General features: G+C 60.0%; 63 protein-coding genes (2 of these 63 running past the window's edge). 38 read left to right on the top strand and 25 right to left on the bottom strand.

Annotated features, from left to right (window positions below; translation table 11 throughout):
* The 4 genes from yhdP to EDY99_RS18665 all read left to right on the top strand — a co-directional run.
* Nucleotides 1–499, top strand: partial view of an AsmA2 domain-containing protein YhdP gene (gene yhdP / locus EDY99_RS18680; protein ID WP_033651235.1) — the 3' portion only. Its footprint begins 3305 nt before the window's first position; the window shows 499 of its 3804 coding nt (coding positions 3306–3804); its start codon lies off the left edge, out of view; its stop codon occupies nt 497–499.
* Entirely contained in the window at nt 496–1356 is an 861-nt protein-coding gene (gene nit1 / locus EDY99_RS18675; RefSeq protein ID WP_033644455.1) for a deaminated glutathione amidase, read from the top strand. Before yhdP ends, nit1 begins: the two co-directional genes overlap by 4 nt.
* 7 nt (nt 1357–1363) lie before the next feature.
* Entirely contained in the window at nt 1364–2809 is a 1446-nt protein-coding gene (tldD, locus tag EDY99_RS18670) for a metalloprotease TldD (RefSeq protein ID WP_033651236.1), read from the top strand.
* Nucleotides 2810–2960: 151 nt separating this feature from the next.
* Nucleotides 2961–3725 (top strand): CDP-diacylglycerol diphosphatase, encoded by a 765-nt coding sequence (locus EDY99_RS18665; protein ID WP_033644908.1) that lies wholly within the window; start codon nt 2961–2963, stop codon nt 3723–3725.
* 60 nt (nt 3726–3785) lie between these two features.
* Here the strand turns inward: EDY99_RS18665 and EDY99_RS18660 are convergent, their stop codons facing one another.
* Together EDY99_RS18660 and EDY99_RS18655 are read right to left on the bottom strand one after the other, a co-directional pair.
* Nucleotides 3786–5465 (bottom strand): PglL family O-oligosaccharyltransferase, encoded by a 1680-nt coding sequence (locus tag EDY99_RS18660; protein WP_046687886.1) that lies wholly within the window; start codon nt 5463–5465, stop codon nt 3786–3788.
* Between the two features lie 694 nt (nt 5466–6159).
* Nucleotides 6160–7101 (bottom strand): nucleoside hydrolase, encoded by a 942-nt coding sequence (locus tag EDY99_RS18655; RefSeq protein ID WP_046687885.1) that lies wholly within the window; start codon nt 7099–7101, stop codon nt 6160–6162.
* Nucleotides 7102–7308: 207 nt separating this feature from the next.
* Between EDY99_RS18655 and EDY99_RS18650 the strand changes: the two genes are divergently transcribed.
* Complete coding sequence (locus EDY99_RS18650) at nt 7309–7584, top strand: zinc ribbon domain-containing protein (RefSeq protein ID WP_033644459.1); 276 nt, start codon at nt 7309–7311, stop codon at nt 7582–7584.
* On the top strand, nt 7581–7925 hold the full coding sequence (locus EDY99_RS18645) for a hypothetical protein (RefSeq protein ID WP_046687884.1): 345 nt from the start codon (nt 7581–7583) through the stop codon (nt 7923–7925). The genes EDY99_RS18650 and EDY99_RS18645 overlap by 4 nt, the downstream gene beginning before the upstream one ends.
* On the opposite strand, the gene aaeR is transcribed toward EDY99_RS18645, so the two are convergent.
* Nucleotides 7916–8827, bottom strand: a complete 912-nt coding sequence (gene aaeR / locus EDY99_RS18640) for an HTH-type transcriptional activator AaeR (RefSeq protein ID WP_004936950.1) — start codon at nt 8825–8827, stop codon at nt 7916–7918. The genes EDY99_RS18645 and aaeR overlap by 10 nt on opposite strands.
* 314 nt (nt 8828–9141) lie before the next feature.
* Here aaeR and aaeX point away from each other — a divergent pair, with 314 nt between their 5' ends.
* From aaeX to EDY99_RS18615, 5 genes are all read left to right on the top strand, one after another.
* Nucleotides 9142–9345: a p-hydroxybenzoic acid efflux pump operon protein AaeX gene (gene aaeX / locus EDY99_RS18635; protein WP_004936952.1), complete on the top strand. Its 204-nt coding sequence runs from the start codon at nt 9142–9144 to the stop codon at nt 9343–9345.
* A 7-nt stretch (nt 9346–9352) separates the two neighbouring features.
* The gene (gene aaeA / locus EDY99_RS18630; RefSeq protein ID WP_033644462.1) at nt 9353–10288 is read left to right on the top strand and encodes a p-hydroxybenzoic acid efflux pump subunit AaeA; all 936 of its coding nucleotides are present in this window, start codon (nt 9353–9355) and stop codon (nt 10286–10288) included.
* Nucleotides 10288–12255, top strand: coding sequence for a p-hydroxybenzoic acid efflux pump subunit AaeB (aaeB, locus tag EDY99_RS18625; protein WP_033644464.1), 1968 nt, complete (start codon nt 10288–10290; stop codon nt 12253–12255). Before aaeA ends, aaeB begins: the two co-directional genes overlap by 1 nt.
* Nucleotides 12256–12534: 279 nt before the next feature.
* Nucleotides 12535–13002, top strand: coding sequence for a ribonuclease (locus tag EDY99_RS18620; protein WP_046687882.1), 468 nt, complete (start codon nt 12535–12537; stop codon nt 13000–13002).
* A 5-nt stretch (nt 13003–13007) separates the two neighbouring features.
* Nucleotides 13008–13307: a barstar family protein gene (locus tag EDY99_RS18615; RefSeq protein ID WP_033644909.1), complete on the top strand. Its 300-nt coding sequence runs from the start codon at nt 13008–13010 to the stop codon at nt 13305–13307.
* Nucleotides 13308–13337: 30 nt separating this feature from the next.
* On the opposite strand, the gene yjgA is transcribed toward EDY99_RS18615, so the two are convergent.
* On the bottom strand, nt 13338–13886 hold the full coding sequence (yjgA, locus tag EDY99_RS18610) for a ribosome biogenesis factor YjgA (RefSeq protein WP_004936968.1): 549 nt from the start codon (nt 13884–13886) through the stop codon (nt 13338–13340).
* A 179-nt stretch (nt 13887–14065) separates the two neighbouring features.
* Between yjgA and pmbA the strand changes: the two genes are divergently transcribed.
* Nucleotides 14066–15406, top strand: a complete 1341-nt coding sequence (pmbA, locus tag EDY99_RS18605) for a metalloprotease PmbA (protein WP_042785444.1) — start codon at nt 14066–14068, stop codon at nt 15404–15406.
* Between the two features lie 138 nt (nt 15407–15544).
* The gene (gene cybC, locus EDY99_RS18600; RefSeq protein WP_033644470.1) at nt 15545–15931 is read left to right on the top strand and encodes a cytochrome b562; all 387 of its coding nucleotides are present in this window, start codon (nt 15545–15547) and stop codon (nt 15929–15931) included.
* A gap of 4 nt (nt 15932–15935) precedes the next feature.
* Here the strand turns inward: cybC and EDY99_RS18595 are convergent, their stop codons facing one another.
* A complete protein-coding gene (locus EDY99_RS18595; protein WP_033644472.1) occupies nt 15936–16718 on the bottom strand; it encodes a helix-turn-helix domain-containing protein in 783 nt (260 codons plus the stop codon).
* 282 nt (nt 16719–17000) lie between these two features.
* Between EDY99_RS18595 and EDY99_RS18590 the strand changes: the two genes are divergently transcribed.
* From EDY99_RS18590 to EDY99_RS18580, 3 genes are read left to right on the top strand one after another with little or no spacing between them, the layout of a single operon-like run.
* Nucleotides 17001–18455, top strand: a complete 1455-nt coding sequence (locus EDY99_RS18590; RefSeq protein WP_089195224.1) for an FAD/NAD(P)-binding protein — start codon at nt 17001–17003, stop codon at nt 18453–18455.
* Nucleotides 18452–19333, top strand: a complete 882-nt coding sequence (locus EDY99_RS18585; protein ID WP_033644476.1) for a formyltransferase family protein — start codon at nt 18452–18454, stop codon at nt 19331–19333. Before EDY99_RS18590 ends, EDY99_RS18585 begins: the two co-directional genes overlap by 4 nt.
* The gene (locus tag EDY99_RS18580; protein WP_033644477.1) at nt 19326–20114 is read left to right on the top strand and encodes a sulfite exporter TauE/SafE family protein; all 789 of its coding nucleotides are present in this window, start codon (nt 19326–19328) and stop codon (nt 20112–20114) included. The genes EDY99_RS18585 and EDY99_RS18580 overlap by 8 nt, the downstream gene beginning before the upstream one ends.
* Nucleotides 20115–20151: 37 nt before the next feature.
* Here EDY99_RS18580 and rnk read toward each other — a convergent pair whose 3' ends face one another.
* Nucleotides 20152–20562: a nucleoside diphosphate kinase regulator gene (gene rnk, locus EDY99_RS18575; RefSeq protein WP_004936993.1), complete on the bottom strand. Its 411-nt coding sequence runs from the start codon at nt 20560–20562 to the stop codon at nt 20152–20154.
* 444 nt (nt 20563–21006) lie between these two features.
* On the opposite strand from rnk, the gene EDY99_RS18570 reads away from it, so the two are divergent.
* The 10 genes from EDY99_RS18570 to EDY99_RS18525 all read left to right on the top strand — a co-directional run bounded on the left by EDY99_RS18570 (nt 21007) and on the right by EDY99_RS18525 (nt 29812).
* Nucleotides 21007–21333 carry a glycine dehydrogenase gene (locus EDY99_RS18570; RefSeq protein ID WP_089192640.1) on the top strand — a complete coding sequence of 109 codons (327 nt, stop codon included), beginning with the start codon at nt 21007–21009 and terminating at the stop codon, nt 21331–21333.
* 36 nt (nt 21334–21369) lie between these two features.
* Nucleotides 21370–21735, top strand: a complete 366-nt coding sequence (locus EDY99_RS18565) for a glycine-rich SFCGS family protein (protein ID WP_004937000.1) — start codon at nt 21370–21372, stop codon at nt 21733–21735.
* A complete protein-coding gene (locus tag EDY99_RS18560; protein ID WP_004937003.1) occupies nt 21735–22031 on the top strand; it encodes a DUF4312 family protein in 297 nt (98 codons plus the stop codon). The genes EDY99_RS18565 and EDY99_RS18560 overlap by 1 nt, the downstream gene beginning before the upstream one ends.
* A gap of 30 nt (nt 22032–22061) precedes the next feature.
* Nucleotides 22062–22838 carry a DUF4311 domain-containing protein gene (locus EDY99_RS18555; protein WP_004937006.1) on the top strand — a complete coding sequence of 259 codons (777 nt, stop codon included), beginning with the start codon at nt 22062–22064 and terminating at the stop codon, nt 22836–22838.
* Nucleotides 22839–22849: 11 nt separating this feature from the next.
* On the top strand, nt 22850–23500 hold the full coding sequence (locus EDY99_RS18550) for a DUF4310 family protein (protein WP_004937013.1): 651 nt from the start codon (nt 22850–22852) through the stop codon (nt 23498–23500).
* 63 nt (nt 23501–23563) lie between these two features.
* Complete coding sequence (locus tag EDY99_RS18545; protein WP_123061990.1) at nt 23564–24703, top strand: amidohydrolase/deacetylase family metallohydrolase; 1140 nt, start codon at nt 23564–23566, stop codon at nt 24701–24703.
* Nucleotides 24687–25805, top strand: coding sequence for a DgaE family pyridoxal phosphate-dependent ammonia lyase (locus tag EDY99_RS18540; protein WP_123061989.1), 1119 nt, complete (start codon nt 24687–24689; stop codon nt 25803–25805). The genes EDY99_RS18545 and EDY99_RS18540 overlap by 17 nt, the downstream gene beginning before the upstream one ends.
* Nucleotides 25802–26542, top strand: coding sequence for a KDGP aldolase family protein (locus tag EDY99_RS18535; protein ID WP_046687877.1), 741 nt, complete (start codon nt 25802–25804; stop codon nt 26540–26542). Before EDY99_RS18540 ends, EDY99_RS18535 begins: the two co-directional genes overlap by 4 nt.
* Before the next feature lie 87 nt (nt 26543–26629).
* Nucleotides 26630–27844: a lactonase family protein gene (locus EDY99_RS18530; RefSeq protein ID WP_123061988.1), complete on the top strand. Its 1215-nt coding sequence runs from the start codon at nt 26630–26632 to the stop codon at nt 27842–27844.
* Nucleotides 27845–27895: 51 nt separating this feature from the next.
* Nucleotides 27896–29812 carry a transcription antiterminator gene (locus EDY99_RS18525; RefSeq protein WP_033644486.1) on the top strand — a complete coding sequence of 639 codons (1917 nt, stop codon included), beginning with the start codon at nt 27896–27898 and terminating at the stop codon, nt 29810–29812.
* 6 nt (nt 29813–29818) lie between these two features.
* Here the strand turns inward: EDY99_RS18525 and EDY99_RS18520 are convergent, their stop codons facing one another.
* The 13 genes from EDY99_RS18520 to EDY99_RS18460 all read right to left on the bottom strand — a co-directional run bounded on the left by EDY99_RS18520 (nt 29819) and on the right by EDY99_RS18460 (nt 38876).
* A complete protein-coding gene (locus EDY99_RS18520) occupies nt 29819–30241 on the bottom strand; it encodes a type II toxin-antitoxin system HigA family antitoxin (RefSeq protein ID WP_033644489.1) in 423 nt (140 codons plus the stop codon).
* Entirely contained in the window at nt 30238–30549 is a 312-nt protein-coding gene (locus tag EDY99_RS18515) for a type II toxin-antitoxin system HigB family toxin (RefSeq protein ID WP_004937033.1), read from the bottom strand. Before EDY99_RS18515 ends, EDY99_RS18520 begins: the two co-directional genes overlap by 4 nt.
* A gap of 294 nt (nt 30550–30843) precedes the next feature.
* Nucleotides 30844–31116, bottom strand: coding sequence for a PTS phosphocarrier protein NPr (gene npr / locus EDY99_RS18510; RefSeq protein WP_004937034.1), 273 nt, complete (start codon nt 31114–31116; stop codon nt 30844–30846).
* The gene (gene rapZ / locus EDY99_RS18505) at nt 31113–31967 is read right to left on the bottom strand and encodes an RNase adapter RapZ (protein WP_015379177.1); all 855 of its coding nucleotides are present in this window, start codon (nt 31965–31967) and stop codon (nt 31113–31115) included. The genes npr and rapZ overlap by 4 nt, the downstream gene beginning before the upstream one ends.
* A 127-nt stretch (nt 31968–32094) precedes the next feature.
* Nucleotides 32095–32556, bottom strand: a complete 462-nt coding sequence (gene ptsN / locus EDY99_RS18500; protein ID WP_016930212.1) for a PTS IIA-like nitrogen regulatory protein PtsN — start codon at nt 32554–32556, stop codon at nt 32095–32097.
* Nucleotides 32557–32711: 155 nt separating this feature from the next.
* Nucleotides 32712–32999 carry a ribosome hibernation promoting factor gene (gene hpf, locus EDY99_RS18495; protein ID WP_004937038.1) on the bottom strand — a complete coding sequence of 96 codons (288 nt, stop codon included), beginning with the start codon at nt 32997–32999 and terminating at the stop codon, nt 32712–32714.
* A 23-nt stretch (nt 33000–33022) separates the two neighbouring features.
* Nucleotides 33023–34456, bottom strand: a complete 1434-nt coding sequence (rpoN, locus tag EDY99_RS18490) for an RNA polymerase factor sigma-54 (RefSeq protein WP_004937039.1) — start codon at nt 34454–34456, stop codon at nt 33023–33025.
* 52 nt (nt 34457–34508) lie between these two features.
* Nucleotides 34509–35234 (bottom strand): LPS export ABC transporter ATP-binding protein, encoded by a 726-nt coding sequence (lptB, locus tag EDY99_RS18485; protein WP_004937040.1) that lies wholly within the window; start codon nt 35232–35234, stop codon nt 34509–34511.
* Nucleotides 35235–35240: 6 nt separating this feature from the next.
* On the bottom strand, nt 35241–35780 hold the full coding sequence (gene lptA / locus EDY99_RS18480; RefSeq protein WP_025160121.1) for a lipopolysaccharide ABC transporter substrate-binding protein LptA: 540 nt from the start codon (nt 35778–35780) through the stop codon (nt 35241–35243).
* A complete protein-coding gene (lptC, locus tag EDY99_RS18475) occupies nt 35749–36327 on the bottom strand; it encodes an LPS export ABC transporter periplasmic protein LptC (protein WP_033644491.1) in 579 nt (192 codons plus the stop codon). Before lptC ends, lptA begins: the two co-directional genes overlap by 32 nt.
* Complete coding sequence (gene kdsC, locus EDY99_RS18470; protein WP_021505108.1) at nt 36324–36878, bottom strand: 3-deoxy-manno-octulosonate-8-phosphatase KdsC; 555 nt, start codon at nt 36876–36878, stop codon at nt 36324–36326. The genes lptC and kdsC overlap by 4 nt, the downstream gene beginning before the upstream one ends.
* Nucleotides 36879–36895: 17 nt before the next feature.
* Entirely contained in the window at nt 36896–37882 is a 987-nt protein-coding gene (kdsD, locus tag EDY99_RS18465; protein ID WP_033644492.1) for an arabinose-5-phosphate isomerase KdsD, read from the bottom strand.
* 16 nt (nt 37883–37898) lie between these two features.
* On the bottom strand, nt 37899–38876 hold the full coding sequence (locus EDY99_RS18460; RefSeq protein ID WP_033644493.1) for a calcium/sodium antiporter: 978 nt from the start codon (nt 38874–38876) through the stop codon (nt 37899–37901).
* A 302-nt stretch (nt 38877–39178) separates the two neighbouring features.
* Between EDY99_RS18460 and mlaF the strand changes: the two genes are divergently transcribed.
* The 7 genes from mlaF (at nt 39179) to murA (ending at nt 43990) form a co-directional block, all read left to right on the top strand.
* Entirely contained in the window at nt 39179–39994 is an 816-nt protein-coding gene (gene mlaF, locus EDY99_RS18455) for a phospholipid ABC transporter ATP-binding protein MlaF (protein ID WP_033644494.1), read from the top strand.
* A gap of 4 nt (nt 39995–39998) precedes the next feature.
* Nucleotides 39999–40781, top strand: a complete 783-nt coding sequence (gene mlaE, locus EDY99_RS18450; RefSeq protein WP_033644495.1) for a lipid asymmetry maintenance ABC transporter permease subunit MlaE — start codon at nt 39999–40001, stop codon at nt 40779–40781.
* 4 nt (nt 40782–40785) lie between these two features.
* Nucleotides 40786–41334 (top strand): outer membrane lipid asymmetry maintenance protein MlaD, encoded by a 549-nt coding sequence (gene mlaD, locus EDY99_RS18445; protein ID WP_033644497.1) that lies wholly within the window; start codon nt 40786–40788, stop codon nt 41332–41334.
* 14 nt (nt 41335–41348) lie between these two features.
* Nucleotides 41349–41978, top strand: coding sequence for a phospholipid-binding protein MlaC (gene mlaC, locus EDY99_RS18440; RefSeq protein WP_033644498.1), 630 nt, complete (start codon nt 41349–41351; stop codon nt 41976–41978).
* Nucleotides 41978–42280, top strand: coding sequence for a lipid asymmetry maintenance protein MlaB (gene mlaB / locus EDY99_RS18435; RefSeq protein WP_033644499.1), 303 nt, complete (start codon nt 41978–41980; stop codon nt 42278–42280). The genes mlaC and mlaB overlap by 1 nt, the downstream gene beginning before the upstream one ends.
* Before the next feature lie 140 nt (nt 42281–42420).
* Entirely contained in the window at nt 42421–42675 is a 255-nt protein-coding gene (ibaG, locus tag EDY99_RS18430; RefSeq protein WP_025304370.1) for a BolA family iron metabolism protein IbaG, read from the top strand.
* A gap of 55 nt (nt 42676–42730) precedes the next feature.
* A complete protein-coding gene (gene murA, locus EDY99_RS18425) occupies nt 42731–43990 on the top strand; it encodes a UDP-N-acetylglucosamine 1-carboxyvinyltransferase (protein WP_019453131.1) in 1260 nt (419 codons plus the stop codon).
* Between the two features lie 71 nt (nt 43991–44061).
* Here murA and degS read toward each other — a convergent pair whose 3' ends face one another.
* The 3 genes from degS to zapG form a co-directional block, all read right to left on the bottom strand.
* Nucleotides 44062–45120: an outer membrane-stress sensor serine endopeptidase DegS gene (degS, locus tag EDY99_RS18420; RefSeq protein ID WP_042785432.1), complete on the bottom strand. Its 1059-nt coding sequence runs from the start codon at nt 45118–45120 to the stop codon at nt 44062–44064.
* A gap of 88 nt (nt 45121–45208) precedes the next feature.
* A complete protein-coding gene (gene degQ, locus EDY99_RS18415; RefSeq protein ID WP_025304368.1) occupies nt 45209–46579 on the bottom strand; it encodes a serine endoprotease DegQ in 1371 nt (456 codons plus the stop codon).
* Nucleotides 46580–46752: 173 nt separating this feature from the next.
* Nucleotides 46753–47154 (bottom strand): Z-ring associated protein ZapG, encoded by a 402-nt coding sequence (gene zapG / locus EDY99_RS18410; protein WP_004937074.1) that lies wholly within the window; start codon nt 47152–47154, stop codon nt 46753–46755.
* A 231-nt stretch (nt 47155–47385) separates the two neighbouring features.
* Between zapG and zapE the strand changes: the two genes are divergently transcribed.
* The 5 genes from zapE to sspB all read left to right on the top strand — a co-directional run bounded on the left by zapE (nt 47386) and on the right by sspB (nt 51098).
* A complete protein-coding gene (zapE, locus tag EDY99_RS18405) occupies nt 47386–48513 on the top strand; it encodes a cell division protein ZapE (protein ID WP_033651255.1) in 1128 nt (375 codons plus the stop codon).
* 275 nt (nt 48514–48788) lie between these two features.
* Nucleotides 48789–49217 (top strand): 50S ribosomal protein L13, encoded by a 429-nt coding sequence (gene rplM, locus EDY99_RS18400; RefSeq protein ID WP_004937079.1) that lies wholly within the window; start codon nt 48789–48791, stop codon nt 49215–49217.
* Between the two features lie 15 nt (nt 49218–49232).
* Nucleotides 49233–49625 (top strand): 30S ribosomal protein S9, encoded by a 393-nt coding sequence (rpsI, locus tag EDY99_RS18395; protein WP_004937080.1) that lies wholly within the window; start codon nt 49233–49235, stop codon nt 49623–49625.
* A gap of 325 nt (nt 49626–49950) precedes the next feature.
* Nucleotides 49951–50592: a stringent starvation protein SspA gene (sspA, locus tag EDY99_RS18390; protein WP_004937082.1), complete on the top strand. Its 642-nt coding sequence runs from the start codon at nt 49951–49953 to the stop codon at nt 50590–50592.
* 5 nt (nt 50593–50597) lie between these two features.
* Nucleotides 50598–51098 (top strand): ClpXP protease specificity-enhancing factor, encoded by a 501-nt coding sequence (gene sspB, locus EDY99_RS18385; protein ID WP_033644502.1) that lies wholly within the window; start codon nt 50598–50600, stop codon nt 51096–51098.
* 62 nt (nt 51099–51160) lie between these two features.
* Here sspB and EDY99_RS18380 read toward each other — a convergent pair whose 3' ends face one another.
* The 3 genes from EDY99_RS18380 to gltB form a co-directional block, all read right to left on the bottom strand.
* Entirely contained in the window at nt 51161–51640 is a 480-nt protein-coding gene (locus tag EDY99_RS18380) for a hypothetical protein (RefSeq protein ID WP_033644504.1), read from the bottom strand.
* A gap of 164 nt (nt 51641–51804) precedes the next feature.
* Complete coding sequence (locus tag EDY99_RS18375) at nt 51805–53223, bottom strand: glutamate synthase small subunit (RefSeq protein WP_033644505.1); 1419 nt, start codon at nt 53221–53223, stop codon at nt 51805–51807.
* Nucleotides 53224–53237: 14 nt separating this feature from the next.
* A protein-coding gene (gltB, locus tag EDY99_RS18370; protein ID WP_089195220.1) for a glutamate synthase large subunit crosses the window boundary here: on the bottom strand, nt 53238–54241 show its final stretch. 3457 nt of this gene lie beyond the right edge of the window; the window shows 1004 of its 4461 coding nt (coding positions 3458–4461); its start codon lies off the right edge, out of view; it ends in the stop codon at nt 53238–53240.

The following is a 54241-nucleotide window of genomic DNA, read 5'->3' as shown; positions in this document are numbered from 1 at the left end:
GAGCGGCGCGTTGCAGGTCAAAATGGGCAAGGGCGAGATCGACAGCATGGGCGGCGGCCGCGCCGGTCAGCTGCTGCGGCTGGTCAGCTTCGACGCTTTGCTGCGCAAGCTGCAGTTCGACTTCAGCGATACCTTCGGCAAAGGCTTCTACTTTGATTCCATCCGCAGTACCGCCTGGCTGAAAGATGGCATAATGCATACTGATAATCTATTGATCGACGGCTTGGCGGCGGATATCGCTATGAGCGGCCAGATCGATTTGGCGCGCCGCCGCATCGATATGGAAGCGGTGGTGGCGCCGGCGATTTCAGCGACCGTCGGCGTGGCCACGGCGTTTGTCGTTAACCCGATCGTCGGCGCGGCGGTGTTCGCCGCTTCGCAGGTGCTGGGGCCGCTGTGGAGCAAGATTTCGCTGATTCGCTACCATATCGGCGGCGATCTCGACCAGCCGAAGATCAATGAGGTACAGCGTAAGTCAAAGGAGGATAAGGCGTCATGAGGAATGCTAACGTTGCGTTGTTGCAGTTGTGCAGTGGCGATCAGGTGCGCGATAACCTGGCCCAGATTGAACAGCAGATTAAGCAGCTCAATGCCGGGGTAAAACTGGTCATGACGCCGGAGAACGCGCTGCTGTTCGCCAACTCCGCAGCCTACCGCCAACAGGCGGAAAAACAGGGCGATGGCCCGCTGCAGAATGCGGTGCGCGAACTGGCGCGCCGCTATGGCGTGTGGTTGCTGGTGGGCTCGATGCCGCTCGTCAGCCGTGAGAACCCGGAGCTTATCACCACCAGCAGCCTGTTGTTCGACGAGCAGGGCGAGATCCGCGCCCGCTACGACAAGCTGCACATGTTCGATGTGGACATCAACGACGCGCACGGCCATTACCGCGAGTCGGATACCTACCAGCATGGGCAGCACCTGACGGTGGTGGATACGCCGGTCGGGCGTTTGGGCATGACCATATGCTACGATCTGCGCTTCCCCGCGCTGTTCCAGGCGCTGCGGGCGCAGGGCGCCGAACTGATTTCGGTGCCGGCGGCCTTTACGCGGGTAACCGGCGAGGCGCATTGGGAAATCCTGCTGCGCGCCCGAGCGATCGAGAACCAGTGCATGATCCTGGCGCCGGCGCAGGTGGGGCGCCACGGGCCGACCCGTCGCACCTGGGGCCACACGCTGGCCGTCGACGGCTGGGGCAAGGTACTGGCCGAGAACCCGGACGCCGTGGCGGCACTGAAGGTGCGCGTGGACGCCGCAAGCCTGAAAAATATTCGTGCGCAGATGCCGGTGCTGCAGCACAACCGATTCCAGACGTCGCTGACGGCGCCGTCTGACAAGTTATCCTCCAATCAAGAGTGAAACCATTATGAGTCTGACGTTTGTCAGTGAGCAGTTACTCGCTACCAACAAGCTGAGTCATCAAGACCTGTACTCGGTACTGGGTCAACTGGCAGAACGCCGTATCGACTACGCCGATCTCTATTTTCAGTCCAGCTATCACGAAGCCTGGGTGATCGAGGACGGCATCATCAAGGATGGCTCTTACAATATCGACCAGGGCGTCGGCGTGCGCGCCGTCAGCGGTGAGAAGACCGGGTTCGCCTATGCCGATCAGATCACTCTGAATGCGCTGCAGCAGAGCGCCCAGGCGGCGCGCAGCATCGTGCGCGAGCAGGGCGACGGGCGGGCGCATACCCTGGGCGAAATCGGTTATCGAGCGCTGTACCCGCTGCTCGATCCGCTGCAAAGCCTGCCGCGCGAAGAGAAAATCGCCCTGTTGCACCGCGTCGACAAGGTGGCGCGCGCCGCCGATGCGCGGGTGCAGGAAGTGAACGCCAGCATCACCGGCGTTTACGAGCAGGTGTTGGTGGCCGCCACCGACGGCACGCTGGCGGCGGACGTTCGCCCGCTGGTGCGCCTTTCCGTCAGCGTGCTGGTGGAGCAGGACGGCAAGCGTGAGCGCGGCTCCAGCGGCGGCGGCGGCCGTTTCGGCTATGACTACTTCCTGGAAACCGTCGACGGCGACGTGCGCGCCGACGCTTACGCTAAAGAAGCGGTGCGCATGGCGCTGGTCAACCTCGGCGCGGTAGCGGCGCCGGCCGGCAATATGCCGGTGGTGTTGGGTGCCGGCTGGCCGGGCGTGCTGCTGCACGAAGCGGTGGGCCATGGCCTGGAAGGCGACTTCAACCGGCGCGGCACCTCGGTGTTCAGCGGCCATATGGGCGAGCGGGTGGCGTCTGAGCTGTGTACCGTGGTGGACGACGGCACCCTGCAAGGGCGCCGCGGTTCGCTGGCGATCGACGACGAAGGCGTGCCGGGCCAGTACAACGTGCTGATCGAAAACGGCGTGCTGAAAGGCTACATGCAGGACAAGCTCAACGCGCGCCTGATGGGCGTCGCGCCGACCGGCAACGGCCGCCGCGAGTCCTACGCGCATCTGCCGATGCCGCGCATGACCAATACCTACATGCTGGCGGGTAAATCGACGCCGGAAGAGATCATCGCCAGTGTTGAGTACGGCCTGTACGCGCCGAACTTTGGCGGCGGCCAGGTGGATATCACCTCCGGCAAGTTCGTGTTCTCCACCACCGAAGCCTATCTGATCGAGAAGGGCCGCATCACTAAACCGGTGAAGGGGGCGACGCTGATCGGCTCCGGCATCGAGGCTATGCAGCAGATCTCGATGGTCGGCAACGATCTGGCGCTCGATAAAGGCGTGGGCGTGTGCGGCAAAGAAGGCCAGAGCGTGCCGGTGGGCGTCGGCCAACCGACGCTGAAACTGGACACGCTCACCGTCGGCGGCACGGCGTAATTTTTCCTCCAGGGGCCACGCGTTGGCCCCTCAATCATGCTCCATTTTGCGGCCTTTCTCGCATTCGTAACGCTAAGCGCGGCAGGACGCCGTAGCCTGCACGATATAATGGAATAAAATTGACGTGGCGAAAAAACAGAGCAATACGATGATGACGCGTCTGGCTATACCCGCCCGGCGTTGGCTGCTGGCGCTGGGCGTCCTGTCCCTGACGGGCTGCGCCCGCTCCGATGCGCTGTGGGGCGTGGTCGATAAGCTTTGCATGGCCAATTATCAGCAAAAGCGCGATCCGGCGCCCTGTGAGCAGATTTATATGCCGCAGGGGAAGGCCCAGGGCTTTAGCGTGCTGCAAAATCCGCGTTACCCCTATCATTTTATTCTGGTTCCGACGGCGCCGCTCTCCGGCATCGAAAGCCCGCAGCTGTTGGCCGGGGAACGGACGGACTATTTTGGCTATGCCTGGCTGATGCGTTATCGGCTGGCCGCCGAATATGGCGGGCCGGTGCCGGATGATATGTTGGGCATGGCGATCAACTCCGCATACGGCCGCAGCCAAAACCAATTGCATATTCACCTGACCTGTCTGCGTGAGGACGTGCGGCGTCAATTGCAGGCGGAACGTCCCTACATACAGGAACAATGGCGGCCCTTGCCGGATAAGCTGTTGCGCCACACCTACTACGCGCGCCGCGTGATGCAGCCAACCGCGATGGGCGTTTACCCGATTAAGGATCTGGCGGATTATTTCCATCTGTCGCCGCCGCAGATGGCGGAATATGGCGTGGCGTTAGTGCCCACTACGTTTGGCGGCCAACGGGGGTTTATTTTGCTGGCCTCGAAGCGCGGCTGGGACGTCGGCAACCGCGCTTCGGTAGAATCGCTGCTGGATAAAGAGTGCGCGATTTTGCCGCGTTAATTTTGCGACATAAAATGACGCAGGTGAGAGCGGCGAAGCATCGCTCTCACCTCGTTGTCCCTACCTGAACCGCGCATCCCGCGCAAACAGAAAAGCGGCTTCCCGCTGGCGAGCATCGGCTTGTGCCTGATCCCCCTGATAGCGCAAGATCATGATCAGCGTGGCGTAGACGTTGGCGTCGATGCGGTGCTGCAGATAGGCATTGGCCCACTGCCGATAGCCGGTCAACAGGGCATCATCGCGCGTTTGGTTATAGACCAGCAGCGCGTGAGATTGCTCGTCGAAGGTTTTGCGCTCCCGGTAGATCCAGGCGGCCGGCGGCGGCATCTGCTCGATGCTGTCGATGTTGGCCAGCATAGTGCGCTCCGACTGAGTGAGCGCCATGCGCCCTTGCCAGGCGAAGGCCGCCATCACCAGCACGCCGAGCGCCGCAAGCGCCACCGGCAGGCTCAGGGCTTTGGCGAACGGCAGCGGGCGGGGCTCGCCGGTTTGGCCGTCCAGCAGCGCCAGCAGCAGCAGAAACGCCAGCCAGTGCGGCGCAGACAGATAGAAAGGGTATTCCAGCTGAGTGTGTATCAGCATCGGCAGCAGCACCAGGAACAGGCCGACGCGCGCACCGTTCTGCTGTTCTCGATCCCGTTGCCAGGCGCTTTTCAGCAGCCGTACGCCGGCGGCAAGGACGATAGCGATACCCGCCAGCGCCGTCAGGCCGCCCTCGACCCACCACAGCAGGATTTCATTGTGCGGATGCCCGGCGACTTCCAGCACTTCTCTCCAGGGCATTGTCTGCAGGCGGAAGTGCGCGAAGCTGTATTCAAAGCCGCCGTAGCCCCAGCCCAGCAGCGGCTTGGCCAGGATCATGGCGCCGACGTCGTGCAGCATGGTCAGGCGCGCGCTGTTGGAAAGCTCCCGTCCGATCAGGCCAGCGCGGCCATCCAGACCAAAACCGGTGAACAGCACCGTCAGACCGATCGCGGCGCCCAGCAGCAGCGCGCCGCCGGCCCAGCGGCTTGCGGCCGGGCGTTGGCGGGCAAAGCGCCACAGCAGCAGCGCCGCCGCCAATGCGGCCCCCAACCAGGCGGCGCGCGACTGGATCAGCACCAGCAGGGCGGAGAAAGCGGCCAGCAGCGCGAGCAGCGGGATTTGCCGCCGTGTCGGCGCAGAGAAGGGAGCCAGCAGCAGCCAGAGCGCCAAAGCCAGCCCGGTGGCGATAAAGCTGCCCAGCACGTTCGGCTGCTGAAAGACGCCGTAGACCCGGCCGCCGTTAGGGGATACCCAGGCCAGCGCGGGGGCGAACAGCTGTAAAGCCGCCAACAACGCCTGAATGCCGACGGCAAACAACAGGCCGAACAGCAGCAGCTCGCGCTGCCGTGCGGTGACGCGCAGCTGCAGGCAGGCGACATAGAACAACCAACCGCCGAGCAAACCGGCGCAGCGCCACAGGGCGTCTTCGCGCCATTCGGGGCGGGTATACAGCAACGGCAGCGCCAGCACGGCGATGCCGAGCAGCAACAGGCGCGCGGTGGGCGTGAGCGAAAGGTGGATGCGACCCAGGCAAACGGTAAACGTCACGATCAGCGTAGTGAGCGCCATGACGCCCCAGGCCAGAATGTTTTGCGGCAGCGCCAGACCGTCGCCGCCCATGTTGGGATGATAGACCGGCAGGACCGCCGCCATCCAGATCAGCAGCAGGGGCAGCACGGCGATGGTCGCTGCGTTAGCGGGAGATTTATCGGCCATGGTTAACCTGCCAAGGCCTGATAGCGTTTATTAAATGCATGCTTTGATTATTCCCTATCCTTTATCCTGGTGTTGAAATGCGTGTAATGTTGAAATCGAAAATGTCTCACGGGAAATTTAAACCGTCTTTATGGTAAAGCGATAAATAATATTTGCCCTGAGAATGCGCGAGGCTGTTTGCCCAAAGAAAGGTTAAGCCGTATTTTTCACTCGCAAAAGGCATTTTTGTTGTTTGCAAAAACAGACGCGCTATTTTCTCAAATCTATTGTGATTCAGTCAATTTTTAATCTTAATGTTGTTTTTATTAATTAAAATCAATGGGTTGTTTGTGGTTCTTGCGTGTGTGGATATCGTGGGGTATCCCGGCAACGGCCTAGATTGGCAGGCAGTGTGAAGAATAAAAGAGGTATCTGCTTGTTTAATTGATGCCGTCAATGGCGGCGTGACGGTGGAGATTTACTTCATCGTTTTCCATTGCTGATTTTTAAATTCAATGTGATTTTCATGGTTTTAATTTTATTAAGATTCTTCCTGTCTTTATCTGTTTTTTTAAATTTTCATGAAATAATTTATTATTAGGATTGTTCTGCTGCATTGGAAATAAAAGCGGTTATGACTTGAGCCTCCCCGTTGCCGCGGCAGAATACAGACTAACGCGCCTGCCCAAGCGCGTTAATCTCGTCTCTTGTGCGCTTACTCCACGTCGCCGATCCGCTCCAGCGCATCCACCACCAGATCCCAGAATTTATCCTGATCCAGTTTGACCGCGACCTGGGTGTGGCAGTCCGGCGGCGGCGGCGCGCGGAAGTCCGCGACCGTCATGCCCAACGTCAGGGTGCCGGTCAGCTCGATATCCACCGGCACTTTGCGCACCGACATAACGCTCGGATCGATCACATAGGCCACTGCGCAAGGATCGTGCACCGGCGGGGCGCTGAAGCCCTGCGCCTGTTGGTACATACGGCCAAAGAATGCCAGCAGTTCGCCGACGAAGGTGGCCGGCCGGGTGCCGAGGGTGGCGATGCGTTCGCAGACTGCCGGCGTGGCCAGCGCCTGGTGGGTGAGATCCAGCCCGACCATGGTCAGCGGCCATTTTTCATTGAACACGATGTGCGCCGCCTCGGGATCGATTTTGATATTGAACTCCGCCACCGCGCTCCAGTTGCCCACATGATAGCCGCCGCCCATCAGCACCACTTCCTTGACCCGCTCGGCAATGCGCGGCTCTTTACGCACCGCCATGGCGATATTGGTCAGGCCGCCGGTCGGCACCAGCGTCACGCTGCCGGGCGGGTGGGCCATCACGGTATCGATGATCAGATCCACCGCGTGGCGCGAGTCCAGCTGCAGGTGAGGCTCCGGCAGCACCGGGCCATCGAGGCCGGAGTCGCCGTGAATGTCGGGTGCCACTTCGATATTGCGCACCAGCGGGCGCGGGCAGCCGGCGGCGAAGGGCACGCCGGTGATATTGGCGATGCGCGCCACCGCGAGGGCGTTGCGCGTCACTTTGTCCAGCGTTTGGTTACCCACCACGGTGGTGACCGCCAGCAGGTCGATCTGCGGATTGCCCCAGGCCAGCAGCAGGGCGATGGCGTCGTCATGCCCCGGGTCACAGTCCAGTATGATTTTTTTCATGGTTATTCCTGATGCAGGGAGAGGTGCCCGCAGCATAACGCAGCGCAGCGGCGTGGGATAATGCCGATGATGCTTTTGTTAACGGCATCAAAGCCTTGCCATTATTACGATGTAATGAAACGTAAATCCTCATCGCCGGGCTTTACCCTGGAGTTTACTCCAGGGTTTACAGTGAGCTTCAGCGTGAATGCACAGAGGAGAGGCGGGATGAGCTTACTGAAAAGGTTGTTGGGGCAAGGCGGTATTAACGGCGGTCATCGGCGCGCGGGCCACGGCGGTGGCCACCATGGCAACCGCTATAGCCAGCATGGCGAACAGGGGCCGCAGTGCCCGGAATGCCGGGCCGTGAATAAGCCGGGCGCGCGTTATTGTCACCGCTGCGGCCAGCCGTTTGCTGCGGTGAGCGCCACCTGCGGACAGTGCGCCGCGCCGTTGCCGCCGGGCAGCCGCTTTTGTCCGCAGTGCGGCGGCGGTGTGCCGTGAATCGGGGCGGCTGGACGGTCGCGCTGCTGCTCGGCACCATGGCGCTGTGGACGTTGCTGGCCTGGGGCGTATCCGGCCTGCTGACCTGGCTGCCGACGTTGGCGGAGGCGGCCGGAAACGCAACGTTGCCGGTGAACGGTGCGCTGAGCCTGGTGCCGCAGACGGTGTTGGACACTTGGCTGCCGTGGCTGAAACAGCTGGGCAGCGGGCTGGCGAGCTATTTTCCTCTGCTGCTGGCCTGGGCGGGCTACGCCGTCTGGCTGCTGTGGGGCATCGGCATGTTGGCGCTGATGCTGCTGGCCGCGCTGGCGCGCCGCTATTTAAGCGCTGCTCAGCGATAACCCTGATAGACCGCCGCTACGCGTTCGAAATAGTCGGTTAAATAGTTGATGCACACCTGTACCTTCAGCGGCAGTTTGTCCTTCTCGGTATAGAGCGCGTAGATCGGCCGCGGATCCGAATGGTAGCTTTTGAACAGGATCTCGATCTCGCCGCGTTTGATCTCTTCGATCACCCACATCAGCGGGGCGTAGGCGATGCCGGCGCCGTTTTTCAGCCAACGGATCATGGTGGAGGAGTCGTTGGTGACGAAGCGCCCCTGCGGGGAAATGCGCGTGGTGATGCCTTCCGGCGACATCAGTTCGAATTCGCTGTCGGGCCGCACGCTGTACTCCAGCCAGGAAAAGTTGACCATGTCGCTCGGCTTCTGCGGCGTGCCGTGCTGGCTCAGGTAGCTTTTGGCGGCGCACACCACCATCGGCATCTGCCCCAGGCGGCGCGAGAACAGACTCGAGTCTTGCAGCGCGCCGGTGCGGATCACCAGATCCAGACCGTCGGTGATCAGATCCGGCGCCGGTATACCGGTCACCAGGTTGACCGTCAGACCCGGGTACTCTTTCATCATCTCGGCGGTCATGTTCGCCAGCACGTTTTGCGCCATGGTGGACGAGCTGCCGATGCGCAGCGTGCCGGCGGGCGTATTGTTAAACGCGTACAGCTGCTCATGCACTTCGCTGACTTCCTGCAGCATGCGTCGGCAGCCCTGATAGTAAATCTTGCCGGCCTCGGTTAGGCCGATGCTGCGCGTGCTGCGGTTCAACAGCTTGACCTGCAGCTCATTTTCCAGTTTCGAGACGGTTTGGCTGATCGATGAAACGCTCATGTCGAGTTGGCGCGCGGCCGCGGTAAACGACCCGAACTCAACCACTTTGGCGAATACCGACATGCGTTTTAATCTTTCCATTATTCACTCTGGCTTAAAAGTGATTTAGATCACAGATTGTTGATGCCTTGATAGTAAGCAGGCTAATATAACGTGGTCGGGTGAATAGACCTCACCAACGTGCGAGAGCGAGCGGCGACGTCATCCTGCCGCTCCTCCGGCACCCTCGCAATCCCTGTCGTGGATGTCTGCCCCAAAGTTTAACCTTTTTTCGGGTTCGTGACCTGGACAAGCTGCCTGGTCAAGATTTGTGGCGCGCGCACGCTAAAATGTAAAGAGAATGTGAATGGCGAGACCTGTCTTTCCCCGGCGCAGTGAACAATAAGGAAAAAGTGATGAGTTTGCTTCCGGTTATGGTCATCTTCGGACTGTCGTTTCCGCCGGTGTTTTTCGAGCTGCTGGTGTCGCTGGCGCTGTTTTTTCTCTTGCGCCGCCTGCTGCAGCCGACGGGGATTTACGATTTTGTCTGGCATCCGGCGCTGTTTAATACCGCGCTGTATTGCTGCTTGTTTTATCTGATTTCGTGTCTTTTTGTTTGAGGTCGCTGTGAAAAATTTTTCGATAAAAATAACCCGAATCGCGATCACTTTGATTCTTGTGCTGCTGGGCATTGCCGCGGTATTCAAGGCCTGGGTGTTCTACACCGAGTCGCCGTGGACGCGTGACGCCAAGTTTACCGCCGACGTGGTGGCGATCGCGCCGGACGTCAGCGGCCTGCTGACCGACGTGCCGGTGGTGGACAACCAACTGGTCAAGAAAGGCCAGGTGCTGTTCGTGGTCGATCGGCCGCGTTATGAGCAGGCCTTGGCGGAAGCCGGCGCCGACGTCGCCTACTATCAGACGCTGGCGGCGGAAAAACGGCGTGAGGCCGGCCGCCGCGTGAAGTTGGGCGTACAGGCGATGTCGCAGGAAGAGATTGACCAGTCGAACAACTCGCTGCAGACCGTGCAGCACCAGCTGGCGAAGGCCATTGCGGCTCGCGAGCTGGCGCAGTTGGATCTGGAGCGCACCACGGTGCGCGCCCCGGCCGATGGCTGGATCACCAACCTCAACGTACACGCCGGTGAATACATCACCCGCGGGTCGGTCGCGGTGGCGCTGGTGAAGAAAGATTCCTTCTACATCCTGGCGTACCTGGAAGAGACCAAGCTGAACGGCCTGAATAAGGGCGATCGCGCGGAGATTACCCCGCTCGGCAGCAACCGCATCATGCACGGCACCGTCGATAGCGTGGCGGCGGCGGTGAACAACAGCAGCAGCACGGTGAACAACAAAGGGTTGGCCTCGATCGACAGCAACCTGGAGTGGGTGCGCCTGGCGCAGCGCGTGCCGGTGAAGATCCTGCTGGACGCCAAGGACCAACAGCATCCGTACCCGGCCGGCACCACCGCCACCGTGGTGATCGTCGGCAAGAACGATCGCAATGCCGACAGCGGCTCGCCTTTTGTGCGCCTGATGCACCGGCTGCGTGAGTTCGGCTAATGAGCAGCCCAACCTTTATCCGGCTGAGATTTGCCTTCAAACTCAGCTTCGCGATTGTGTTTGCGCTGTTCGTCGGCTTCCATCTTAATCTGGAAACCCCGCGCTGGTCGGCGATGACCGCCGCCATCGTCGCCGCCGGCCCGGCCTTTGCCGCCGGCGGTGAACCCTTCTCCGGCGCCATTCGCCATCGCGGCTGGCTGCGCATCATCGGCACCTTTATCGGCTGCTTCGTCGGCCTGCTCATCATCATCACCACCGCCCGCGCGCCGGTAGTGATGCTGATGCTGTGCTGCATGTGGGCCGGTTTCTGCACCTGGCTCTCTTCGCTTATCAAGGTGGAGAACTCCTACGCCTGGGGGCTGGCCGGCTATACCGCGCTGATCATCATCGTGACGGTCGCCACCAGCGAGGCCCACCTGCTGGAAGCGCCGCAGTTCGCCATCGAGCGTTGCAGCGAGATCGTGCTGGGGATCGTCAGCGCCGTGTTGGCCGATCTGCTGTTTTCGCCGCGTTCGATCAAGCAGGACATCGATCGGGCGGTGGATAAGCTGCTGGTGGATCAATACCGCCTGATGCAGATGTGCATCAGCCATGCCGATAAAGAGGACATCGACCGCGCCTGGAGCAATCTGGTGAAGAGCACCACGGCGCTGGACGGCATGCGCAACAACCTGATGATGGAATCCTCGCGCTGGCAGAAGGTCAACCGACGGGTGAAAGCGCTGCATACCCTGTCGCTGACGCTGATCACCCAGGCCTGTGAAACCTATCTGATCTTGTTGAATCACCCGCAGGCGCTGAAAGAAAGTTTGCGGGAACAGCTGATGGTTCCGGCGGAGACCCCGCAGGAGATCCACAAGCGCATGAAGCTGTTGCGTCAGGTGCTGACCACGCATCGCTCCGAGGAAACGCTGCCGACCATCACCGGCTGGGTCGGCGCGGCGACGCGCTACCTGCTGCTGTCGAAAGGCGTGCACACCAACTGCAGCATCAGCGCGGTGGAAGAGGGCGTCTTGAGCAACGAAACCGTGGTCAAGCCGACCTCGGCGGAAGGGCATCACGCGATGATCAACGGTCTGCGCACCTTTGTGGCGACGGCCTTCGGCTGCCTGCTGTGGCTGTGGACCGGCTGGACGTCCGGCAGCGGTTTTATGGTGATCATTGCGGTGATCACCTCGCTGGCGATGCGCACCCCGGCGCCGCGCATGGTGGCGATGGATTTCGTGCTGGGCATGCTGGCGGCAATCCCGGTCGGTTCTCTGTTCTTCATGGTGATCCTGCCGGCGACCCAGCAGAGCATTTTGCTGCTGTGTCTCAGCCTCGGCCTGCTGGCGTTTTTCATCGGCATCGAGGTGCAGAAGCGGCGGCTCGGTTCGCTGGGGCTGTTGGCGGGGACCATCAACATTCTGGTGCTGAGCAACCCGATGGAGTTCAACGTGACCCAGTTTCTTGACGGGGCGCTGGGCCAGTTCCTCGGCAGCTGCGTCGGGCTGATGGTGCTGCTGCTGATCCGCGATAATTCGCGCGAACGCACCGGCCGCACGTTGCTCAACCAGTTCGTCAGCAGCGCGGTGTCGGCGCTGACCACCAAGGCGGCGCGCCGTCGGCAAAACCACCTGCCCGCGCTGTATCAGCAGCTTAATCAGCTGCTGATGATGTTCCCGAACGACATCGCCAAGTATCGTCTGGCGCTGAACCTGATCATCGCCCACCAGCGCATGCAGCGAGCGGAAATTCCGGCCAGCGAAGAGCTGTCGGCCTTCCACCGCCAGATCCGCAGCACCGCCGATCGGGTGGTCTCCGCCAAGAACGACGTCAAGCGCGCCTACTACTACGATCGCTTGCTGGGCGAAATGAACGAGTACCAACAGAAGCTGGTCGACAATCAGGCGCCGCTCAGCGTCACCGGGCCGGTGAAACGCCTGGCCGACATGCTGCACCGCTATCGCCACGCCTTGATCGATTGATGCGTTCCCTCCTGTTGCGCCGCGCTGTGCGGCGCCTTCCCTGACTATACTGTAAGCAGTCGTTGTTCGGCGGGCCGTCTCAGAGCAGGCGGCTCGTTTTCAGAGAGACTCCGAGTGCCAGAACGGCTGGAAAGTGGCATCATTGACATGAATGGATGAAACCCTCACCGCCGCGAAAACGCAACGTGTCGGTCATCTTAGTTTCATCCAGGTCGACTATATACCTAACTAGCCTGGGGGAGCTGCGGCGCCTCCGGCGGCATAATTTCAGGGAATGTCATGAACAAGCGGATTCTGTTGGCGATTGTCATCGCCGTGGTCATCGCCGTCTTCAGCGCGTTGCGCGGCAACGAGCACCGTGCGATCGGCGGCAATGCGACGGTGGTGCAAGCGCCGGCGGGGCAGCAACAGAGCATCGATCGGCTCACGCAGCAGCAAACGGTGGTGAGTTACCTGCAGCAGCATCAGCGGCTGCCGGATTATTACATCACCAAGAAGCAGGCGCGCGAGCAGGGCTGGGACCCGCGTTCAGGCAACCTCTGTTCGGTATTGCCGGGCAAGGCGATTGGCGGCGATCGATTTTCTAACCGTGAAGGGCAACTGCCGAGCGCCGGCGGCCGGGTCTGGCGTGAAGCGGACATCAATTACCAGTGTGGCCGGCGCGGCGCCGATCGCCTGCTGTATTCGAGCGACGGTCTGATCTTCGTCTCGCGTGACCATTACAAAAACTTCATTCGTGTGGAGTGAGTTTGATGGCAAAAGTAGAGTTTGATTTTGAGCAGATCCAGGATGTGCCGGCCTTCTACCGCGATTTCGCGCATAAGTTTGCTCTGGACGAGGGGTTTGGCGCCAACCTCGACGCGCTGTGGGACGTGGTGACCGGCGATATCGGTCTGCCGGTGGAAATCGAGTTCACCCACCTCAATGCCCGCAGTAAACGTCGTTTTGGCGCGATCATTCTGCTGTTTGAAGAAGCGGAAGAAGAGCTGGAAGGCAGCCTGCGTTTCAATATCCGCGAAAGCAGCGGTGAACCGGCGCATCACCGGGGATGAAACGGGTTCATCCCGGGATGGCGGCGGCGTTTAGTCAGCCGCTTCGGCCAGCTCGCGCAGGTATTGGAAGATCTGGCGGTAAGCCTTAGGCGGCTTGTTGGCGGCCTTCTCTTTCTGCGCATTGCGCACCAGTGAACGCAGCTGTTGACGATCGGCGGCCGGATACAGATCCAGAATCGACGGAATGACGTCATCGCCTTCTTCCACCAGGCGGTCGCGCAGCGCTTCCAGCTTATGGAACAGCGAAACCTGTTGGTTGTGGCGGTTTTTCAGCTTGTCGAGCGCGGTCTGGATCGGCTCGATATCGCGGGCGCGCAGCATCTTGCCGATCAGCTGCAGCTGACGGCGACGGCCTTCTTTCTTGATCTTCTGCGCCAGCTCGATGGCGGCGCGCAAATCTTCGTCCAACGGAATGCGATCCAGCGCGTTTTTGCCCAGATCGACCATTTCGGCCCCCAGGTCTTTCAGCGCTTCGGCATCACGTTTAATTTCACTTTTACTGACCCAGATAATCTCGTCATCGTCCTCGTTTTCATTCTCCGGGACATCGTCGAGCCAGTCTTCAGGCTGTTTGTTCATGGTAGGCTCCGTTAAAAAGAGGCTAATCCTAACAGGTTGCCGGCTTTATGCGAAATTCAACGCGGTTCCTGTTAGACTCAACGGCAGAGATCTCAGGATTTTTGCGCGCCGCCCCGCGTGCACAACTACGCCGCTCCGGCACTTTTCTCAACGATTTTCTGATTAATTATGGCAGATTGATGAAAGTAGTCACTCAAGTTGCAGAACAGCGCAAGGCGCTGGAACAGGCCGTTTCTCAGGCTCTGGAGCTGGCACGCGCCGGTTCCGACGCGGCGGAAGTCGCGGTCACCAAATCGACCGGTATCAGCGTCAGCACCCGCTTCGGCGAGGTGGAAAACGTCGAGTTCAATAGCGATGGCGCGCTGGGCATCACCGTGTATCACCGTCAGCGTAAAGGCAGCGCCTCTTCCACCGATCTCAGCCCGGATGCCATCGCCCGCACCGTACAGGCGGCGCTGGACATCGCGCGTTACACCTCTGAAGATCCCTGCGCCGGCCCGGCGGAGAAAGATTTGTTGGCGTTTGAGGCGCCGGATCTCGATCTGTTCCACCCGACCGAGCTGGACGCCGAGCGCGGCATCGAGCTGGCGGCGCGCGCTGAGCAGGCTTCGCTGGCGGCGGACAAACGCATTACCAACACCGAAGGCGGCAGCTTCAACAGCCACTACGGCATCAAGGTGTTCGGCAACAGCCACGGCATGCTGCAAAGCTACTGTTCCAGCCGTCATTCGCTGTCTAGCTGCGTCATTGCGGAGCAGGACGGCGACATGGAGCGGGATTACGCTTACACCATCGGCCGTGCGATGGGCGATCTGCACAGCCCCGAGTGGGTGGGGCAGGAGTGCGCCCGCCGCACGCTGGCGCGTCTCGCGCCGCGTAAACTGTCGACCATGAAGGCGCCGGTGCTGTTCGCCTCCGAAGTGGCCACCGGGCTGTTCGGCCATCTGGTGGGGGCCATCAGCGGCAGCAGCGTCTACCGCAAATCCACTTTCCTGCTGGACGCGCTCGGCAAGCAGATCCTGCCGTCGTGGCTGACCGTCGAGGAACACCCGCATCTGCTGAAAGGGCTGGCGTCAACGCCGTTCGACAGCGAGGGCGTGCGCACCCAACGGCGCGATATCGTCAAGGATGGCGTGCTGCAAACCTGGCTGATGACCAGCTACTCGGCGCGCAAGCTGGGCCTGCACAGCACCGGCCATGCCGGCGGCATCCATAACTGGCGCATTGCCGGGCAGGGCGCAGACTTCGCCGGCATGCTGAAACAGCTTGGCACCGGCCTGGTGGTCACCGAATTGATGGGCCAGGGCGTCAGCGGCGTCACCGGCGATTATTCTCGCGGCGCCGCCGGTTTTTGGGTGGAAAATGGCGAGATCCAGTACCCGGTCAGCGAGATCACCATCGCCGGCAACCTGAAAGACATGCTGCGCAACATCGTCAGCGTCGGCAGCGATATCGAAACCCGCAGCAATATCCAGTGCGGTTCGGTGCTGCTGCCGGAAATGAAGATCGCCGGCCAGTGATCCTCTGTGCGGTCGGCGTCCGCCGGCCGCGCGTTATCCCGTCTCAACCTTGCTTACAAATCTCCGGTTTCGATTTTGCCCGGCCTTGCCTATGGTAGCGGTGGGTTAACTAAAACAATAACTGGAAGGTGAGCAAACATGCAGAATACCCTGAAAGCGCTGGCGGCGTTGACGCTGCTGGCGGCCAGTTCGCTGGCGGCCGCCGCCGATCTGGGCGACGATATGGACACCCTGGCGGAAAACTACAAAACGGTGCTGAATACCGACTCCGCCGCCACCCTCAAACAGAGCCTGCAGAACATGCGCGCCGCCGCGCAGGATGCCAAGCAGGGCACTCCGCCGAAACTGGAGAGCAAAGCCGCCGACAGCCCGGAGATGAAAGATTTCCGCAGCGGGTTGGATACCCTGATCGGCCAGATCGATCAGGCGCTGGCGCTGGCCAATCAGGGCAAAGTCGCCGAAGCCAAGCAGCTGGCGCAGGGCTTCAAGCAGACCCGCGACGCCAACCACAAGAAATTCCGCTAACCCGTCAACCGTCGCGCCCGTCTTCCGTCAGATAGGAGGAGGGCGCCTGCCCCAGCACGCGGCGAAACATGGTTGAAAACGCCGCGCTGCTGTCATATCCCATCTCCATGGCCACCTGCGTCACGCTGCGCCCTTCGGCCAGCAGCGCCAACGCCAGCACCACGCAGGCGCGCTGACGCCATTGCGAAAAAGGCAGGCCGGTCTGCGCGCGAAAGAAGCGGCTGAAGGTGCGAATGCTCATGTACAGACGAGGGGCCCATTGCTGCGCGGAGTCGTGGGCGTCGGGGTGCTGCAAAAAGGCGCGGCACAGCTCGCCCAGCCGAGGATCGGCGGGCAGCGGGATGTGCAACGGCAAGGGTTGCAGCCGGGCCAGCTCGTGCAGCAGCAGCGTCGCCAGCGCCCCGTCGCGTCCCTCCCGCTCATACTCCAGCGGCATGTCCACCGCCGCCATCAACAGTTGGCGCATCAGCGGGGTGACGCTAACCACCTGGCAAACCTGAGGCTGTTCGGCGGGCAACGCGCCCGGTTCGAGGTACAGACTGCGGGTAGTGACGCCGACCATTCTCACCGCGTGCGGCATCTGTGGCGGCAGCCACACCGCGTGCTGCGGCGGGACGATCCAATTGCCTTGCTGCGTGAAAACGTGCATGACGCCGGTGGCGCCGTACAGCAACTGCGCGCGCCGGTGGCTGTGCATCGGCAGCAAATGCCCCGGCGGATAATCGGTGCCGATGGCGATTACCGCGCGCGCTACGTGGTCGATGTCATCAATGCGGACGTTGCGCATGTGTCCCCTTTGGCGGCAGGTTGGCCGAAACGCAATGATAGTTGGCCTTTCATATAAAGCAAGCCAGCGGCGGTCGCCCTACTATCGGGGCAGAAAAATAACGCTTGTCCGGGGCGCCGTTATTTTATCGGCCATAAAGCCCGCGCAAGTTTTCACACCGGGGTGAGAAGAAGGTTTTCGTTCTCGCAATACAAGAAGTTAATAAGGAATAAATCGTCATTTTATTCCAACACCTGAAGCAATAGTTCTTAGCGCAGTTCAATGACTATAAGGTGATATTTCATGTATAAGTTCGGTGTGATTGGCGGCGGAGCCGCCGGCATCTCTTTTGCGTATAACTTTATAAAAAATAAGTCGGTTAATCATTGCAAAAGGCCGCTTTCCCTGACGGTGTTCGACAAGCAGGGCTTCAAGGGCGGTATGGCATACAGCAGCGATTTTGACAGCCATATATTAAATATGACGCCAGAAAATATGTCGGCGGATATTTTCGACGACGCGCACTTCGTTGATTGGATCGCCATGCATTTCCCGCAGTTTTGCCAGGATCGTTATCCGCCGCGTTGGCTGTATCGGGAATATCTCGATTTTATTCGCGACATGACGATGTATATGGCGGCGGACAGCAACGTGGCGCTGAATTTCGTGACCGCCGAAGTGAATGCCATTGCGCCGCACGAGGCAGGCTATCGGCTGACCACCGCCTGCGGCGCCGCCGAACAGATGAACGCGCTGGTGTTGTGTTCGGGGCATAACCCGCCGGAATGTCTCTATCCGGTGGACGGGGTGATCGCTTATCAGGCCCACCGGGATCTGCCGCCGATCAACCCTTACTCAACCATCGGCGTGATCGGCTGCAGCCTGACGGCGATCGACGCCATCGTTGAACTGATGGAGCGCCTGGGGGCCACCGATATCTGCGCCCTGTCGCGTTCGGGCCTGTTCCCCAGCGTGCAACCGGCGTTGATGCGTCCGCCGCCGGAGGCGTTTGTTGAGGGGCTGCGGCGCTTTGTCGCCGGTAACGATTTTATTGATGCGCATCAGCTGGTGCATGCGGTCAACGCCGCGCTGGCGCGTCACTATCCGGGGCCGGAACGATTGACGGTGCTCTCGGCGCTGGGGGAAAGGCGCGATTGCTACCGCGATCTGGCGGACAGCCTCGACCGGGCGCGCTTTGCCCGGGAGCACATCTGCAGCTACCTGGCGGCGATCCATCCGACGGTGTGCGCCGCCTGGGTCAAAATGGATGCCAACAACCGGCAGATCTTCATGCGCTTTTACAACTCCTCCTGGATGCGCAATCGGCACGCCATGCCGATCAAGAACGCCTACAAGATCGTGGCGGCGTTGGAGAGCCAACGCCTGCGCGCCTGCGGTGGCCTGGCGGATATCAGCAAGGGGGCGGACGGATTTATCCTTCGTTGCCATGAGACGCGGGTGCATGCGCAGTATCTGTTCAACTGCACCACGCCTTCTTATCAACTGCCGCCCAACCGCCTGAGCCATCAACTGCTGCAAGACGGGGTGGTGCAGGAGAACCTGTTCGGCGGCGTGAAGTGCAACCCGCACACGCTGAAAATCGCCGATCGCCGCGGCCGCGAGCAGCATCTCTACTCGCTCGGCGCGCCCGCCAAGGGCGACCTTTTTTACACCTCGGCGATGGAATCCATCACGCGAGATATCAGCAAAATCGTGTTTAACAACCCTATTTTCAACGCAAAGAAGGCTGAAGCATGAAAAACGTAGCGCTCTTTGTCGGCAACGACATTTTCTCCTGGCTGGTATGTCAGGATCTGATCGCCGCCCTGAAAGGCGAGTGTGCTTTTACGGTGTATTTCCCCCTGGCGAAAAGCGGCGGCCGCGCCCAGGAGCCGGCGGTTCGCCGCCTGGGGCTGTATGAGCGCGAGGTGCTGAACGATTTCGTGTTCCCGTTCGTTGGCCGCAACGCCGCCGCCTGTGAGGGCGCCTATCAGCCGCCGGCACTGTTCCTGGCCGCCGCCGGGGTCAAAGCGCATCGCGTTCTCGACATCAATGACGCCGCGTTTATCAGCAGCCTGGGTCATATGGACGGGGTGATTTCTTTGCGCTGTTATCAGAAATTTTCCGCCGACTATGTGCGCGCCTTCAGCCGGCGCGGCAAGCTGCTGTGGAACCTGCATCCGGGTGACTTGCCGCGCTATCGCGGGGTGATGACGTTGTTCCGCGCGATGATGAACGGTGACAAGGACTGTGCGGTGACGCTGCATGAAATGGACGAACATTGGGATGCCGGCCCGGTGCTCGCCCGCCTGCCCGCCGAGCTGCGCCACGACCTGTCGTTCCTGGAAAACATGATGTTGCTGGGCGTGCAGAGCGGCACCTTCCTGGCGCGCCAGCTGATGCGGGCGGAACGGAGCGAAGCGATAGCGGCGGAAAAGCAGGGCGATTCGCGCTATTGGGGCTTCCCGGATGCGCAGACGCTGGCGCAGGCGGAACAGGCGGGCATTGAGCTGGTGGATCACGACGCCGTGCGCGAGCAGTATCTGGGGCTGTTTGTCGGCGATCGTTTCCACCCGCTGGCGGGGCAGTTCTGCGCCGGGTTCGACGACTTCGTGCGGGCGCACGGCCATGATTGAAATGTTAATCGTTCTGGGTGCCGGTTTTCTGACCGGCATCACCACCATTCTGTTTGGCTTCGGCGGCGGCTTTGTGGTGGTACCTTTCGTTTACCATTTGATCTCCGCCTCAGGCGAGCAGCCCGGCCAGGCGATGCATATTGCGGTGGCGACCTCGACGGCGGTGATGATCCTCAACGCGGGGTACGCCACCCTGACCAACTGGCGCAGCGGCAACCTGCTGCGGGAAACCATCGTGCCGCTGATCTTTTTCATCGGCATCGGCGCGGCGCTGGGCGCGTTTGCCTCCTCGCTGCTGGCGGACGGCGTGATCCGCGTGCTGTTCGTGGCCTATATGGCGGTGACCATCGCCGACTGTCTGTTCCGCCGGGGGTTCCTGACCAAACCGGCGCGCGCTGAACTTTCCCCTGCCACGCTGTGGGGCGGCGGGCCGCTGATCGGCGGCATCGCCACACTGCTGGGGGTGGGCGGCAGCGTGATGACCGTGCCGCTGCTGCGCCGCCATGGCTATGACATGAAGTATTGCGTCAGCGCCGCCAACCCGCTGTCGATCCCGGTGGCGGTGATCGGGGCGCTGATGTATATCGTGTTGGGGTGGCGCGAGATGAGCGGGCCGCAGTATCTGGGCTACGTCAATCTGAACATTCTGGGGCTGCTGGTGGTGGCGGGGATTGCGGGGATCGTGTTTGCCAGGCGCTGTTTGCCGAAGGTGAGCGATGCGCTGCATGCCAAAATCTATGTGCTGCTGCTGATCGCCGTGCTGATCGCTATCTGCCTCTGAAACAGAAAGGGCGGCCGGATGCCGCCCTGAGAACCGCTTAACGGTGGTATTCGCCCGCCGCTTCCGGCTGGTACAGCAATTCCAGCACTTCAATCCGCGCTTCTTCACCGTTCGGCAATTGCCAGGAGATCTGCTTGCCGACGTGCATGCCGAGCAGCGCTGCGCCCAGCGGCGCCATCACCGACAGCTGATCGTGGCTGTCTTTCAGCGAGGCCGGGTAAACCAGCGTGCGCACGTGCTCTTCATCGGTGTGCAGATCGCGAAAACGCACGCGGCTGTTCATGGTCACCACGTTGGCCGGCATTTTCTCCGGCGGCAGGATTTCCGCGCGATCCAACTCGTCGTTCAGCGCGGCGGCGACGTCGGTGTTGGCAAAGGCCGGTTGTTCCAATAGCGCATCCAGGCGTTCCGCATCCAGCTCATTAATAGTAATGATGGGTTTGGTCATTCCACTCTCCAGTCAAATCAAAGGGCGCCAGTCTGTGCACCCATAAATTCGGAAAAACAACACAAAGCAACACCCCCGCGCCAGAGGAGCGGGGGTGTGGGTAATGTCGATTTGTCCCATTGATAGTAGGCGGTTGGGGCGAGAAAAGAAAGAGATCCCGATCACGAAGGCTTTTATCGTCAATCGAGGCAAAAAAAACCGTTAGCCGGGTTATGTAATTGTTATCTCATTTACTTTTTCGCCTTAGCGCCGTTTTGCGAAATGGATCTCCGCGCGTCATTCGATTTCCACTTCGAACTGGAAAAAACCGGTCTCCACAGAAAATCTTACCGGGGGTAGGGTAAAGACATCACAGAAAGCGGGTTATTCAGGTGATGCGCTTTACGGCTTACTGATTAATGTGGGATCTAGGGGTACTGAAAAGTGAATGATGGATCTGCTTCGATAAAAGAAATTGAACAATCCGATATCAGCGAAGCCGGTGAGATCACCGCTCGGGTGCTGGCGGATATTACCGCGATGCTGAATGCTGAGAATATTTATACCAATGCGGTGCAGCAACAGATGCTGGAGTCGCATATTCGCGCCATGGTGCTGCGCTCAATAACCGGTGAGCCGTTGCCGGAGGTGGATAAATCACTGTTCGACGAAATTTCCGCCGAGTCCATGCAAATGGCGGAGCGCGTGGTGGATCAGTTTGGCACATTGCCTATCGAAGAAGCCTATTTGCTTTCAGTGCACTTCGAAGTGGCGAAAGATAATAACGCATAGCGGTTAACGCATCGATTTCAATCAGGAGAATATACCATGGGTCAAATTACCGTAGTGATCGGCGATCGTTTGGGAAAAGGGCAAAAAGTCGGCCAGGGCGTTGAAAACGCAGGCGGAAAAGCGGTGGTTATCCCCGGCGTGGCGGCGGATATGAAGCTGGGCGACGTCATGAAAGCGGAAAACGCGCAGCTGGGCATCTCTTTTTGCGGCAGCGGCGGCGCCGGCGCGATTACCGCGCAAACCAAATACGGCTACAAAGCCAAATACGGCATGCGTTCGGTGGAAGAGGGCGTGACGGCAATTAACGAAGGCTGCAACGTGCTGGGGTTCGGCTTTATGGATAAAGAAGAGCTGGGCCAGAAACTGGTGGAAGCCTACGTCAAAAAACATGGCAACCCATAATGAAAGAGCAATATACCACATCGGTAAAGGTGGAGGGTAAAGGCGACAGCAAAGCGAAAGCTTTTGCTTCCGCCTTGGCTAATGTGCAGGGCGCGGTATTAAAGTCCACCAACAATATTCTGCTGCGCATCGAGCCGCAGGACGTCAGCGTGGTGAAAGCGGAAGAGAAAATAACAAAAGAGAAATTTCTTTTCTTCTTTTTGCCGCGTGAAAGAAAGAGCTATGCCGTTTCTCTGGAAATAACCGTGAACGTAACCATTATCAATACCGAGAAGGTTGTCTTCGTCACGAAATAAAAACGTTAGCATAAATGAAAGGGTATACTGATGTTTTTAATCATCTTATTTAAATCGATTATTATCGGTGGGCTGGTGGGGGTTGGCGTAGGGGCCGGCGCCGCACGCATGTTCCACGCGCCGACAACACAGGGCATGGGGGCGTTTCGCACCCTGGGCGAGCTGAACTCCTGCGAGGGCGATCCGGCTTCCCACTTCTCATTCGGTCTGGGCTTCTTCTTCAACGCCTGGGCGTCTTCCGTGGCGGCGGGCTCCTTCACGCAGGACGTCGATCACCGCATCATCCCGCACTGGGGCGCGGCGGCCCTGATGGTCAAGAACCGCAATCTGGCGCAAACGCTGCACGATCCGAAAAAAATGGCCATCGCCTGCGGCATCATCGGCATGCTGGTGGTGGCCTTCCTCAATACCACCGCTTCCGCCGTGCCTGCCGCGCTGCAGGTCACCGCGATCAAGGTGCTGGTGCCGGCGGCCAACCTGCTGGTGAACACCGTGATGCCGGTGATCTTCTGGCTGGCGGCGATCGACGCCGGGCGCCGTTCCGGCTTCTGGGGCACCATTTTCGGCGGCCTGGCGCAGCTGATCATGGGCAACGCCGTACCGGGCCTGGTGCTGGGCATTCTGATCGGCAAAGGCGTGGAAGAGAGCGGCTGGAACAAAATCACCAAGATCATGATGGCGGTGATCGTGCTGCTGTTCGTGCTGAGCGGCTTCTTCCGCGGCTTCGACATGAAAGTTCTCGAGTCCTTCAGCCTCGGCGTGCCGGGCTGGCTGGACGCCATTCACAACACCCTGAGCGGTAAATAAGGAGCGGGATGATGGAAGAGCAAACCCAAAAAGGCTTCTGGTACGCCGACTGGTCATTCCCGATTTTTGTTGGCCTGCTGTCCTCCGGCGTGTTCGCCGGGACGCACATGTACTACCTGTACGGCATCGGTGCCTTTAACGAAGTGGCCTTCGTCTCCATGCTGCGGGCGGGGATGGATACCGGCGTGTACGGCGCTGTGGCGGCGTTCGGCGCCAGCTTCCTGTTCGCGCGCATCATCGAAGGTTCGCTGGTGGGCATCCTCGACATCGGCGGCGCGATCCAGACCGGCGTCGGGCTGGGCGTACCGGCGCTGCTTTTGGGGGCCGGCATCGTGTTCCCGGTCGCCAACTTCGCCGCTTCGCTGGCCACCGGCCTGATCATCGGCCTGGCGATCGGTTATGTGATCATTCTGGCGCGCAAATTCACCATCAATCAGAGCAACTCCACCTACGGGGCTGACGTGATGATGGGCGCGGGCAACTCCTCGGGCCGCTTCCTCGGGCCGTTGATCATCCTGTCGGCGATGACCGCCTCGATCCCGATCGGCATCGGTTCGCTGCTCGGCGCGCTGCTGTTCTATATCTGGGGCAAACCGATCACCGGCGGAGCGATCCTCGGCGCGATGATCCTGGGGGCGATCTTCCCGGTAGCCATTTCTTAAGAGGCCTGCGCCAGGCGCCGCCCGAAACTGCGGCGGCGCCCGGGCTAACAGGAGCAATGCGGTATGTATGACTTAGTAATCAGAGGCGCCAGACTGGCGGACGATACGCTGATCGATCTGGCGGTGAAAGACGGCAAAATAGCCTCGGTGGGGCGGTTGGCGGCGGACGTCAACGCCGTTCGCCAACTGGATCTGGCGGGCAACTGCCGCCTGAGTGCCGGTTGGATCGATGCGCACGTGCACTGCTATCCCGAATCGCCGATTTACCATGACGAGCCGGATCGGGTCGGCGTCGCTAGCGGCGTCACCAGCGTGGTCGATGCCGGCAGCACCGGCGCCGACGATATCGACGCTTTTTATCAACTGACGCGCAGCGCCAAAACCAACGTTTTCGCCTTCCTCAATATCTCGCGCATCGGCCTGCTGCGGCAGAACGAGCTGGCGGAGTTGACGGACATCGACAAGCGCGAGGCCGGCCAGGCCATCGCCAACCATCCCGGTTTCATCATCGGCATCAAGGCGCGCATGAGCAGCAGCGTGGTGGGCAAGAACGGCACCCGGCCGCTGGTGTTGGCCAAAGAGATCCAGCAGGAAAACCGTCGGCTGCCGCTGATGGTGCATATCGGCAACAACCCGCCGGATCTGGACGACATCGCCGATCTGCTGACCCGTGGCGACATCATCACCCACTGCTACAACGGCAAACCGAACCGCATTCTGACGCCGGCGGGCACACTGCGCGAGTCTATCCAGCGCGCGCTGCGGCGCGGCGTATTGCTCGACGTAGGGCACGGCACCGCCAGCTTCAGCTTCGAGGTGGCGCGCCAGGCGATCAAACTGGGCATTTTGCCGCACACCATCAGCTCCGATATTTACTGCCGCAACCGCATGAACGGGCCGGTGCACAGCCTGGCGACGGTGATGTCCAAATTCTTCAGCGTCGGCCTGACGCTGCCGCAGGTGATCGCCTGCGTGACGGAGAACGCCGCGTCGGCGCTGCAGCTGAGCGGCAAAGGGCGGCTGGAGCCGGGCTATGACGCCGATTTCACGCTGTTTGAGCTGCGCCGCGAACCGCAGGTGTTCGCCGACGCCGAAGGGCAAACCGCCGAGGGCGAACGGCTGCTGGTGCCGCTGGCCGCGGTGGTGGCCGGGGAAATCCTATTAACCGAACAAGGGGAGGCAAGCCATGTCTTCGATTTATGAAAAATACGGTTTGAAGCAGGTGATCAACACCTCCGGCCGTATGACCATTCTCGGCGTTTCTACGCCGCGCCAGGACGTGATCGACGCCGTTGATTACGGCCTGAACCACTATTTCGAAATCAAGGATCTGGTCAACAAGACCGGTGCCTACATCGCCGATCTGCTCAACGTGGAAGATGCGGTGATCGTCTCCTGCGCCTCGGCGGGCATCGCCCAGTCGGTGGCGGCGGTGATCGTTAAAGATAACGCCAATCTGCTGGTGAACCTGCATTCGGCGCCGATCGCCGTGCCGCGCGAGATCGTGCTGCCGCGCGGTCAAAACGTCAACTTCGGCGCGCCGGTGGACACCATGGTGGCACTGGGCGGCGGCAAGGTGGTGGAGGCGGGGTACGCCAACGAATGTTCGCCGGAGCAGATTGAAGCCTGCATCACGCCGCAGACTGCGGCGATCCTGTACGTCAAATCGCACCACTGCGTGCAGAAAAGCATTCTGTCCGTCGAGCAGGCGGCGGTGGTGGCGCGCAAACATAACCTGCCGCTGATCGTCGACGCCGCGGCGGAAGAAGATCTGATGTGTTACTACCAGATGGGGGCCGATCTGGTGATCTACAGCGGCGCTAAAGCCATCGAGGGGCCGACCAGCGGTCTGGTTGTCGGCAAGAAACAGTACGTCGAGTGGGTGAAGCTGCAATCCGGCGGCATTGGCCGGGCGATGAAGGTCGGCAAAGAGGGCATCCTCGGCCTGACCCAAGCGATTGAAAGCTATCTGACGCTTGAGAAAACCACCGGGCAACAGATGGTGGAGCGGATGACGCCGTTCCTCGACAGCCTCAACACCCTGACCGGCGTCAGCGCCAGGACCGTCTGGGACAGCGCCGGCCGCGATATCGCTCGCGCCGAGATCGCCTTTGACGAAGCGGTGCTGGGGCGGTCGACCTATGACATCGTCCAGGCGTTGAAAACCGGCGATATCGCCATCTACTTCCGCGGCTACAAGGCCAACGAGGGCAAGATTGAGGTCGACGTGCGCAGCGTCGACGAGCGGCAACTGATGACCGTCTTTACCTGTATCAAAAATCTGTTTACGGAGAAACAAGCATGAAGCTGCAGCCTAACTACTATCGCGACCGCGTCTGCCTGAACGTGCTGGCCGGCTCCAAAGCCAACGCGCAGGACATCTACGCCGCGGCGGAAGGCCATGTGCTGGTGGGCGTGCTCTCCAAGAACTACCCGGATGTCGATAGCGCGGTGACCGACATGCTGCGCTATGCGCGCCTGATTGAAAACGCGCTCTCGGTCGGCCTGGGCGCCGGCGATCCGAAGCAGTCGGCGATGGTCAGCCTGATCGCTCAGCAGGTGCAGCCGCAGCACGTTAACCAGGTGTTTACCGGCGTCGGCGCCAGCCGTGCGCTGCTGGGCCAGAACGACAGCGTGGTCAACGGCCTGGTGTCGCCGACCGGCCGCGTCGGTTGGGTGAAGATCTCTACCGGCCCATTGAGCGCCGCGGCGCCGGACGGCATCGTGCCGGTGGAAACCGCCATCGCCCTGCTGAAAGACATGGGCGGCAGCTCCATCAAGTATTTCCCGATGGGCGGCCTGAAGTGCAAGGACGAGTACCAGTACGTAGCCAAGGCCTGCGCCGAGCATGACTTCATGCTGGAGCCGACCGGCGGCATCGATCTGGAGAACTTTGAGCCGATCGTCGAGATCGCGCTGGCGGCCGGCGTGAAACGCGTGATCCCGCATATCTACAGCTCGATCATCGACGCCGCCAGCGGCGATACGCGTCCGCAGGACGTGAAAGCCCTGCTGGCGATGACCAAAAAGCTGGTGGGTTGAACGCGTAATGGGATGAGGTAAACGCTGGGAGGCGAAGGTTTTCCCGTGGCGCGGCATGCCGCGCCGTTACCTATATTGAGGACTACTATGCGAAACTGGCAGGCTCCAACCCGACGCACCGCGTTGTTTATAGCGCTGCTGGCCGTGACCGGCCCGACGCTGCATGCTGAGGATGCAATGAACTCCACGTCATCTCATTTTGCCTATATCGGCACCTACAATCCCAACGGCGAAGGCGTTTACCGGGTGCGGGTCGATCCGGCCAGCGGCGCGTTGAGCCAGGTTACGCTGGTCAGCAACGTGCCGAATCCGGCGCAGCTGACGCTGGGCGTCGGCGGCAAGACGCTGTATGTCGCCAGCGAAGTGGCCGATTTCAACGGCGGCAAGCACGGCGGCATCACCGCCTACCGGATCAATCCGGCCGATGGCGCACTGACGCAGCTCAACCAGGTGGATTCGCAGGGGGCGGGGCCGGTGTATCTCACCTCGACGCCGGACGGGCGGCATCTGCTGGTGGCGAACTACGTCAGCGGCAGCGTGGCGGTCTTCCCGATTGAAGCGGACGGCAGCCTGGGCGCCGCCAGCTCGGTGCAGCAGCAACAGGGCCCGGCGGGCGCGGCCAAACCGGCGGCGGCGGTGAACGGCAGCTTCGCCATCAGCGATCACAACGGCCCGCATGCCCATATGATCGCCAGCGATCCGAGCGGCAAGTTCGTGTTCTCCACCGATCTGGGGTTGGATCGCATCTACCAATGGCGCTTTGACGCCGCGAGCGGCCGGCTGACGCCGAACGATCCGCCGTGGATCGCCGCCTCTTCCGCCGGCGCGGGGCCGCGTCACTTTGTGTTCCATCCGGACGGCGAAACCGTGCTGCTGGTGAACGAAGAGGCCTCGACGTTGACCAGCTACCGTTTTGATCGCCAAAAAGGTACTCTGAAACAACTGCATGCGGTTTCCGCGCTGCCCGCCGACTATCAGGGCACCAGCTTCGCTTCGGGGTTGGCGCTCAGCAAGAACGGCGACACGCTGTACGTCGCCAACCGGCTGCATAACAGCATTGCCCAGTTCAGCGTGGGCGCTGGCGGTGAGTTGAAACCGGTAGCGGAAACCTGGACCCGCGGCGATTATCCGCGTTCGCTGGCGCTGAGCCCGGATGGCCGCTATCTGTATGCGTTGAACCAGCGCAGCGATAACGTCACCCGCTTCAGCGTCAACCCGACGGACGGCAAACTCAGCTTTGTGGGCGGCTATCTGCCGATCGGCAGCCCCTCGCAAATGGCGTTCCTGCCGCCGCCGAAGTAACCCGTGGCCCGCCCGGTTCACCGGGCGGGCCGCCTGATTGACGGACACAGAATGGTGCGATTTCCTTACCCGCGTTTGGCTTACTTGTTCGATGCTTTGCAAACCGAGACGTTGCCGCAGGATGAGCTGGCGAAGCGTTTCGCCGTGTCTACCCGCACGGTGCGGGCGGATATCACCGCGCTGAACGAGATCCTGGACAAATACGGCGCGCGCTTCGTGCATAGCCGCGGGGCCGGCTATCGTTTGCAGGTCGATAATGCTGCGCTGTTCAGCGCCCTGCAGCATCAGGAGCGCCGCAAACACGCCACCCCGCGCAGCGCGCAGGAGCGGGTGCATTATCTGCTGGTGCGTTTTTTGACCTCAGCCTTCTCCCTCAAACTGGAAGATTTGGCTGACGAGTGGTTCGTCAGCCGCGGCACGCTGCAAAACGACATGGCTGAGGTGAGAGAGCGTCTGGCGCACTATCAATTGACGATCGAAACCAAGCCGCGTTACGGCATGAAGCTGTTCGGCGCGGAGATGGCGATCCGCGCCTGCCTGACCGACCTGCTGTTCCAGCTGCAGCTGGCCGACGCCGAGAACCCGCTGCTCAACAACGAGATCCTGCTGCAGCCGCAGGTGGCGGCGTTCGCCGGCTTGCTGCACCCGCTGCTGTCGCAATATGCCATTCGTCTGACCGACGAGGGCGAGCAGTACCTGATTTTCTACTGCGCGGTGGCGCTGCGGCGCATCAACGATGGCTATCCGCTGTCGGACTTCGAGGTGGAGGACGGCGACGAGGCGGTGCGCCAGGTGTCGACCCGCCTGGCGGCGGAGCTGCGTGCGGCCTCCGGCAAAGAGATCTCGATGGCCGAAGAGGCCTATCTGCGGGTCAATATCGCCGCGCGCCGCGTGCAAGACGTGCAGCCGACCGAAATCAACGCCGACGATGAAGAAGCGCTGGTGGACTACATCCTGTCCTACATCAACGCACACTATAACTACAACCTGCAGGGCGACGAGCAGCTGCGGGCCGATCTGCTTACCCATATCAAGACCATGATTACGCGGGTGAAATACCAGATCAACATCCCCAATCCGCTGTTGGCCAACATCAAGCAGCACTATCCGATGGCTTACGACGTGACGCTGGCGGCGGTCTCCAGCTGGGGCAAGTACACGCCTTATACGCTGAGCGAGAACGAAATCGGTTATCTGGTGCTGCACATCGGCGTGGGGCTGGAGCGACATTACAACATCGGTTATGAACGCCACCCGCAGGTGATGCTGGTGTGCGACACCGGCAACTCGACGGTGCGGATGATCCAGGCGCAGATTGCGCGCAAGTATCCGCAGCTGGTGATGACGCGCATCGTCTCGCTGCGCGATTATGAGATGCTCGCGCACATCGACGAAGACTTCGTGATTTCCAACGCCCGCATCGGCGAAAAGAACAAGCCGGTAGTGGTGATGTCGCCGTTCCCGACCGATTATCAGCTGGAGCAACTGGGCAAACTGGTGCTGGTGGATCGCACCCGACCGTACATGCTGGAGAAGTTCTTCGACGCCGAGCATTTCATGGTGCTCAACGAGCCGCTGACGCAGGCGGAACTGTTCAGCCGGGTGTGCGGCCAGCTGGAGCGGGAAGGGTACGTCGGCGCGGACTTTTATCCGTCGGTGGTCGAACGCGAGGCGATCGTCTCCACGCTGCTGGGCGAAGGCATCGCGCTGCCGCACTCGCTGGGGCTGCTGGCGAAAAAGACCGTGGTGGTGACGCTGCTGGCGCCGCAGGGCGTCGCCTGGGGCGAGGGCGAGGTCGCGCACGTGATTTTCCTGCTGGCGATCAGCAAGAGCGACTATGAAGAGGCGATGGCGATCTATGAGCTGTTCGTCACCTTCGTGCGTGAACGCTCAATGAGCCGCCTGCTGGGCAGCGACAGCTTCGACAGTTTTAAGGCGGTGGCGCTGGACTGCCTGAGCCGGAGTTGAGGGGGATTAATCCGCTTCCGGCAGGAACAGGGCTGGGGGCAGATTGAAGCGTTTGGCCAGCGCCATAATGTGCGGAATGGTCAGCGATCTTTTGCCGTTCAGGATTTGGTTGACCAACGACTTTTTGCCGATCTCATGTTCAAAATCACTTTGGCTGAGTTGGTGCTGTTCCATCAATACGCGAAGCGCGGCCACCCCCTGCGGGAGTTGGGCGATACGCTGGTTGAATGCGGTAAATTCGGCGCTGTTGTCTTCATATTCGGCGATTTTTTTTGCCAACATGTCAATCAGCGGATGGCGTTCATCGTTTTCCAGCAGATATTCCACCAATTCGAGCGCTTCTCGGTAGTCTTGCTGAGCGTGGCTGCCCTGCAATAAGGGTACGGCGCGCAGTAGCGCATCGGCCGCCTTAATGGCATCTGTAATCATGACGAACTCCTTCGATAGTGCTGCATCAGCTTGTCGTATTCGGCGTGGCTAACGATATGCTTTATGAAGACTTTCTGTGTCTCGAAGCTGGCAAAGAACAAGATCCGCAGGTGGTTGCCGCCGACGTCAATGACCCACCATTTCTCTTTGTACTTCATACGATCGAGCGAAGGAAAAAGCGCTTTTAACTCGTCCGGCGTGCGGAACTCGCCCCGTCGCAACGCTTTATAAATGGCCTCGAGAGCAGTGGCTTCATTGGGATATTGCTTCGTTGCGTTATTGAACGGTTCCCTGGAAATGATATGCATCGTTCCTTCGATTCCTACCCGGTGAACATTATAGCGACTGCCGGTGAAGTTCACAAATTGTAAACTTTCTGTTGTCCCGCAAGCAAAGCGTGGGGAAACATCCGCCTGTTGTCTGTTTTTGCGTTACACACTATTGCGATTACCGTGGTGGGGGTAAATCCATGACGTGAATTTACAGGCGGTTACGGCTGATTCTGGAAGCGGATTCGCAAAATGAGAAACGGGAGGGCTACACTATGGGAGGGGCGGAGGCAACACATGCGCCGAGGCGACGCATGGGAAGAGTCTCAGCGACTAATCTTCATCAAACCCGGAGTTGAACAGCTCGACCACCGCCGCCAGCGCGTTGACTTCATCGGGGCCGGTCGCTTCGACTTCGATGTGCCGACCCTGGGCGGAGTCCAGCATCAGCAGCGCGATGACGCTGCTGGCTTCGGCTTCGGTGCCGCTTTCGTTGCGCAGCATCACTTCGGCGTCGAAGCTTTGCACCAGTTCGAACAGTTTCATCGCCGGGCGCGCGTGCATGCCCAGCTTGTTTTTGATTTCAACCGTCTGTTTGACCGTCATTGCTTGCGCTTTTCCAGCGTGCGGTGGCGCGATTGCACGTTCTTGCCGCGCGAGCGGAAGTAATCGGCCAGCTGTTCCGCCACGTACACCGAACGGTGTTTGCCGCCGGTACAGCCGATGGCGACCGTCAGGTAGCTGCGATTGTTGGTTTCCAGCATCGGCAGCCACTGTTCCAGATAGCTGCGGGTCTGGTAAATGAAGTTATGCACTTCGGTATGGCGATCGAGGAACGACGCTACCGGCTTGTCCAGACCGGTCATCGGCCGCAGCTTCGGATCCCAGTGCGGGTTAGGCAGGAAGCGCACGTCGAACACGTAGTCGGCGTCGATAGGAATACCGTGCTTGAAGCCGAAGGATTCGAACACCATCGTCAGTTCGCGCTCGCGCTTGCCGAGCAGGCGGGTGCGCAGCATTTCGGCCAGTTCGTGCACCGACATTTCCGAGGTGTCGATAATCAGGTCAGCCCGCGAGCGCAGCGGTTCGAGCAGATCGCTCTCTTCGTCGATCGCGCTTTCCAGCGACAGGTTTTTGCTGGAGAGCGGGTGCAGGCGGCGGGTGTCGCTGTAACGGCGGATCAGCGTGTTGCGATCGGCGTCGAGGAACAGCAGCTGCGGCGAGAAGCTGTCCGGCAGCTGAGTCATCGCGTATTCGAACACTTCCGGCGATTCCGGCATGTTGCGCACGTCGATGCTGACCGCCGCGGAGATATTGCGTTCCGCCAGCGTATTGGCGAGCTGCGGCAGCAGAACCACCGGCAGGTTGTCAACGCAGTAAAAACCCATGTCTTCCAGCGCCCGCAAGGCGACGGATTTTCCGGAACCGGAACGGCCGCTGACAATCATCAGCACCATGTGGCAACTCCCCTGGCATCGCGGCGGCGTTCATCGCCACCGTTAAACTTTGTTATTCCGGCCGCAGCCGGATCCATCATCGTAAAACAGTATCGTTATCCGGGCTGGAAGTCACGCCGGCCGGGCATCACTCGGTGATGATTTGGTAAAGTTCTTCGTCGCTCTGCGCGGCGCGCAGGCGGCGGCATACGGTTTTGTCTGCCAGGCGTTTGGCGACCAGCGACAGCGTATGCAAATGGGTTTTGCACTGATCGGCAGGCACCAGCAGCGCAAACAGCAGATCGACCGGCTGATTGTCGATAGCGTCGAAAGCGATGGGTTGGTCGAGACGGATAAACACGCCAACGGCCCGCAGTGTGTCCTCTTCCAGTTTGCCGTGGGGAATGGCGATACCGTTGCCGATACCGGTGCTGCCCATGCGCTCCCGGGTGAGAACCGCGTCAAACACCACCTGCGAAGGCAGATTGAGCTGTTTGGCGGCCAGTTCGCTGATAATTTCCAAAGCCCGCTTCTTGCTGGTGCAGTGTACCGAGCTTTTGGTGCACTCGATGTTTAACACCGAGCTTAATTGCATATATTCGTTGTTCATCTCATCTTCACTTAAAACCGCGCCGCCGGGCGAACCCGGCAAGGCGGTTTTTCGTCGGTTTTGACCCTGATTACCGTTCGGCGCGTCACCCATGCGGGTCACGCGCCGAAGGGAGAGGCGGCGACGGATGCCGCCTCACGGAATGGGTCAGGGTGTCAGTGTTGCTTCAATTTGTCTTTATGTTTGTTCAATTGACGTGCCAATTTGTCGATCAGCGTATCAATTGCGGCATACATATTCTCGTCTTCCGAGGTGGCGTGCAACTCGCCTCCATTCACGTGCACCGTTGCTTCCGCAATTTGCTGCACTTTTTCCACACTTAATACAACATACACCTGATTGATGCGATCAAAATACTGTTCGAGTTTGGCGAACTTGTTGTTCACGAACTCGCGCAACGGATCGGTGATTTCGATGTGGTGTCCGGTAATGTTGAGCTGCATAGTGTCTTCCTTCTCAATAGAGGTCAAACCAACTGTTTGCGCTGGTTCGACGGCGGGATGGACAAAGACTCTCGGTACTTGGCGACGGTGCGCCGGGCCACGATGATCCCCTGATCGGCGAGCAGGGTGGCCAGCTTGCTGTCGCTGAGTGGTTTGGCGGGGTTTTCCGCCGCAATCAATTTCTTCACCAACGCGCGGATCGCCGTCGAGGAGGCTTCGCCGCCGCTGTCGGTATTCACGTGGCTGGAGAAGAAATATTTCAATTCGAAAATGCCGCGCGGGCTGTGCAGAAACTTCTGCGTGGTGACGCGCGAGATCGTCGATTCATGCATCTCCACGGCCTGGGCGATATCCGCCAGCACCATGGGTTTCATAAACTCTTCGCCTTGCTCGAAGAACGCCTGCTGCTGATCGACGATGCAGCGGGTGACCTTCAGCAACGTCTCGTTGCGGCTCTCCAGGCTTTTAATCAGCCACTTGGCTTCCTGCAGGTTGCTGCGGATGAACTGGCCGTCGGCTTCGCTGCGGGCGCTGTTGCCCAGCGCGGCGTACTGCTGATTGATCTTCAAACGCGGCACGCTGTCGCCGTTGAGCTCGACCGTCCATTTGTTCTGCGTTTTGCGCACCAGCACGTCCGGAATGACGTATTCCGATTCGCCGGTATTGATCGACTGCCCTGGGCGCGGATCGAGCGACTGAATCAGCAGCATCGCTTCTTTCAGTGTATCTTCTTTTAGCCGGGTTGATCGCATCAGGCTGCGAAAGTCGTGGTTGGCCAACAGATCCAGATGCTCGCTGATGATCAGCCGCGCTTCGGCCAGATAAGGCGTATCTTTGGCGTATTGGGAGAGCTGCACCAGCAGGCAATCGCGCAGATCGCGCGCGGCGACGCCGATCGGATCAAAACGCTGCACGCGCTTCAGCACCGCCTCGACTTCCTCGAGGGTCACGTTCTCGTCGCCCAGGCTTTCCAGAATGTCTTCCAGCGGGACGGTGAGATAGCCGGTGTCATCCACCGCGTCGACGATGGAAGTGGCGATGGCGGCGTCGGTATCGGAAAACGGCGTCAGATCCACCTGCCACATCAGATAATCCTGCAGCGTTTGGGTGGTCTCGCCCTGATAGACCGGCAGCTCGTCGTCGCTGTAGTCGGTGCCGGTGCCGGACGGCGTGCCCGCGGTATAGATTTCATCCCAGGTGGCGTCCAGCGGCAGCTCTTCCGGCATGTCTTTCTGCTCCAAGGCCTCGCGGGTATCGAGCCCCTCGGTCTCCTGGGTTTCTTTGGCGTCGATTTCGTCGTGCAGATCGGTCTGTTCAAGCAGCGGATTGCTCTCCAGCGCCAGCTGGATCTCTTGCTGAAGCTCAAGCGTGGACAACTGCAGCAGGCGGATCGCCTGCTGGAGCTGAGGTGTCATGGCCAGCTGTTGGCTGAGCCTGAGTTGCAAACCTTGCTTCATAGTTTTCTGTCTACTTCCGTTAACGGTGTCGTCCCGCAGGACGCGCCGGCGCTTAGAGGCGGAACTCTTCGCCCAGATAAACGCGTTTAACCTGCTCGTCGGCCAGAATAGCATCCGGCGTGCCGTGGGCAATCAGTTTGCCCTGGCTGACGATGTAGGCGCGTTCACACACGTCCAGCGTCTCGCGCACGTTGTGGTCGGTGATCAGCACGCCCAGGCCGCTGTCACGCAGGTGCTCGATGATTTTTTTGATGTCGATAACGGAAATCGGATCCACCCCGGCGAAGGGTTCGTCCAGCAGAATGAATTTCGGGTTGGCCGCCAGCGCGCGGGCAATTTCGACGCGGCGGCGTTCACCGCCGGACAGCGCCTGGCCGAGGCTGTCGCGCAGATGGGAGATATGGAACTCTTCCATCAGCTCTTTGGCGCGGTCTTCGCGCTGTTCGCTGGTGAGATCGGGACGGATCTCCAACACCGCCATCAGGTTGTCGTACACGCTCAGGCGGCGGAAGATCGACGCTTCCTGCGGCAGGTAACCGATGCCGCGGCGCGCACGGGCGTGCAGCGGCAACAGGCTGATGTCTTCCTCGTCGATCACGATGCGCCCGGCGTCGCGCGGCACGATGCCGACCACCATGTAGAAAGTGGTGGTTTTACCGGCGCCGTTCGGGCCGAGCAGGCCGACGATCTCGCCGGATTTCACTTTCAGGCTGACGTCTTCGACAACTTTACGGCCCTTGTAGGCTTTCGCCAGATTTTCTGCGATGAGTGTTGCCATAAGTGATTAGTTACTCTTTTTTTGCCCGTTTTTGTCTTGCAACTGCGACGGTACCAGAACCGTTGTCACGCGTTTGCCTTTGTCGCTAAACGCCTGCATTTGCTGCTGTTGCACCAGATAGGTGATGCGATCGCCTTTCACGTTGCTGTCGAGCTGCTCCAGATAGGCGTTGCCCGTCAGGGTCACCAGCTGGGTCGCCACGTCGTAACGCACTTTCTGCGCGTGGCCTTTGACCGGCTTGCCGCTGTCCTGCATCTGGTAGAAGGTTACCGGGTTGCCGAACGCTTCAATATAGGTCTTATTCTGATCTCCGCCCGGACGGGTGACCACCACCTTGTCAGCGCGGATATCGATGGTGCCCTGTTTGATCACCACGTTGTCAGTAAAGGTGCTGACGTTGCTTTGCATATCCAACGACTGCTTGAGCGAGTCGATGCTGACTGGCTGGCTGGAGTCGGATTTCAGCGCCAGAGCAGGGGCGCTGGCGGCCAAAACTAAGCTGCCGATCAACAGATTACGGAGTTGGTTTTTGGTTCTGGATTTCATAGTTGGTCTTAACCTTATCAATCAGCTCAGCGGTTTTGGTCCGCAGGTTCCCACGCATTTTCATGCCGTTAGAGGTAAAATTGGTCCCGTAAAGCGTGACTTCGTCATCGGAGGTGACGTCCTGGGTGACCAGGTTTACCTGAGCGTTGTCCGTCTTAATTTTTTCCAGCTGCGAGGTGGTGGTCAGGCTGTTTACCTCGACGTGGCCATACAGATACAGCATCCGGTCCTTCGTCAGTTTGGCGCGATCGGCGCGAACTGACCAGGTGGCCACCGCATTCTCGTCGAACAGCGTCATCACCGGCTGGGTGAACCAGCTCAGCTCGCCGGCGGTGTAATACTTCGCGTCTTCCGCCACCAGCTTATAATTCAGTTTACCGGCCGGATTGTACACCACGGTGACCGTGTGCTGGCTCTGGTAGGTCGGATCCTGATCGTTAGCCGGGCCAGGAGCCGTATCGTCGCTGAAGTCCGTCATGTTCCAGCCGATCAGCGCCAGAACGATCACCGTCAACAGGATGGTGATCCAAAGTTTGGTTTTACTCATATCGACAGCCCTTTGGCGTCCTCCAGCTTATTTTGAGCCAAAAGAATGATGTCGCACAGTTCGCGCACCGCGCCGCGGCCGCCGGCAATGCGGGTGACGTAGTGGGCTCGCGGCGTCAGCAGCGGATGGGCGTCTGCGACCGCGACCGCCAGGCCCACCTGCGCCATCACCGGCCAGTCGATCAGGTCATCGCCGATATAGGCGACCTGATCCGCCGTTAACGACAGTTTATCCAACAGTTCGCGGAAGGCCAAAAGCTTATCGGATTGCCCCTGATACAGATGGGTGATGCCGAGCGTTTGCGCGCGGTCTTCCAGCAGCTTGGCGGAGCGACCGGTAATGATCGCCACCTCGATGTCGGAGGTTTTCAGACAGCGGATGCCGTAACCGTCGCGCACGTTGAACGCCTTCAATTCTTCACCGTTGTTGCCCATGAAGATCAGGCCGTCCGACAGTACGCCGTCAACATCGCAAATCAACAGGCGGATGTTCCCGGCACGCGCCATAACCTCTTGTTCTACCGGCCCGTAGCAGGTTTCTACCATACCCATTCCGTTCTATTCCTTAATTAAACGACGCCGGCACGCAGCATGTCATGCATATGTACCACACCCAGCAACTGGTCGCCATCGGCAACCAGCAGCGCGGTGATGTGGCGTTGCTGCATCAGATTCAGCGCATCGACCGCCAGGAGGTTGGGACGCACCCGCACGCCGCCCGGCGTCATGACATCGGCGATCTTGGCTTCGTGCAGGTTGATGCCCATATCGAACACCCGGCGCAGGTCGCCATCGGTAAAGATGCCGGCGATTTTCATCAGATCGTCGCAGATCACCGTCAGACCCAGATTTTTGCGGGTGATTTCCAGCAGCGCGTCGCGCAATGAGGCGTCGGCGCTGACGTGGGGCATTTCGTCGCCGCTGTGCATGATATCGCTAACCCGCAGCAGCAGCTTGCGGCCGAGTGCGCCGCCCGGATGCGACAGCGCGAAATCTTCCGGCGTGAAACCGCGCGCCTTCAGCAGCGCGACGGCCAACGCATCGCCCATCACCAGCGTGGCGGTGGTGCTGGTGGTCGGCGCCAGCCCCAGCGGGCAGGCCTCCTGCGGCACCTTGATGCACAGGTGGATGTCCGCCGCCTTGCCCATCGAACTTTCCGGATTGTTGGTCATGCAGATGAGGGTGATCCGCTGCCGTTTCAACACCGGGATCAGCGCCAGGATCTCGCTGGACTCACCGGAGTTGGAGATGGCGAGCACGATATCCTGCGGAGTGACCATGCCCAAATCGCCATGGCTGGCTTCCGCCGGGTGAACGAAGAATGAGGGGGTGCCGGTGCTGGCGAAGGTCGCGGCGATCTTGCAGCCGATATGGCCGGATTTGCCCATGCCCATCACCACTACTTTGCCGCCGCAGGCGGCGATCGTTTCGCAGGCGCGGGTGAAGTCTGCGTTGATGTAGCTGTCGAGCTGAGCCAGCCCGTCACGCTCTATCTGAAGCACTTCTTTGCCGGCCTGTTGAAAATCGAAGCCCGGTTGCAACTCAATGTTCGACATACTCATTCCCGTCGGTTTAGCCGAAAGTACTGAAAGGGTTAAAGAACAGCACCGCAAGATACGCAATAAAGCCGCATAATAACAGCGCGCCGGCCAGGTGGCCGATGCGGTGTTTGCGGCCGATGCACAGCACGCTCAGCAGCACGCTGGCCGCCAGCATCACCCAGTAATCGCGCTGGAAGGCGGCGGCGTCCACGCTGCCCGGCGACAGCAGGGCGGGGACGCCCAGCACGATCACCGTGTTGAAAATATTGGAGCCGATGATATTGCCAATCGCCATATCATCTTCGCCCTTTAATGCTCCGGCGATGGACGTGGCCAGCTCGGGCAGGCTGGTGCCGATGGCGATAATGGTCAAGCCGACCACCAGTTCGCTGAGGCCGAAATAGTGCGCGATCACCGTCGCGTTATCGACCACCATTCTGGAAGAGAGCGGCAGAATGATAAACGCCAGCACCAGCCATAGCACCGCCACGGTATTGCTGCTGTCCTGCGGCAGTTCGGCGATCTGCTCCATGGTCAGGCTGTCGCTGCCCTCGCGCTGCGCCAGCCGGGCGATTTTCAGCATCAGCAGGATGAAACCGGCGGCGGCGGTCAGCAGCAGCACGCCGTCCAGCCTGCTCAGGGTGCCGTCCATCAACACGAAACCGCACAATACTGTGACCGCTAACATCAGCGGCAGTTCGCGCCGCAGTATTTCCGATCGTGCAGCCAGCGGGTGAATCAGCGCCGCGACGCCCAGGATCAATAAAATGTTGGTGATGTTGGAACCTAATACGTTGCCAACGGCCATATCTATCTGCCCGTTCAGCGCGGCGGTGGTGGACACGATCAGCTCCGGCAGTGAAGTGCCGATGCCGACGATGGTCATGCCGATGATCAACGGCGGCACGCCAAGCGAACGGGAAATCACGGCAGCACCATAAACTAAGCGGTCTGCACCATACACCAGTAGAAATAAACCAACGATTAATAATGCTATTGCGAGAAACATGCAGGGTCCTTTGTCGGGTATTATCCCGGTTCGTTGGTTAAAGCCGTCAATGCGGCGGTATTGCTTGCCCTCCGGTGCGTGCGCTTGAGCGCAGCAACGGTTTTTCCCGGCTAATTGTTGAACACTTTCGTTTTTTTTCGTTATGGCGCCAATTTTGACCGGGTGGCGCGGAAAAGTAAAACCAATGGCATCATTGGTTGCGAAATGGCAGTAAGTTTTTGTAAAGATGAGACGGATTGCGCCCATTGCTTTAACATCACGGGTAGATTCTGCAAAAGATGAGTCGTAAAGGGTCCATTAACATGCTCCAAAAGGCAGATAATTTGGTCGAAGTGCGCGACATGAGCTTCTCGCGCGGCGACCGGCGGATATTTGAAGACATCAACCTGACGGTGCCTCGCGGTAAGATCACGGCGATCATGGGGCCGTCGGGCATCGGCAAAACCACGCTGCTGCGTCTGATCGGCGGTCAGCTGACGCCGGACCGCGGGGAGATTTGGTTTGACGGCGACAACATTCCCGCATTGTCCCGCCGTCAGTTGTACGACGCGCGCAAAAAGATGAGCATGCTGTTCCAGTCGGGCGCGCTGTTCACCGATTTGACCGTATTCGAAAACGTGGCCTACCCGTTGCGTGAGCACAGCAACCTGCCTGAGCCCCTGCTGCGCAGCACGGTGCTGATGAAGCTGGAAGCGGTCGGGCTGCGCGGTGCGGCGCAGCTGATGCCCAATGAACTCTCCGGCGGCATGGCGCGCCGGGCGGCGTTGGCGCGCGCGATCGCGCTGGACCCGGAAATGATCATGTTCGACGAACCTTTCGTCGGCCAGGATCCGATCACCATGGGGGTGCTGGTCAAGCTGATCGACGAGTTGAACCATGCGCTGGGCATTACCTGCATCGTGGTGTCGCACGACGTGCCGGAGGTGCTGAGCATCGCCGACTACGCCTATATCGTGGCCGATCACCGGGTGATTGCCGAAGGCACCACGCAGCAATTGCAGAACAATCCTGATGCGCGCGTGCGCCAGTTCCTGGATGGTATAGCGGATGGACCGGTGCCGTTCCGCTATCCGGCCGGGGATTATCAGACTGAACTGCTAGGCTTAGGGAGTAAATAAGCTCATGTTATTAAGAGCGTTAGCGTCTCTGGGGCGCAGTGGCATCAACACCAGCGCCAGCTTCGGCCGCGCCGGGTTGATGCTGTTCAACGCATTGATTGGCCGGCCGGAACCCGGCAAGCAGTGGCCGCTGTTGTTGAAACAGCTTTACAGCGTCGGCGTGCAGTCGCTGCTGATCATCATGGTTTCCGGGCTGTTTATCGGCATGGTGCTGGGCCTGCAGGGGTATATCGTGCTTACCACTTACAGCGCTGAAGCCAGCCTCGGCATGATGGTGGCGCTGTCGCTGCTGCGCGAGCTGGGGCCGGTGGTGACGGCGCTGCTGTTCGCCGGCCGCGCCGGTTCCGCGCTCACGGCGGAAATCGGCCTGATGAAGGCGACGGAACAGATCTCCAGCCTGGAAATGATGGCGGTCGATCCGCTGCGGCGCATCGTGGCGCCGCGTTTCTGGGCGGGGATGATCAGCATGCCGCTGCTGACCATCATCTTCGTGGCGATCGGCATTTGGGGCGGCTCGGTGGTCGGCGTGGATTGGAAGGGCATCGACAGCGGCTTCTTCTGGTCGGCGATGCAAGGCGCCGTAGAGTGGAAAAAAGATCTGCTCAACTGCCTGATCAAGAGCGTGGTGTTCGCCATTACCGTAACCTGGATTGCCATTTTCAACGGGTATGACGCCGTGCCTACCTCTGAAGGGATTAGCCGGGCGACGACGCGTACCGTGGTGCATTCGTCACTGGCGGTGTTGGGATTGGATTTCGTGCTGACCGCACTGATGTTTGGGAATTGATTCGATGCAAACGAAGAAGAGTGAAATCTGGGTTGGGGCATTCATGCTGATCGCGCTGTGCGCCATCGTGTTTATCTGCCTGCAGGTGGCGAACCTTAAATCGATCGGCAGCGAGCCGACCTACCGCGTTTACGCGACGTTCGACAATATCGGCGGCCTGAAACCGCGTTCGCCGGTGAAGATCGGCGGCGTGGTGATCGGCCGCGTGGCGGACATCGAACTCGATCCGAAAACCTACACGCCGCGCGTGGCGCTCGATATCCAGAAAAAGTACGACGAAATCCCGGATACCAGCTCGCTGGCGATCCGCACCTCCGGCCTGCTGGGCGAGCAATATCTGGCGCTTAACGTGGGCTTCGAAGATCCTGATATGGGCACCACCATTCTGAAAGACGGCGGCACCATTCAGGACACTAAATCAGCCATGGTTCTGGAAGATCTGATCGGCCAGTTCCTGTATAAAAGCGGCGGTCAGGACAGCGCCAAACCGGGAGACGCGGCCGCTGAGCCCGCTGCCGGCGCTGCACCGCAACCCGCTGTTCCAAATCATTAAGAGAGGATACCTGCATGTTTAAACGTTTACTGATGGTGGCTCTGCTGGTGGTTGCGCCGCTGGCGAGCGCAGCCGACCAAACCAATCCTTACAGCATGATGCAAGACGCGGCGCAGAAGACCTTCAGCCGTTTGAAGAACGAACAGCCGAAGATCAAGCAGGACCCGAACTACCTGCGCTCCATCGTGCATCAGGAACTGATGCCGTTCGTGCAGGTGAAATACGCCGGCGCGCTGGTGCTGGGCCGTTACTACAAAGATGCGACTCCTGCGCAGCGCGAAGCTTACTTCACCGCTTTCCAGGCTTACCTGGAGCAGGCTTACGGCCAGGCGCTGGCGATGTACCACGGCCAGACTTACCAGATCGCGCCTGAACAGCCGCTGGGCAACGCCGACATCGTGGCCATTCGCGTCACCATCATCGACAACGGCGGCCGCCCGCCGGTGCGTCTGGATTTCCAATGGCGCAAGAACAGCAAAACCGGCTACTGGCAGGCGTATGACATGATCGCCGAAGGCGTCAGCATGATCACCACCAAGCAAAACGAGTGGGCGTCTACGCTGCGTACTCAGGGCATCGACGGCTTGACCAAACAGCTGCAGGCCGCTGCCGCGCAGCCCATCTCGCTGGACAAGAAAAACTGATGTCGGCAGCGCTCAGCTTCGAATCAGAGCAGCAGACGCTGATCCTGCGCGGTGAACTGGACCGTGAAACGCTGCTGCCGTTGTGGCGGCAGCGCGACGCGCTGATGGCGGATAAAACCGCGATCGACGTGGCGCAACTGCAGCGCGTGGACTCCTCCGGGCTGGCGCTGTTGCTGCATCTGCAGGAAGAGCAGCGCCAACGTGGCGTCGCGCTAAAAATTTTCGGCGTCACCGAGCGTCTGAAAACGCTGATCGCGCTCTACAACCTGCAGGCGATAATGCCTGTCGATACCGCCGGTTAGCGGCGTTTTACACCGCCTTTGCGTGGTTAAACGATACAAAGCCCCTGTTATGCAGGGGCTTTTTCTTTAGTTTAAGAAAACATCGTATTCCACTAAGATACTAGGCTGTTTATGATCCTTTAGCGGCAGAACTGGATACTATGGAAACCAACGAGATTAAAGACGTGCTGATGCAGGCATTGGCACTGGATGAAGCGCACGTGACGGGCGACGGCAGCCATTTTCAAGCGATCGTGGTCGGCGAACTGTTCGCCGGCATGAGCCGCGTCAAAAAACAGCAGACGGTTTACGCACCGCTGATGGAATACATTGCGGACAACCGCATTCATGCCTTGTCTATCAAGGCGTACACCCCTGAAGAGTGGCAGCGAGACCGCAAACTCAACGGATTTTAAGGCTGTTTGCCCTGCCGGGCGGGCAGCTTCAGATTAGATAACAGAGAGTAGTCAGATGGATAAATTTCGTGTGCAGGGTCGGACCCGCCTGAGCGGTGAAGTGTCTATTTCCGGGGCCAAAAACGCCGCCCTGCCGATCCTGTTCGCCGCCCTGTTGGCGGAAGAGCCGGTCGAGCTGCAGAATGTCCCCAAGCTGAAGGACATCGACACCACCATTAAACTGCTCAGCCAGTTGGGCACCAAGATTGAGCGCAACGGTTCGGTCTTCGTGGACGCCAGCGGCGTGAACGAGTTTTGCGCGCCTTACGATCTGGTGAAAACCATGCGCGCTTCCATCTGGGCGCTGGGGCCGCTGGTGGCACGTTTCGGCCGCGGCCAGGTTTCCCTGCCGGGTGGCTGCGCGATCGGCGCGCGTCCGGTCGATCTGCACATCACCGGCCTGGAGCAGTTGGGGGCCGAGATCAAGCTGGAAGAAGGTTACGTCAAGGCGTCCGTCGATGGCCGTCTGAAAGGCGCGCACATCGTGATGGACAAGGTGAGCGTGGGCGCGACCGTGACCATCATGAGCGCCGCGACCCTGGCAACAGGCACGACCGTTATCGAGAACGCCGCGCGTGAGCCGGAAATTGTCGATACCGCCAACTTCCTCAATACGCTGGGCGCGAAGATCAGCGGCGCAGGCAGCGACAAGATCACCATCGAGGGCGTCGAGCGTCTGGGCGGCGGCGTGTATCGTGTGCTGCCTGACCGTATCGAGACCGGTACCTTCCTGATCGCCGCCGCGGTTTCCGGCGGCAAAGTGATGTGCCGCAACACCCGTCCGGATACGCTGGATGCGGTGCTGGCCAAACTGCGTGAAGCCGGTGCCGATATCGAAGTGGGCGAAGACTGGATCAGCCTGGACATGCACGGCAAGCGCCCGAAAGCGGTCACCGTGCGCACCGCGCCGCACCCGGGCTTCCCGACCGACATGCAGGCTCAGTTCAGCCTGTTGAACCTGGTGGCGGAAGGCACCGGCGTTATCACCGAGACCATCTTCGAAAACCGTTTCATGCACGTGCCGGAATTGATCCGCATGGGGGCGCACGCGGAAATCGAGAGCAACACCGTGATCTGCCATGGCGTTGAACAGCTGTCCGGTGCTCAGGTGATGGCGACCGATCTGCGCGCTTCCGCCAGCCTGGTGATCGCCGGCTGCATCGCCGACGGCGTGACCGTCGTCGATCGCATCTACCATATCGATCGCGGCTATGAGCGTATTGAAGACAAGCTGCGCGCGCTGGGTGCGAACATCGAGCGTGTGAAAGGCGAGTAAGGCATTAGCGCCGGCGCGGCTGCGTCGGCAGGATGAAAATCAAAGGGCCGGCTATCAATGCCGGCCCTTTTTTAATTGCTGTCTTCCGGGAATTCACCCACCGTCATTTTCAACGTAATGCGCTTGCCGTCACGCAGCACGATAACCGGTATCTCGGTGCCCGGTCTGATCTCCGCCACCTGATCCATGGTCTCCAGCACGGACACCGCCGGTTTGTTATCCACGTTGATGATGATGTCGTTGATCTGGAAGCCGGCGTTGCTCGCCGGGCCGTTTGGCGTAATCTCGGTCACGATGATGCCTTGAAGGCGATCGATGCCGGAATTGGACGAGCGCAGCGGAATGATCTCTTTGCCCTGAATGCCGAAATAGCCGCGGATGACGCGGCCGTCGCGGATCAGCTTGTCCATGATTTTGGTGGCCAGTTCGATCGGAATGGCGAAGCCGAGGCCCTCTGGCGTTTCGCCGTCGGTAATTTTGTCATAGGTCAGGGTGTTGATGCCGATCAGCTCGCCCAGCGAGTTGACCAGCGCGCCGCCGGAGTTGCCGCGGTTGATGGAGGCGTCGGTCTGCAGGAACGTCTGTCGGCCGGTGGTGCTCATACTGATGCGGCCGGTGGCGCTGAGGATGCCCTGTGTGACGGTCTGCCCCAGGTTATAGGGGTTGCCGATCGCCAGCACGACGTCGCCGACGTGGGCAACGCGATTTTTATTGGTCGGGATCACCGGCAAATTGCCGGGATCGATCTTCAGCACCGCCAAATCGGTCAGGCCGTCCGAGCCGACCAACAGCGCTTCGTAGCGGCGGCCATCCTGCAACACCACGGTGATCTGCTGAGCGTCTTTGATCACGTGGCGGTTGGTGATGATATAGCCGCGTTCATTCATGATCACGCCGGAACCGAGCGACAGTACGTTGGCGGCCCCGTTCAGGTTGCGGTTGTAAATATTCACCACGGCGGGCGCGGCGCGGCGCACCGCTTTGTTGTAGCTCACTGGCGTTTCGTCGCTGGTACTCTCAGGTTTGTCTGCAAACAGGCCGTTGGAAGAACGCAGCATGGGCAGTGCGGCCAGCAGCAGGCCAGCAACGATGAGACCGATAACGACAGAACGCAAGAGCTTAGCAAACATGGAGTTTTCGTGGTGTGGTGAACGATGTTCGGAGGATAGCATGAGTTAACCGGGCGCAGTATGTCACCGAGCCCGGTTTTTGCACAAATTAACGCAGCAGCAGATAAATGGTTTCGTTGCCGCGCACGATATTGAGCGCCATCACCGGTGGCTTGGCCTCCAGCACTTTACGCAGCGTGGTGATGTTGTCCACGCGCTGACGGTTGACGCCGATGATCACGTCGCCTTTCTGCAGGCCGATCTGCGCCGCCGTTGACCCTTTATCCACGTTCTCCACCTTCACGCCCTTGTCGCCGCTCGGCAACGCGCCATTACTGAGGGAAACCCCCTGCAGCGCCGGCGACAGCGTTTCGGCGTTGGTCGAGGCGCTCTCGCTGTTGTCCAGCGTGACCGAGACTTCCTGCGGTTTGCCATCGCGCAGCAGGCCCACCTTGAGGGTTTTGCCCGGCGCGGTGGTGCCGACTTTGGCGCGCAGTTCGGCGAAGCTGCTCACCGGTTTACCGTCGACGGAGACCAGGATATCCCCGGCCTTGATGCCCGCCTTGGCGGCGGCGGATTTCGGCAGCACTTCGCTGACGAAGGCGCCGCGCTGCGCGTCGGTGTTGAAGGCTTTGGCCATATCCGGGGTCATTTCGCTGCCCTTGATGCCCAGCAGGCCGCGTTTCACTTCGCCGAATTCAATCAGCTGCTGGCTCAGGTTCTGCGCCATATTGCTCGGAATGGCGAAACCGATGCCGACGTTGCCGCCGCTCGGCGCCAGAATGGCGGTATTGATGCCGATCAGCTCGCCGTTCAGGTTAACCAGCGCGCCGCCGGAGTTGCCGCGGTTGATGGAGGCGTCGGTCTGAATGAAGTTTTCCAGCCCTTCCAGATTCAGGCCGGAGCGGCCCAGCGCCGAGATAATGCCGGAAGTGGCGGTTTGGCCCAGGCCAAACGGGTTGCCGACCGCGACGGCAAAGTCGCCGACGCGCAGCTGATCGGAATCGGCCATCTTGATGGCGGTCAGGTTTTTGGTGTCGCTGAGCTGCAACAGGGCGATGTCGGATTGCTCATCGCGGCCGACCAGCTTGGCGTCCAGCTCGCGACCGTCGTTCAACTGCACGCGGATTTTATCGGCGTTGTTGATGACGTGGTTGTTGGTCAGCACATAGCCTTTGGCGGCGTCGATGATAACGCCGGAACCCAGCCCTTCAAACGGACGGGAGCTTTGCTGCTGGCCGGGGAAGTTAGGGCCGAAGAAGCGTCTGAACTCTTCCGGCAGTTGTTGACGCTGCACCTGAGTGCCGGCGACATGCACGCTCACTACGGCGGGCAAGACTTTTTCCAGCATCGGCGCCAGGCTCGGCAGCGGCTGCCCCTGAACGGCGACGGGCAGGGCCGCGTTGGCCACCGGTACGGAGCTGAGCGTCAGGCCGAGGCTCATTGCCAATGCACTAAGAATTAACGACTTTTTCTTCATTGATTATAACTCTCTCAATACCTGCCGATGAAAATTCGATGATAAGGCAATCACCTTGTCATAGTGAAGGGTAAGACCGTGAATTTGCGTGCAAAGTTCAGTAAAGGTAATGCGAGGGAAGGTCAAGACGGTAAACGGAGGAAGCCCGCGGGTGGCCCCGCGGGCGAAGGGGATCAGTCGCGGCGCGCGCTTTGCCCGCGCAGCAGGCCGGAGGCGCCTTCCGAATAGTCGCGCGGCATTTCCACCGGCGCTTGATCGTTGTCTGCTTCCGCTTCGGTCAGGCGATAGCGGAACGGATTTTCCTGCATCGGCAGATCCGGCAGCAGGTTGTTCGAGCTTTTCGCCATGTGCTGATACAGCTGACGATAATCGCGCGCCATGTTGTCCAGCAGCTCGGCGCTGCGGGCAAAGTGGCCGACCAGCTCCTGACGGTACTCTTCCAGCTCGGTTTTGCTCTTGTCCAGCTCGTTCTGCAGGACTTGTTGTTGACGTAATTTACGGTTGCCAAAACGCATCGCCACCGCACCAATCACGATACCGACGACCAAACCAATCAGCGCATACTCCCAGGTCATGATGACTCCTATTTTGACTTCGTTGTTCCGCAGGGATTTTTCACTTAATAATATCCACTATAACCGTTAACCTTGTCCGAGTGGAATCCTGATGCGCTTCCACCTAATTTTTACAGGGTTTTCAGCGGCGCCCGCAGCGGGCATTTGTGGCGATAACGGTGCGAATCGGCATCAACTTGCCGCCAACGTTGGCTAAATAATTTCTAAGCGTTCTTAGGGAACATCGAACAGATGCAGGCACTATCACCGTTATCTCGCTACCAGCAGGCGCTGGATGCGGGGGAATATCAGGCCGATGAGGTTCAACGCCGGGCCGTCACTCAACTGGATCGCATTTATCAGGCTCTGTTGCAAAAGCCGGCGGTGAGCGCGCCTGCCGGCGGGCTGCGCGGCAAGCTCAGCCGCTTGCTGGGCAAGGGCGGCGACACGGCGCCGCAGCGCCCGGTGCAGGGGCTGTATATGTGGGGCGGCGTCGGGCGCGGCAAAACCTGGTTGATGGATATGTTCTTCCACAGTTTGCCGGGCGATCGCAAAATGCGTCTGCACTTTCACCGCTTCATGCTGCGGGTGCATGAAGAACTGACCGAGTTGCAGGGGCGGGAAAACCCGCTGGAAATCGTCGCCGACGGCTTTAAGGCCGAGACCGACGTGCTGTGTTTCGACGAATTCTTCGTGTCCGACATCACCGACGCCATGCTGCTGGCCACGCTGCTGCAGGCGCTGTTCGCGCGCGGCATCACGCTGGTGGCCACGTCGAATATCCCGCCGGACGATCTGTACCGCAACGGTCTGCAGCGGGCGCGTTTCCTGCCGGCCATCGATCTGATCAACGAGTACTGCGACGTGATGAACGTCGACGCCGGCATCGACTATCGTCTGCGTACCCTGACCCAGGCGCACCTCTACCTGACGCCGCTGAGCGACCAGACGCGCGAGACGCTGGATCGGATGTTCGTCAAGCTGGCGGGCAAGGCGGGGGATGACGCGCCGGTGCTGCAGATCAACCATCGGCCGCTGCAGGCTATCCGTTCGGTGGACGGCGTGCTGGCGGTGGATTTCCACACGCTGTGCGAAGAGGCGCGCAGCCAACTGGACTACATCGCGCTGTCGCGGCTGTATCACAGCGTGATCCTGTATAATGTGCGGGTGATGGGGCCGCTGAAAGAGAATACCGCGCGCCGTTTCCTGGCGTTGGTGGACGAATTCTACGAGCGGCACATCAAGCTGGTGATCGGCGCCGAAGCGTCGATGTTCGAGATCTATCAGGGGGTGCAGCTGAAATTTGAATTCCAGCGCTGCCTGTCGCGCCTGCAGGAAATGCAGAGCGAAGAGTACCTCAAGCTGCCGCATTTGCCCTGAGTCTGCCGGGCTTGCCGCCGCCGTATCGCCGGTTGTCCGCCGCCGGCGATAAATTTATTTTCCATTCAAAAACCGTTCGATCTTTGTGAGCGACTTCTCTATAATCTTGCGACCCCACGTTACAACAAAGTTTTTTTTCCCAAAAACTTTATAGTGCCGGCAATGGCTATTCGAAGGGGTAGGTTTGCTGGACTTGTATGGTCGTGTGAGCCTCAACTGTTTTCGAGCGTTTGGGTGTTCACCAACGTGTAACTAATTATTGGGTAAGCTTTCTAATGAAAACTTTTACAGCTAAACCAGAAACCGTAAAACGCGACTGGTACGTTGTTGATGCAGATGGTAAAACTTTAGGCCGTCTCGCTACTGAACTGGCTCGTCGCCTGCGCGGCAAGCATAAAGCGGAATACACCCCGCACGTGGATACCGGTGATTACATCATCGTTCTGAATGCTGACAAAGTTGCTGTAACCGGCAACAAGCGTACAGACAAAGTGTACTACCACCACACCGGCCACATCGGTGGTATCAAGCAAGCGACCTTTGAAGAGATGATTGCCCGCCGTCCTGAGCGCGTGATTGAAATCGCGGTTAAAGGCATGCTGCCAAAGGGCCCGCTGGGTCGTGCTATGTTCCGTAAACTGAAAGTTTACGCGGGCACCGAGCACAATCACGCGGCACAGCAACCGCAAGTTCTGGACATTTAATCGGGATTAATGGCAATGGCTGAAAATCAATACTACGGCACTGGTCGCCGCAAAAGCTCCGCCGCTCGCGTCTTCATCAAGCCGGGCAACGGTAACATCGTTATCAACCAGCGCAGCCTGGAACAGTACTTCGGTCGCGAAACTGCCCGCATGGTAGTTCGTCAGCCGCTGGAACTGGTCGACATGGTTGGCAAACTGGATCTGTACATCACCGTTAAAGGTGGTGGTATCTCCGGTCAAGCTGGCGCCATCCGTCACGGTATCACCCGTGCACTGATGGAGTACGATGAGACTCTGCGTTCTGAACTGCGTAAAGCTGGCTTCGTCACCCGTGACGCTCGTCAGGTTGAACGTAAGAAAGTCGGTCTGCGTAAAGCACGTCGTCGTCCGCAGTTCTCCAAGCGTTAATTTCCGCTGCTTCGGCAGTGCGATTTACGCAAAAAACCCGGTGCTTCACCGGGTTTTTTTATGCCTGAAATCCGCCGTCCCCGACTAAAATCTGTGGTATATCAGACAATTCAACATGAATTCGCCGCAGCGTCCCCACAAAACAAGCAAAATCTGGTAAACTATCACCCACTTTTGCGCCTGTTCGCCGTGCAGTTGACCTCCTGGGCCGGTTTTTTATGGGTTCGGGTCGCGCTGCGTGCTGCCGGCCTGCGGCAAGATTATTCAGGATAGCAGCCTGTCAGTTGGCTATTCGCAGTATTTTCTAGATAACTTGGAGGTTTTCATGGCTGTCGCTGCCAACAAACGTTCGGTAATGACGCTGTTCTCTGGCCCGACCGACATTTTTAGCCATCAAGTACGCATCGTACTGGCGGAGAAAGGTGTCAGCGTCGAGATCGAGCAGGTCGAAATGGATAACCTGCCGCAAGATCTGATTGACCTCAACCCTTACCAGACGGTGCCTACGCTGGTCGATCGCGAACTGACCCTGTATGAATCCCGCATCATCATGGAATACCTGGATGAGCGCTTCCCGCACCCGCCGTTGATGCCGGTTTACCCGGTTGCCCGTGGTGAGAGCCGTCTGATGATGCTGCGCATCGAGAAGAACTGGTACTCGCTGATGGACAAGATCGAGAAGAGCAGCGGTCAGGAAGCAGAATCCGCCCGCCGCCAACTGCGTGAAGAGCTGCTGGCGATCGCGCCTATTTTCGGCCAGGCGCCGTATTTCATGAGCGAAGAGTTCAGCCTGGTGGATTGCTACCTGGCACCGCTGTTGTGGCGTCTGCCGCAGCTGGGCATCGAGTTGAGCGGCGCCGGCTCCAAAGAGCTGAAAGGCTACATGACCCGCGTCTTCGAACGCGACGCTTTCCTGGCTTCCCTGACCGAAGCCGAGCGTGAAATGCGCCTGCAAACCCGGGGCTAAGCGCGATGGACATGTCTCAGATGACGCCGCGTCGCCCGTATCTGCTGCGGGCGTTCTATGACTGGCTGCTGGATAACCAGCTGACGCCGCACCTGGTGGTCGACGTGACTCGCCCTGATGTTCAGGTGCCGATGGAGTTCGCGCGCGATGGCCAGATCGTGTTGAATATCGCGCCGCGCGCGGTAGGCAACCTGGCGTTGGGCAACGAAGACGTGCAGTTCAACGCGCGCTTCGGCGGCGTGCCGCGCCAGGTTTCGGTGCCGATGGCCGCCGTGCTGGCGATCTATGCGCGTGAGAACGGCGCCGGCACGATGTTTGAACCGGAAGCCGCCTACGACGAAAGCGAAGGCGTGTTCGAAGGTTTGGACAATGAGACGATCCCTTCGGAAACGTTGATGTCGGTGATCGACGGCGATCGCCCGGATACCGCGGAAGATGACGGCTCGGACGACGAACCGCCGCAGCCGCCGCGCGGTGGCCGCCCGGCGCTGCGCGTGGTAAAATAAGCCCGCGTGAACAAACGAAAAAGCACCCCGTGGGGTGCTTTTTTTTGCCCTGACGACGCGGATCAGCCTTTCAAGGCGGCAATGCAGGCATCGCGCGGCGCGCTGAGATCGCCTACGCGCACGGTGGACAGCGCGCGAGCCGCGCGCTCACGGAAGCTGGTGATGGCTGTGTCGCCTTGCACTTCCGGCGGCGCGGTGCAGATGTCATTGAGCGGCAGATCGTTGCCTTTGTTGAGCGCCTGCAATACCGCCGCCGGGTTGTAGATCAGGGCGGCGGAGAGGGCAGATTTAATGCCGGCGGTAAATCCGGCATTGCCGCCGCCGGCCAGCTTGGGCGCCAGGGCAATCCAGTTGTCGTCCCCCAACCGTATGCTGTTTTCCACGGCGCTGAACTGCCCGGCCTTGCCCAACTGCGCCACGACCGGCCGCGCGCCGCGCGCTTCGATATTGTAACCGACCTCCTGCGAATCCAGCGCCAGGGCTGAGGCGCTGAAACTGACGGCCAGCAGTGCGCCGGCCAACAGGGAAATGGAGCATTTCATGTTCGCTATCCTTATCTCGGTGTCAGGCGCAGCCGCGCCCTGCAATGGTGCTAACTCAATACTATAGCGCGTTGAGGCAGTGAGAAGGGGGGAGGTTGTTACAAAGCGTGGCCGGTTAAAACAAAGGCCCGGCAATGTGCCGGGCCTTTGGCGGTACGGAAGGTTTACACTTCCAGGTAGTTCATGATGCCGTCTGCCGCTTTGCGGCCTTCGGCGATCGCCGTCACCACCAGGTCGGAGCCGCGGACCGCGTCGCCACCGGCGAAGATTTTCGGGTTGCTGGTCTGGAACGCGTTGTCGCTGCCTTCCGGCGCCACGATGCGGCCCTGTTTATCGAGCTGCACGTCGTGCGCCGCCAGCCAGTCCATGCGGTGTGGGCGGAAGCCGAACGCCATCACCACCGCGTCGGCGTCGATCACGTGCTCGGAACCCGGCACCTGCTCCGCCGCCTGGCGGCCGTTGGCATCCGGCGCACCCAGCTGAGTGCGCACCATTTTCACCCCGGCCACGCGGCCGGCGCTGTTCAGTTCGATGCTCAGCGGCTGCAGGTTGAACTGGAAGTCCACCCCTTCTTCCCGGGCGTTCTTCACTTCGCGCTTGGAGCCCGGCATGTTGGCCTCGTCGCGGCGGTAGGCGCAGGTGACCTGCGTCGCGCCCTGACGCACCGAGGTGCGCACGCAGTCCATGGCGGTATCGCCGCCGCCCAGCACCACCACCCGTTTGCCTTCCATGCTGACATAAGGCTCGTGCTGCTCGGTTTCATACCCCATCAGCTGCTTGGTGTTGGCGATCAGGAACGGCAGCGCGTCGTACACGCCCTGCGCATCCTCATTCTCCAGCCCGCCACGCATCGATTGATAGGTGCCGACGCCGAGGAACACCGCATCGTACTCGCTCAGCAAAGTCTCCATGCTGACGTCTTTGCCCACTTCGGTATTCAACTGGAACTCGATGCCCATCTCGCTGAAGATGCCGCGGCGTTTGACCATCACTTCCTTTTCCAGCTTGAAGGCCGGGATGCCGAAGGTCAGCAGGCCGCCGATCTCAGGATGACGATCATACACCACCGCCTTGACGCCGTTGCGGGTCAGCACGTCAGCGCAGGCCAACCCGGCGGGGCCGGCACCGACGATCGCCACGCGCTTGCCGGTCGGCTGCACGTGCGACATGTCCGGCTTCCAGCCCATTTCGATGGCCTTATCGCTGATGTAACGCTCGATATTGCCGATGGTGACCGCGCCGAACTCGTCGTTCAGGGTGCAAGACCCTTCGCACAGGCGATCCTGCGGGCATACGCGGCCGCACACCTCCGGCAGGCTGTTGGTCTGATGCGCCAGGTCCGCCGCTTCCATGATGCGGCCTTCGTTGGCCAGCTTCAGCCAGTTCGGGATGTAGTTGTGCACCGGGCACTTCCACTCGCAATACGGGTTGCCGCAGGACAGACAGCGGTCCGCCTGGGCTTTGGCCTGGGTTTCCGAAAACGGTTCGTAGATCTCGACGAACTCGATTTTGCGGATCTTCAGCGGTTTCTTAGGCGGATCAACACGCTGCAGGTCGATAAATTGATAAACGTTCTGGCTCATTAATGACCTACCTCTTACTGCGCCTGCACCCGCAGCTCGGCTGCGGAACGGCTACGGTGACCCAACAGCGCTTTGACATCGCTGGACTTCGGTTTGACCAGGGCGAACTTCGGCGCCCACTCGGGCCAGTTGGCCAGGATCTCTTCCGCGCGGGAAGAGCCGGTCGCCTGCACGTGTTCGGTGATCAGGCCGCGCAGATGCTCCTCATGGATCGCCAACTGATCGACATCCAGCACTTCCACCAGCTCCGGGTTCACGCGCTTGCGGAACTCGCCGTCTTCGTCCAGCACGTAGGCGAAGCCGCCGGTCATGCCGGCGCCGAAGTTGATGCCGGTTTTACCCAGCACGCAGACGATGCCGCCGGTCATGTATTCGCAGCCGTTGTCGCCGATGCCTTCCACCACGGTGATGGCGCCGGAGTTGCGCACCGCGAAACGCTCGCCCGCGCGGCCGGCGGCGAACAGCTTGCCGCCGGTGGCGCCGTACAGGCAGGTGTTGCCGACGATGCTGGCTTCATGGCTGCGGAAGGCGGAGCCGATCGGCGGACGCACCGCGATGCTGCCGCCGGCCATGCCTTTGCCGACATAGTCGTTGGCGTCGCCGGTCAGGGTCAGCTCGACGCCGCCGGCGTTCCAGACGCCGAAGCTCTGCCCGGCGGTGCCGGAGAAGTGCGCCTTGATCGGATCGGCCGCCATGCCCTGATCGCCGTGCACGTTGGCGATAGCGCCGGACAGCATGGCGCCCACGGAGCGGTCGGTGTTGCGAATGTCGAAGTAGAAGGTTTTACCCTGTTTCGCTTCGATATGCGGCTGCGCCTGCGCCAGCAGCTCTTTGTTCAGCAGGCCCTTGTCGAACGCCGGGTTGCTGCTTTCGGTGCAGTACACCGCTTTGCCCGGATGCGGCGTGGCGGTTTTCAGCAGCGGCGACAGATCCAGCTTGTTCTGCTTGGCGGAGATGCCGTCCAGCTCGGTCAGGAACTCGGTGCGGCCGATCAGATCCACCAACTGGCTCACGCCCA

Origin of the sequence: Serratia sp. LS-1 (assembly GCF_003719595.1) — a bacterium.
GTDB lineage: Bacteria > Pseudomonadota > Gammaproteobacteria > Enterobacterales > Enterobacteriaceae > Serratia > Serratia ureilytica.
The sequence above is the reverse complement of the archived record's forward strand: the minus strand, read 5'-3'. Positions and strand labels throughout refer to the sequence as shown.

What these genes read in the sequence shown, in the direction of transcription:
- nit1 (WP_033644455.1), top strand. Translation starts at nt 496, where the DNA reads ATGAGGAATGCTAACGTTGCGTTGTTGCAGTTGTGCAGTGGCGATCAG.
- tldD (WP_033651236.1), top strand. Translation starts at nt 1,364, where the DNA reads ATGAGTCTGACGTTTGTCAGTGAGCAGTTACTCGCTACCAACAAGCTG.
- EDY99_RS18665 (WP_033644908.1), top strand. Translation starts at nt 2,961, where the DNA reads ATGACGCGTCTGGCTATACCCGCCCGGCGTTGGCTGCTGGCGCTGGGC.
- EDY99_RS18660 (WP_046687886.1), bottom strand. Translation starts at nt 5,465, where the DNA reads ATGGCCGATAAATCTCCCGCTAACGCAGCGACCATCGCCGTGCTGCCC.
- EDY99_RS18655 (WP_046687885.1), bottom strand. Translation starts at nt 7,101, where the DNA reads ATGAAAAAAATCATACTGGACTGTGACCCGGGGCATGACGACGCCATC.
- EDY99_RS18650 (WP_033644459.1), top strand. Translation starts at nt 7,309, where the DNA reads ATGAGCTTACTGAAAAGGTTGTTGGGGCAAGGCGGTATTAACGGCGGT.
- aaeR (WP_004936950.1), bottom strand. Translation starts at nt 8,827, where the DNA reads ATGGAAAGATTAAAACGCATGTCGGTATTCGCCAAAGTGGTTGAGTTC.
- aaeX (WP_004936952.1), top strand. Translation starts at nt 9,142, where the DNA reads ATGAGTTTGCTTCCGGTTATGGTCATCTTCGGACTGTCGTTTCCGCCG.
- aaeB (WP_033644464.1), top strand. Translation starts at nt 10,288, where the DNA reads ATGAGCAGCCCAACCTTTATCCGGCTGAGATTTGCCTTCAAACTCAGC.
- EDY99_RS18620 (WP_046687882.1), top strand. Translation starts at nt 12,535, where the DNA reads ATGAACAAGCGGATTCTGTTGGCGATTGTCATCGCCGTGGTCATCGCC.
- EDY99_RS18615 (WP_033644909.1), top strand. Translation starts at nt 13,008, where the DNA reads ATGGCAAAAGTAGAGTTTGATTTTGAGCAGATCCAGGATGTGCCGGCC.
- yjgA (WP_004936968.1), bottom strand. Translation starts at nt 13,886, where the DNA reads ATGAACAAACAGCCTGAAGACTGGCTCGACGATGTCCCGGAGAATGAA.
- pmbA (WP_042785444.1), top strand. Translation starts at nt 14,066, where the DNA reads ATGAAAGTAGTCACTCAAGTTGCAGAACAGCGCAAGGCGCTGGAACAG.
- cybC (WP_033644470.1), top strand. Translation starts at nt 15,545, where the DNA reads ATGCAGAATACCCTGAAAGCGCTGGCGGCGTTGACGCTGCTGGCGGCC.
- EDY99_RS18595 (WP_033644472.1), bottom strand. Translation starts at nt 16,718, where the DNA reads ATGCGCAACGTCCGCATTGATGACATCGACCACGTAGCGCGCGCGGTA.
- EDY99_RS18590 (WP_089195224.1), top strand. Translation starts at nt 17,001, where the DNA reads ATGTATAAGTTCGGTGTGATTGGCGGCGGAGCCGCCGGCATCTCTTTT.
- EDY99_RS18585 (WP_033644476.1), top strand. Translation starts at nt 18,452, where the DNA reads ATGAAAAACGTAGCGCTCTTTGTCGGCAACGACATTTTCTCCTGGCTG.
- EDY99_RS18580 (WP_033644477.1), top strand. Translation starts at nt 19,326, where the DNA reads ATGATTGAAATGTTAATCGTTCTGGGTGCCGGTTTTCTGACCGGCATC.
- rnk (WP_004936993.1), bottom strand. Translation starts at nt 20,562, where the DNA reads ATGACCAAACCCATCATTACTATTAATGAGCTGGATGCGGAACGCCTG.
- EDY99_RS18565 (WP_004937000.1), top strand. Translation starts at nt 21,370, where the DNA reads ATGGGTCAAATTACCGTAGTGATCGGCGATCGTTTGGGAAAAGGGCAA.
- EDY99_RS18560 (WP_004937003.1), top strand. Translation starts at nt 21,735, where the DNA reads ATGAAAGAGCAATATACCACATCGGTAAAGGTGGAGGGTAAAGGCGAC.
- EDY99_RS18555 (WP_004937006.1), top strand. Translation starts at nt 22,062, where the DNA reads ATGTTTTTAATCATCTTATTTAAATCGATTATTATCGGTGGGCTGGTG.
- EDY99_RS18550 (WP_004937013.1), top strand. Translation starts at nt 22,850, where the DNA reads ATGGAAGAGCAAACCCAAAAAGGCTTCTGGTACGCCGACTGGTCATTC.
- EDY99_RS18545 (WP_123061990.1), top strand. Translation starts at nt 23,564, where the DNA reads ATGTATGACTTAGTAATCAGAGGCGCCAGACTGGCGGACGATACGCTG.
- EDY99_RS18540 (WP_123061989.1), top strand. Translation starts at nt 24,687, where the DNA reads ATGTCTTCGATTTATGAAAAATACGGTTTGAAGCAGGTGATCAACACC.
- EDY99_RS18535 (WP_046687877.1), top strand. Translation starts at nt 25,802, where the DNA reads ATGAAGCTGCAGCCTAACTACTATCGCGACCGCGTCTGCCTGAACGTG.
- EDY99_RS18530 (WP_123061988.1), top strand. Translation starts at nt 26,630, where the DNA reads ATGCGAAACTGGCAGGCTCCAACCCGACGCACCGCGTTGTTTATAGCG.
- EDY99_RS18525 (WP_033644486.1), top strand. Translation starts at nt 27,896, where the DNA reads ATGGTGCGATTTCCTTACCCGCGTTTGGCTTACTTGTTCGATGCTTTG.
- EDY99_RS18520 (WP_033644489.1), bottom strand. Translation starts at nt 30,241, where the DNA reads ATGATTACAGATGCCATTAAGGCGGCCGATGCGCTACTGCGCGCCGTA.
- EDY99_RS18515 (WP_004937033.1), bottom strand. Translation starts at nt 30,549, where the DNA reads ATGCATATCATTTCCAGGGAACCGTTCAATAACGCAACGAAGCAATAT.
- npr (WP_004937034.1), bottom strand. Translation starts at nt 31,116, where the DNA reads ATGACGGTCAAACAGACGGTTGAAATCAAAAACAAGCTGGGCATGCAC.
- rapZ (WP_015379177.1), bottom strand. Translation starts at nt 31,967, where the DNA reads ATGGTGCTGATGATTGTCAGCGGCCGTTCCGGTTCCGGAAAATCCGTC.
- ptsN (WP_016930212.1), bottom strand. Translation starts at nt 32,556, where the DNA reads ATGAACAACGAATATATGCAATTAAGCTCGGTGTTAAACATCGAGTGC.
- hpf (WP_004937038.1), bottom strand. Translation starts at nt 32,999, where the DNA reads ATGCAGCTCAACATTACCGGACACCACATCGAAATCACCGATCCGTTG.
- rpoN (WP_004937039.1), bottom strand. Translation starts at nt 34,456, where the DNA reads ATGAAGCAAGGTTTGCAACTCAGGCTCAGCCAACAGCTGGCCATGACA.
- lptB (WP_004937040.1), bottom strand. Translation starts at nt 35,234, where the DNA reads ATGGCAACACTCATCGCAGAAAATCTGGCGAAAGCCTACAAGGGCCGT.
- lptA (WP_025160121.1), bottom strand. Translation starts at nt 35,780, where the DNA reads ATGAAATCCAGAACCAAAAACCAACTCCGTAATCTGTTGATCGGCAGC.
- lptC (WP_033644491.1), bottom strand. Translation starts at nt 36,327, where the DNA reads ATGAGTAAAACCAAACTTTGGATCACCATCCTGTTGACGGTGATCGTT.
- kdsC (WP_021505108.1), bottom strand. Translation starts at nt 36,878, where the DNA reads ATGGGTATGGTAGAAACCTGCTACGGGCCGGTAGAACAAGAGGTTATG.
- kdsD (WP_033644492.1), bottom strand. Translation starts at nt 37,882, where the DNA reads ATGTCGAACATTGAGTTGCAACCGGGCTTCGATTTTCAACAGGCCGGC.
- EDY99_RS18460 (WP_033644493.1), bottom strand. Translation starts at nt 38,876, where the DNA reads ATGTTTCTCGCAATAGCATTATTAATCGTTGGTTTATTTCTACTGGTG.
- mlaF (WP_033644494.1), top strand. Translation starts at nt 39,179, where the DNA reads ATGCTCCAAAAGGCAGATAATTTGGTCGAAGTGCGCGACATGAGCTTC.
- mlaE (WP_033644495.1), top strand. Translation starts at nt 39,999, where the DNA reads ATGTTATTAAGAGCGTTAGCGTCTCTGGGGCGCAGTGGCATCAACACC.
- mlaD (WP_033644497.1), top strand. Translation starts at nt 40,786, where the DNA reads ATGCAAACGAAGAAGAGTGAAATCTGGGTTGGGGCATTCATGCTGATC.
- mlaC (WP_033644498.1), top strand. Translation starts at nt 41,349, where the DNA reads ATGTTTAAACGTTTACTGATGGTGGCTCTGCTGGTGGTTGCGCCGCTG.
- mlaB (WP_033644499.1), top strand. Translation starts at nt 41,978, where the DNA reads ATGTCGGCAGCGCTCAGCTTCGAATCAGAGCAGCAGACGCTGATCCTG.
- ibaG (WP_025304370.1), top strand. Translation starts at nt 42,421, where the DNA reads ATGGAAACCAACGAGATTAAAGACGTGCTGATGCAGGCATTGGCACTG.
- murA (WP_019453131.1), top strand. Translation starts at nt 42,731, where the DNA reads ATGGATAAATTTCGTGTGCAGGGTCGGACCCGCCTGAGCGGTGAAGTG.
- degS (WP_042785432.1), bottom strand. Translation starts at nt 45,120, where the DNA reads ATGTTTGCTAAGCTCTTGCGTTCTGTCGTTATCGGTCTCATCGTTGCT.
- degQ (WP_025304368.1), bottom strand. Translation starts at nt 46,579, where the DNA reads ATGAAGAAAAAGTCGTTAATTCTTAGTGCATTGGCAATGAGCCTCGGC.
- zapG (WP_004937074.1), bottom strand. Translation starts at nt 47,154, where the DNA reads ATGACCTGGGAGTATGCGCTGATTGGTTTGGTCGTCGGTATCGTGATT.
- zapE (WP_033651255.1), top strand. Translation starts at nt 47,386, where the DNA reads ATGCAGGCACTATCACCGTTATCTCGCTACCAGCAGGCGCTGGATGCG.
- rplM (WP_004937079.1), top strand. Translation starts at nt 48,789, where the DNA reads ATGAAAACTTTTACAGCTAAACCAGAAACCGTAAAACGCGACTGGTAC.
- rpsI (WP_004937080.1), top strand. Translation starts at nt 49,233, where the DNA reads ATGGCTGAAAATCAATACTACGGCACTGGTCGCCGCAAAAGCTCCGCC.
- sspA (WP_004937082.1), top strand. Translation starts at nt 49,951, where the DNA reads ATGGCTGTCGCTGCCAACAAACGTTCGGTAATGACGCTGTTCTCTGGC.
- sspB (WP_033644502.1), top strand. Translation starts at nt 50,598, where the DNA reads ATGGACATGTCTCAGATGACGCCGCGTCGCCCGTATCTGCTGCGGGCG.
- EDY99_RS18380 (WP_033644504.1), bottom strand. Translation starts at nt 51,640, where the DNA reads ATGAAATGCTCCATTTCCCTGTTGGCCGGCGCACTGCTGGCCGTCAGT.
- EDY99_RS18375 (WP_033644505.1), bottom strand. Translation starts at nt 53,223, where the DNA reads ATGAGCCAGAACGTTTATCAATTTATCGACCTGCAGCGTGTTGATCCG.